Source organism: Streptomyces sp. NPDC047049 (assembly GCF_040643995.1).
GTDB classification, from domain to species: domain Bacteria; phylum Actinomycetota; class Actinomycetes; order Streptomycetales; family Streptomycetaceae; genus Streptomyces; species Streptomyces mooreae.
This window is the reverse complement of record NZ_JBEYVM010000007.1, coordinates 1-57,671: the sequence shown is the minus strand read 5'-3', so window position 1 is coordinate 57,671 and position 57,671 is coordinate 1. Positions and strand designations below refer to the sequence as shown.

Annotated in this window: 46 protein-coding genes (1 of these 46 running past the window's edge); 32 read left to right on the top strand and 14 right to left on the bottom strand. The window is 70.9% G+C overall.

The window, feature by feature from the left end:
- From ispG to ABZ851_RS18255, 4 genes are all read left to right on the top strand, one after another.
- On the top strand, positions 1 to 67 hold the final stretch of the coding sequence (gene ispG / locus ABZ851_RS18270) for a flavodoxin-dependent (E)-4-hydroxy-3-methylbut-2-enyl-diphosphate synthase (protein WP_336051772.1). The gene continues 1,091 nt to the left of window position 1, outside the view; 67 of the gene's 1,158 nt are visible here — the last part of the coding sequence; the start codon falls outside the window, past its left edge; the stop codon is at positions 65 to 67.
- A gap of 174 nt (positions 68 to 241) precedes the next feature.
- The gene (locus tag ABZ851_RS18265) at positions 242 to 1,087 is read left to right on the top strand and encodes a GNAT family N-acetyltransferase (protein ID WP_361128377.1); all 846 of its coding nucleotides are present in this window, start codon (positions 242 to 244) and stop codon (positions 1,085 to 1,087) included.
- 24 nt (positions 1,088 to 1,111) lie between these two features.
- Positions 1,112 to 1,666, top strand: a complete 555-nt coding sequence (locus tag ABZ851_RS18260; protein WP_361128374.1) for a GNAT family N-acetyltransferase — start codon at positions 1,112 to 1,114, stop codon at positions 1,664 to 1,666.
- Between the two features lie 220 nt (positions 1,667 to 1,886).
- Positions 1,887 to 3,596: a proline--tRNA ligase gene (locus ABZ851_RS18255; RefSeq protein WP_361128371.1), complete on the top strand. Its 1,710-nt coding sequence runs from the start codon at positions 1,887 to 1,889 to the stop codon at positions 3,594 to 3,596.
- Between the two features lie 107 nt (positions 3,597 to 3,703).
- Here the strand turns inward: ABZ851_RS18255 and ABZ851_RS18250 are convergent, their stop codons facing one another.
- From ABZ851_RS18250 to ABZ851_RS18240, 3 genes are read right to left on the bottom strand one after another with little or no spacing between them, the layout of a single operon-like run.
- The gene (locus ABZ851_RS18250) at positions 3,704 to 4,615 is read right to left on the bottom strand and encodes an aminoglycoside phosphotransferase family protein (protein WP_361128368.1); all 912 of its coding nucleotides are present in this window, start codon (positions 4,613 to 4,615) and stop codon (positions 3,704 to 3,706) included.
- A 48-nt stretch (positions 4,616 to 4,663) separates the two neighbouring features.
- On the bottom strand, positions 4,664 to 5,188 hold the full coding sequence (locus tag ABZ851_RS18245) for a ferritin-like domain-containing protein (protein ID WP_361128365.1): 525 nt from the start codon (positions 5,186 to 5,188) through the stop codon (positions 4,664 to 4,666).
- A gap of 49 nt (positions 5,189 to 5,237) precedes the next feature.
- Positions 5,238 to 5,798, bottom strand: coding sequence for a hypothetical protein (locus tag ABZ851_RS18240; protein WP_361128908.1), 561 nt, complete (start codon positions 5,796 to 5,798; stop codon positions 5,238 to 5,240).
- 151 nt (positions 5,799 to 5,949) lie between these two features.
- On the opposite strand from ABZ851_RS18240, the gene rimP reads away from it, so the two are divergent.
- The 9 genes from rimP (at position 5,950) to ABZ851_RS18195 (ending at position 18,887) form a co-directional block, all read left to right on the top strand.
- Positions 5,950 to 6,492, top strand: coding sequence for a ribosome maturation factor RimP (gene rimP, locus ABZ851_RS18235; protein WP_088800330.1), 543 nt, complete (start codon positions 5,950 to 5,952; stop codon positions 6,490 to 6,492).
- Positions 6,493 to 6,494: 2 nt separating this feature from the next.
- Complete coding sequence (gene nusA / locus ABZ851_RS18230) at positions 6,495 to 7,487, top strand: transcription termination factor NusA (RefSeq protein WP_361128361.1); 993 nt, start codon at positions 6,495 to 6,497, stop codon at positions 7,485 to 7,487.
- A gap of 136 nt (positions 7,488 to 7,623) precedes the next feature.
- Entirely contained in the window at positions 7,624 to 7,920 is a 297-nt protein-coding gene (locus tag ABZ851_RS18225; protein ID WP_361128358.1) for a YlxR family protein, read from the top strand.
- A gap of 163 nt (positions 7,921 to 8,083) precedes the next feature.
- Positions 8,084 to 11,191, top strand: a complete 3,108-nt coding sequence (gene infB / locus ABZ851_RS18220; RefSeq protein WP_361128355.1) for a translation initiation factor IF-2 — start codon at positions 8,084 to 8,086, stop codon at positions 11,189 to 11,191.
- A 175-nt stretch (positions 11,192 to 11,366) separates the two neighbouring features.
- Entirely contained in the window at positions 11,367 to 11,660 is a 294-nt protein-coding gene (locus ABZ851_RS18215) for a DUF503 domain-containing protein (protein ID WP_033269483.1), read from the top strand.
- Positions 11,661 to 11,723: 63 nt separating this feature from the next.
- Entirely contained in the window at positions 11,724 to 12,176 is a 453-nt protein-coding gene (rbfA, locus tag ABZ851_RS18210; protein WP_086720471.1) for a 30S ribosome-binding factor RbfA, read from the top strand.
- Positions 12,173 to 13,153 (top strand): tRNA pseudouridine(55) synthase TruB, encoded by a 981-nt coding sequence (gene truB / locus ABZ851_RS18205; RefSeq protein ID WP_361128351.1) that lies wholly within the window; start codon positions 12,173 to 12,175, stop codon positions 13,151 to 13,153. Before rbfA ends, truB begins: the two co-directional genes overlap by 4 nt.
- A gap of 295 nt (positions 13,154 to 13,448) precedes the next feature.
- The gene (locus ABZ851_RS18200; protein WP_361128348.1) at positions 13,449 to 17,657 is read left to right on the top strand and encodes a hypothetical protein; all 4,209 of its coding nucleotides are present in this window, start codon (positions 13,449 to 13,451) and stop codon (positions 17,655 to 17,657) included.
- A 282-nt stretch (positions 17,658 to 17,939) separates the two neighbouring features.
- Positions 17,940 to 18,887, top strand: a complete 948-nt coding sequence (locus ABZ851_RS18195; protein ID WP_088800337.1) for a bifunctional riboflavin kinase/FAD synthetase — start codon at positions 17,940 to 17,942, stop codon at positions 18,885 to 18,887.
- Between the two features lie 706 nt (positions 18,888 to 19,593).
- Here ABZ851_RS18195 and ABZ851_RS18190 read toward each other — a convergent pair.
- The 3 genes from ABZ851_RS18190 to eccE all read right to left on the bottom strand — a co-directional run bounded on the left by ABZ851_RS18190 (position 19,594) and on the right by eccE (position 24,916).
- Complete coding sequence (locus tag ABZ851_RS18190) at positions 19,594 to 22,503, bottom strand: SCO5717 family growth-regulating ATPase (protein ID WP_361128344.1); 2,910 nt, start codon at positions 22,501 to 22,503, stop codon at positions 19,594 to 19,596.
- A 341-nt stretch (positions 22,504 to 22,844) separates the two neighbouring features.
- Entirely contained in the window at positions 22,845 to 23,690 is an 846-nt protein-coding gene (locus ABZ851_RS18185; RefSeq protein WP_311625337.1) for a hypothetical protein, read from the bottom strand.
- A complete protein-coding gene (gene eccE, locus ABZ851_RS18180; protein ID WP_361128340.1) occupies positions 23,690 to 24,916 on the bottom strand; it encodes a type VII secretion protein EccE in 1,227 nt (408 codons plus the stop codon). The genes ABZ851_RS18185 and eccE overlap by 1 nt, the downstream gene beginning before the upstream one ends.
- Positions 24,917 to 25,261: 345 nt before the next feature.
- Here eccE and eccB point away from each other — a divergent pair, with 345 nt between their 5' ends.
- The 7 genes from eccB to ABZ851_RS18145 all read left to right on the top strand — a co-directional run bounded on the left by eccB (position 25,262) and on the right by ABZ851_RS18145 (position 32,781).
- Positions 25,262 to 26,881 carry a type VII secretion protein EccB gene (eccB, locus tag ABZ851_RS18175; RefSeq protein ID WP_361128337.1) on the top strand — a complete coding sequence of 540 codons (1,620 nt, stop codon included), beginning with the start codon at positions 25,262 to 25,264 and terminating at the stop codon, positions 26,879 to 26,881.
- Positions 26,882 to 27,269: 388 nt separating this feature from the next.
- Positions 27,270 to 27,593, top strand: coding sequence for a WXG100 family type VII secretion target (locus tag ABZ851_RS18170; RefSeq protein ID WP_336051750.1), 324 nt, complete (start codon positions 27,270 to 27,272; stop codon positions 27,591 to 27,593).
- Positions 27,594 to 27,715: 122 nt separating this feature from the next.
- Positions 27,716 to 28,009 (top strand): WXG100 family type VII secretion target, encoded by a 294-nt coding sequence (locus tag ABZ851_RS18165; protein ID WP_006602760.1) that lies wholly within the window; start codon positions 27,716 to 27,718, stop codon positions 28,007 to 28,009.
- Between the two features lie 311 nt (positions 28,010 to 28,320).
- Positions 28,321 to 29,466, top strand: a complete 1,146-nt coding sequence (gene mycP, locus ABZ851_RS18160; RefSeq protein ID WP_361128333.1) for a type VII secretion-associated serine protease mycosin — start codon at positions 28,321 to 28,323, stop codon at positions 29,464 to 29,466.
- A gap of 20 nt (positions 29,467 to 29,486) precedes the next feature.
- Positions 29,487 to 29,834, top strand: a complete 348-nt coding sequence (locus ABZ851_RS18155) for a hypothetical protein (RefSeq protein ID WP_361128330.1) — start codon at positions 29,487 to 29,489, stop codon at positions 29,832 to 29,834.
- A gap of 40 nt (positions 29,835 to 29,874) precedes the next feature.
- The gene (locus ABZ851_RS18150; RefSeq protein WP_361128327.1) at positions 29,875 to 31,383 is read left to right on the top strand and encodes a hypothetical protein; all 1,509 of its coding nucleotides are present in this window, start codon (positions 29,875 to 29,877) and stop codon (positions 31,381 to 31,383) included.
- Positions 31,384 to 31,473: 90 nt separating this feature from the next.
- Positions 31,474 to 32,781 carry a S8 family serine peptidase gene (locus ABZ851_RS18145; RefSeq protein ID WP_361128324.1) on the top strand — a complete coding sequence of 436 codons (1,308 nt, stop codon included), beginning with the start codon at positions 31,474 to 31,476 and terminating at the stop codon, positions 32,779 to 32,781.
- 174 nt (positions 32,782 to 32,955) lie between these two features.
- Here the strand turns inward: ABZ851_RS18145 and ABZ851_RS18140 are convergent, their stop codons facing one another.
- Positions 32,956 to 33,984, bottom strand: a complete 1,029-nt coding sequence (locus ABZ851_RS18140) for a PE-PGRS family protein (RefSeq protein ID WP_361128321.1) — start codon at positions 33,982 to 33,984, stop codon at positions 32,956 to 32,958.
- A gap of 215 nt (positions 33,985 to 34,199) precedes the next feature.
- Positions 34,200 to 34,529, bottom strand: coding sequence for a hypothetical protein (locus tag ABZ851_RS18135; RefSeq protein ID WP_361128318.1), 330 nt, complete (start codon positions 34,527 to 34,529; stop codon positions 34,200 to 34,202).
- 396 nt (positions 34,530 to 34,925) lie between these two features.
- Between ABZ851_RS18135 and ABZ851_RS18130 the strand changes: the two genes are divergently transcribed.
- Entirely contained in the window at positions 34,926 to 35,225 is a 300-nt protein-coding gene (locus tag ABZ851_RS18130) for a hypothetical protein (protein ID WP_336051740.1), read from the top strand.
- Positions 35,226 to 35,317: 92 nt separating this feature from the next.
- Here ABZ851_RS18130 and ABZ851_RS18125 read toward each other — a convergent pair whose 3' ends face one another.
- The 3 genes from ABZ851_RS18125 to ABZ851_RS18115 form a co-directional block, all read right to left on the bottom strand.
- Positions 35,318 to 36,649 (bottom strand): SUKH-4 family immunity protein, encoded by a 1,332-nt coding sequence (locus ABZ851_RS18125; protein ID WP_361128314.1) that lies wholly within the window; start codon positions 36,647 to 36,649, stop codon positions 35,318 to 35,320.
- Positions 36,646 to 38,904, bottom strand: a complete 2,259-nt coding sequence (locus ABZ851_RS18120; protein ID WP_361128311.1) for an ATP-binding protein — start codon at positions 38,902 to 38,904, stop codon at positions 36,646 to 36,648. Before ABZ851_RS18120 ends, ABZ851_RS18125 begins: the two co-directional genes overlap by 4 nt.
- Before the next feature lie 342 nt (positions 38,905 to 39,246).
- A complete protein-coding gene (locus tag ABZ851_RS18115; RefSeq protein ID WP_361128308.1) occupies positions 39,247 to 39,654 on the bottom strand; it encodes a hypothetical protein in 408 nt (135 codons plus the stop codon).
- A gap of 238 nt (positions 39,655 to 39,892) precedes the next feature.
- Between ABZ851_RS18115 and ABZ851_RS18110 the strand changes: the two genes are divergently transcribed.
- The gene (locus ABZ851_RS18110) at positions 39,893 to 40,201 is read left to right on the top strand and encodes a hypothetical protein (protein WP_361128305.1); all 309 of its coding nucleotides are present in this window, start codon (positions 39,893 to 39,895) and stop codon (positions 40,199 to 40,201) included.
- Positions 40,198 to 40,992, top strand: a complete 795-nt coding sequence (locus tag ABZ851_RS18105; RefSeq protein WP_361128302.1) for a WXG100 family type VII secretion target — start codon at positions 40,198 to 40,200, stop codon at positions 40,990 to 40,992. Before ABZ851_RS18110 ends, ABZ851_RS18105 begins: the two co-directional genes overlap by 4 nt.
- A 197-nt stretch (positions 40,993 to 41,189) precedes the next feature.
- On the opposite strand, the gene eccCa is transcribed toward ABZ851_RS18105, so the two are convergent.
- Positions 41,190 to 45,146 carry a type VII secretion protein EccCa gene (gene eccCa, locus ABZ851_RS18100; protein ID WP_361128299.1) on the bottom strand — a complete coding sequence of 1,319 codons (3,957 nt, stop codon included), beginning with the start codon at positions 45,144 to 45,146 and terminating at the stop codon, positions 41,190 to 41,192.
- 256 nt (positions 45,147 to 45,402) lie between these two features.
- Here eccCa and eccD point away from each other — a divergent pair, with 256 nt between their 5' ends.
- From eccD to ABZ851_RS18070, 6 genes are all read left to right on the top strand, one after another.
- Positions 45,403 to 46,866, top strand: coding sequence for a type VII secretion integral membrane protein EccD (gene eccD / locus ABZ851_RS18095; RefSeq protein WP_361128296.1), 1,464 nt, complete (start codon positions 45,403 to 45,405; stop codon positions 46,864 to 46,866).
- 156 nt (positions 46,867 to 47,022) lie between these two features.
- On the top strand, positions 47,023 to 47,310 hold the full coding sequence (gene rpsO / locus ABZ851_RS18090; protein ID WP_006602744.1) for a 30S ribosomal protein S15: 288 nt from the start codon (positions 47,023 to 47,025) through the stop codon (positions 47,308 to 47,310).
- Positions 47,311 to 47,604: 294 nt separating this feature from the next.
- Positions 47,605 to 49,824 carry a polyribonucleotide nucleotidyltransferase gene (locus ABZ851_RS18085; RefSeq protein WP_336051731.1) on the top strand — a complete coding sequence of 740 codons (2,220 nt, stop codon included), beginning with the start codon at positions 47,605 to 47,607 and terminating at the stop codon, positions 49,822 to 49,824.
- On the top strand, positions 49,821 to 51,200 hold the full coding sequence (locus tag ABZ851_RS18080) for a pitrilysin family protein (RefSeq protein WP_361128291.1): 1,380 nt from the start codon (positions 49,821 to 49,823) through the stop codon (positions 51,198 to 51,200). The genes ABZ851_RS18085 and ABZ851_RS18080 overlap by 4 nt, the downstream gene beginning before the upstream one ends.
- Before the next feature lie 36 nt (positions 51,201 to 51,236).
- Positions 51,237 to 51,989, top strand: a complete 753-nt coding sequence (gene dapB / locus ABZ851_RS18075) for a 4-hydroxy-tetrahydrodipicolinate reductase (protein WP_336051728.1) — start codon at positions 51,237 to 51,239, stop codon at positions 51,987 to 51,989.
- Positions 51,990 to 51,994: 5 nt separating this feature from the next.
- On the top strand, positions 51,995 to 52,450 hold the full coding sequence (locus ABZ851_RS18070) for a hypothetical protein (protein WP_336051727.1): 456 nt from the start codon (positions 51,995 to 51,997) through the stop codon (positions 52,448 to 52,450).
- Between the two features lie 113 nt (positions 52,451 to 52,563).
- On the opposite strand, the gene ABZ851_RS18065 is transcribed toward ABZ851_RS18070, so the two are convergent.
- The gene (locus ABZ851_RS18065) at positions 52,564 to 53,121 is read right to left on the bottom strand and encodes a hypothetical protein (protein WP_361128286.1); all 558 of its coding nucleotides are present in this window, start codon (positions 53,119 to 53,121) and stop codon (positions 52,564 to 52,566) included.
- Between the two features lie 99 nt (positions 53,122 to 53,220).
- Positions 53,221 to 53,460 (bottom strand): hypothetical protein, encoded by a 240-nt coding sequence (locus tag ABZ851_RS18060; protein WP_088800359.1) that lies wholly within the window; start codon positions 53,458 to 53,460, stop codon positions 53,221 to 53,223.
- Between the two features lie 232 nt (positions 53,461 to 53,692).
- On the opposite strand from ABZ851_RS18060, the gene thyX reads away from it, so the two are divergent.
- The 3 genes from thyX (at position 53,693) to ABZ851_RS18045 (ending at position 57,348) form a co-directional block, all read left to right on the top strand.
- Positions 53,693 to 54,451, top strand: a complete 759-nt coding sequence (gene thyX, locus ABZ851_RS18055; RefSeq protein WP_361128282.1) for an FAD-dependent thymidylate synthase — start codon at positions 53,693 to 53,695, stop codon at positions 54,449 to 54,451.
- A 197-nt stretch (positions 54,452 to 54,648) separates the two neighbouring features.
- Positions 54,649 to 55,548 carry a 4-hydroxy-tetrahydrodipicolinate synthase gene (gene dapA, locus ABZ851_RS18050; RefSeq protein WP_088800361.1) on the top strand — a complete coding sequence of 300 codons (900 nt, stop codon included), beginning with the start codon at positions 54,649 to 54,651 and terminating at the stop codon, positions 55,546 to 55,548.
- A 114-nt stretch (positions 55,549 to 55,662) separates the two neighbouring features.
- Positions 55,663 to 57,348 carry a ribonuclease J gene (locus ABZ851_RS18045; protein WP_088800362.1) on the top strand — a complete coding sequence of 562 codons (1,686 nt, stop codon included), beginning with the start codon at positions 55,663 to 55,665 and terminating at the stop codon, positions 57,346 to 57,348.
- The last annotated feature ends 323 nt before the right edge of the window (positions 57,349 to 57,671 follow it).

Here is a 57,671-nt window from a genome sequence, read left to right as displayed (position 1 = left end):
GATCGCCGAGCAGATGGAGAAGGACGGCATCGCCTCCGGCGAGCCGAGCGTGGCCGTCGCCGGCTGACCCGGCACCGCCCACAGCTCCCGAGCCCTGCCGCCCGCACCGGGCCGCGGGGCTCGCCGCTGCCCGGGACAATCCGTCCCCGGCGCCCGGGTGCTCCCGCGCAGGTGGAGGTAAAGTGCCAGGACCTGCTTCCGCCTGGCCTCCCAGGCCCGTAACGGTGAGGCTTTCCGACACGTGCTGACGACCACCACCATCAAGGTCCTCGAGCCCGGGGACCTCGACGATGCGCTCGCGGTCCTGGACCGCGACCCGGTCGCCAACGCCTTCGTCGCCGCCCGCGTCCAGGTCGCCGGCCTCGACCCCTGGCGGCTGGGCGGCGAGATGTGGGGCTGGTACGTCGGCGGCCGCCTGGAGTCGCTGTGTTACGCCGGCGCCAACCTCGTCCCGGTCTGCGCCACCCCCGAAGCCGTCCGTGGCTTCGCCGAACGCGCCCGCCGCCAGGGCCGCCGCTGCTCCTCCATCGTCGGCCCCGCCGAGTCCACCGCCGAGCTGTGGTCGCTCCTGGAGCCCTCCTGGGGACCGGCCCGCGAGATCCGCGCCCACCAGCCGCTGATGGTCACCACCGCACCGGCCGCCGAGATCGCCCCCGACCCCTACGTCCGGCGGATCCGCAAGAACGAGATGGACCTGATCATGCCCGCGTGCGTGGCCATGTTCACCGAAGAGGTCGGCATCTCCCCGATGGCCGGCGACGGCGGGCTCCTCTACCAGGCCCGGGTCGCCGAACTCGTCGGCGCCGGCCGCTCCTTCGCCCGTGTCGAGAACGGCAAGGTCATCTTCAAGGCCGAGATCGGCGCCGCCACCCAGCGGGCCTGCCAGATCCAGGGCGTGTGGGTCGACCCCGCCTACCGCGGCAAGGGCCTGTCGGAGACCGGCATGGCCGCCGTGCTGCGCTACGCCCTCAACGACGTCGCCCCCGTCGTCAGCCTCTACGTCAACGACTTCAACACCGCCGCCCGCGCCTCCTACCGGCGGGTGGGCTTCGAGGAAGTCGGCGCGTTCATGAGCGTACTTTTCTGACCCGCCGCCTTGTACGCTCCGAGCATGGATGACGTCGCGGTCGGCCCGCTTGATCTCGCTGCCCGCGTGGACGACGCGCTGTCCGTCCAGGCACTCGCCTTCGGCCTGAGCGCCGAGGAGATCGCCGTCCGCCGGCACATCGTGCTCCGTCACCTCACCTGCCCCGGTGCCCGCGCCCTCGGCGCCACCACCCCCGCGGGCCGGCTGGTCGGCTTCGTCTACGGCATGCCCAACGACCGCGCCCACTGGTGGTCCACCGTCGTCGAGCCCTACCTGCGCAGCGAGGGCCTGGACCACTGGCTCGACGACTCCTTCACCATCACCGAGCTGCACGTCCACCCCGACTACCAGCACCGCGGCATCGGCCGGACACTGATCACCCGCATCACCGACAGCGCCGCCCAGCCACGCTCCATCCTCTCCGCCATCGACACCGAAAGCCCCGCCCGCCGCCTCTACCGCTCCCTCGGCTACCACGACCTGGCCCGCCGCGTCCTCTTCCCGAGCGCCCCTACGCCGTACGCGGTCATGGGCGCGCCCTTGCCGCTGAAGCGGTCTCTTTCCCACGTTGTCGGCTGACCCACCGCGGTGGTTGCTCGCCGTTGCGCTTGGCGGCGCGTCCCACGGCGGGGCACCCGAAAACGGGGGCGCGCCGCCAAGCGCAACGGCGCGTAGCTCCCACGGCGGGAAAGCCGGAAACGTGGGAAGCCGGCCAAGCGCAGCGGATACGCATTTCCGCGGGAGAGACCCCTGCAGCTAACCTCCAGGGAGTCACCTTTCTTACGCAGGAGAAACTCCCATGGCCCACGCCGCACAGGTCCAGCGCATGTCCCGCTTGATGATCAAGACACTGCGTGACGACCCGGCCGACGCCGAGACCGCCAGCCACAAGCTGCTCGTCCGCGCCGGTTACGTCCGCCGCTCCTCCGCCGGCATCTGGACGTGGCTGCCGCTGGGCAAGAAGGTCCTGGAGAACGTCTCCCGCATCGTGCGCGAGGAGATGGACGCCATCGGCGGCCAGGAGGTCCTGCTGCCGGCCCTGCTGCCCAAGGAGCCCTACGAGGCCAGCGGCCGCTGGGAGGAGTACGGCGACCTGCTCTTCCGCCTCAAGGACCGCAAGGGCGCCGACTACCTCCTCGGCCCCACCCACGAGGAGATCTTCACCCTCACGGTCAAGGACCAGTGCACGTCCTACAAGGACCTGCCGGTGATCCTCTACCAGATCCAGACCAAGTACCGCGACGAGGCCCGCCCCCGCTCCGGTGTGCTGCGCGGCCGCGAGTTCCAGATGAAGGACTCGTACAGCTTTGACACCACCGACGAGGGCCTGGAGCAGTCCTACGCCCTGCACCGCGAGGCCTACACCAAGATCTTCCAGCGGCTCGGCCTGGACTACCGCATCGTCTCCGCCGTCTCCGGCGCGATGGGCGGCTCCGCCTCCGAGGAGTTCCTGGCCCCCGCCGCCGCCGGTGAGGACACCTTCGTCGACTGCCCGGCCTGCGACTACGCCGCCAACACCGAGGCCGTCACGGTCAAGGTCGAGGCCGCCGACGGCTCCGCGCACGGCCCCGTCGAGGAGCTGGACACCCCCGACACCCCGACCATCGAGACCCTTGCCGAGCACCTTGGCGTACCGGCCTCGGCGACCCTGAAGAACCTCCTGGTCAAGGTCGACGGCGAGATCGTCGCGGTCGGTGTCCCCGGCCACCGCGAGGTCGACCTCGGCAAGCTCGGCGAGCACCTGGCACCGGCCACCGTCGAGCTGGTCACCGCCGAGGACTTCACCGACCGCCCCGAGCTGGTCCGCGGCTACGTCGGCCCGCAGGGTCTGGCCGGCAAGGCCTTCCGTTACATCGCCGACCCGCGTATCGCCCCCGGCACCGCCTGGATCACCGGCGCCAACAAGGAGGGCAAGCACGCGGGGAACGTTGTCGCCGGCCGGGACTTCGAGGTCGACGACTACCTCGACGTGGTCGTCGTCGAGCCCGGTGACCCCTGCCCGGAGTGCGGCACCGGCCTGAAGATCGACCGCGCCATCGAGATCGGCCACATCTTCCAGCTCGGCCGCAAGTACGCGGACGCCTTCGAGCTCGATGTGCTCGGCCAGAACGGCAAGCCCGCCCGGGTGACCATGGGCTCGTACGGCATCGGCGTCTCCCGCGCGGTGGCCGCCCTCGCCGAGCAGACCCACGACGAGAAGGGCCTGTGCTGGCCGAGCGAGGTCGCCCCGGCCGATGTGCATGTCGTCGCGGCCGGCAAGGCCAAGCAGACCGAGCTCGCCCTGGAGGTCGGCGAACGGCTCGGCGCCGCGGGCCTGCGGGTCCTCGTCGACGACCGGGCGGGTGTCTCGCCCGGCGTGAAGTTCACCGACGCCGAACTCCTCGGCGTGCCGACCATCGTCGTCGCCGGCCGCCGCGCCGCCGAGGGTGTCGTCGAGGTCAAGGACCGCCGCACCGGCGAGCGCGAGGAGCTGACGGTCGAGGAGGCCGTCGCCCGCCTCGGCGCGTAACCCCCGCACGGCCGACGGGCCGGCCACCGGGCACACACCCCGGCGGCCGGCCCGTTCGTCCGTCCCACCAGGGGATCCCGCCAGGCATCCCGCCGGGGGAGAGCCCCCTACAGCCAGGCCGCGAACTCCAGCAGCAGCTCGCCGCGCTGCCGGTCGCCCACCGCCGCCTCCCGTACACCGGTGTCCACCGCCCGGTACAGCGTCCAGTCGCGCAGCCGGTCCCGGTCCACCTCCAGGGAGTCGGCCAGCTTGGCCACCCTGCGGCGGGCCGCGGCAGCCGCGCCCGCCCCGGCCGCCAGGTCCTCGAAACGGTCCAGCACCAGCGAGGCCAGGTCGTACGCCCGCTCGCCCACCACCGGCGACGGGCCGACCGCCAGCCAGGGCGCCCGCTCACCGGCCAGCACCTTGCCCTGCCGGAACGCGCCGTGCAGCAGGAAGAGCTCGTCGGACCCCGCCGGCAGGGCGCGGCGCAGCTCCAGCGCCTGGTCCACCAGCGGCCCGGCCGCCTCGGTCAGCGCCCCGGCCGTCCGCAGCGCCTCCACGGCCTCCTCGGTACGCCCGGCCAGCGTCTCGAACGGATGCTCCGGGGCCGCCGGCACCCACAGCCGCCGCACCGTACCGGCCGCCTCCAGCAGCGCCTTGGCCTCCGGCAGCGACCGCAGCGACACCCCGCCCCGCAGCCGCTCCAGCAACAGCGCACCACTGGTGGCATCGGACCGCAGCAGCCGCACCGCGCCCCAGCCGTCCCACGCCTCCAGCACCGCCCCCTCATGCGCGGACACCCGCCCGGGCACCGGGAACTTCAGCGCGGCGGGCGACCCGTCCTGCTGCCGTACGAGGGCGACCAGACTGCTGCGGCCACCGGGGGCCTGCACCCGTTCCAGCGTCAGATCCCAGGCATCCAGCCGCTGCTGAACCAAGGTCGGCAGGGCGTCGAGCCACTGCCGTACGGGGCTTTCGGGATCGCCGCTCAGCGAACTCACCAACCGCTGCGGCGGTTCGATGGGTGCCGTTGCCATGCTTGAGCCGTCCCCTTCCTGGGCCGTGACCGGACCGCGGCCGGTCCTTCAGAGCGCGCCCGCGGAAGCGCTCGCGGCGCCGGAGCCGGAGCCGGTGACGGCCGCGGCCCGCTCCACGAGCCCAGGGAAGGCTACGCCGCTGCCGCGCCAGCGCACCGCCCGCACCGCTGCCTCGCGCAGCGCGGCCGCCGCCTCGGCGCGCCGGGCCGCCGCGCCGGCCCGTACGAGATCCGCGTAGACGGCGGCCAGCCGGTCCTCCAGCTCCGCCGCCAGCCGGACGGCTGCGGCCGCGTCCGGGACCGGGAAGGGCAGTTCGTAGGCGGCGGCCGCGGCACGCGGGGTACCGCCCAGGTCACGCACCTCGCGGCGCAGTGCGTCCCGCCGCGCGCGATGCCCGTCGTACGCCGCCTGCGCCTCCTTTCGCCGGTCGTCCGCGATCCGCCCGCCGACCACGCCGTAGCCGTAGACCGCCGCATGTTCGGCGGCCAGCGCCGCCTGCACCGCGGTCAGCTCGTCGTGCCCGCCGTCCGCCTCCTCGTGCCCGCTTTTGCCGTGCACCGCCGTGGCCCTCATCCGCCCATCCCTTCGCCGGTCCCTGCTCCTGGCCCCGCTGCGCTGCCCGTCATCCGGCCGGCTCCGTCAGCAGAAACGCATGCGCCGCACCGGCCGCCGCGACCGAGGCGAGCAGCCGGGCCAACTCCGGGGGCGCGGTGGTCAGGGCCTTGGCACGGACATCGGCGAGTGTGCGCTCGGCCTCGGCCAGGGCGGTGCACGCGGCCCGTTCGTCCTGGGGGACCCGGGGGCCGGACGGCCGCCGGGAGCCCTGCGGCGCGGGGCCGGAAGCGGGCGCACCGGCATCGCGCGCCGGGCCGTCGTCGTCCGCCCCGCTGCCGGGGGAGGGGGCGGCCCGCTCACCGGTGAACGCCTCGGCGTGCCGGGCGACTTCCGAGCGCAGCGGGCGCAGCCGAGGCTCCAGCGCCGGATGCGCGGCCAGCGTGGCGTCGTAACGCGCCAGCAGGGCCGTGCTGTCGCGGGCGGAGTGCCGGCGCAGCCGGTCGGCGGCCAGGGAGTGTTCGGTCCGGCCGGGGCCGTCGTCCTCCGAGCAGCCGGTGAGCAGCGCCATGCCCCCGAGGGCGGCGCCGGCCAGCAGGGTCCTTCTGCGTGTGAGCGCCACTTTCGGCATGTTGCACTTCCCGGGGTCTTTCGTCGTGATCACCGCAGGCGAGAGTATCCGTGACCACCCACCGAATCGTCAGTACCCCGCCGGAACCGATAGGCTTTGACCCGACACGCGACCCACCCACAACAGCACACGCGGCCGAGGAGTCACCCGGATGAGCACCACCCAGAGCGAGAGGCTGCGCGGATTGCTTGAACCGCTCGTCGCCGCGCGAGACCTGGATCTGGAAGAGATCGAGGTGACACCGGCAGGCAAGCGGCGGGTGCTGAGGATCGTGGTCGATTCCGACGAGGGCGTCCAGCTGGACGAGTGCGCCGAGCTGAGCCGCGAGGCCTCCCAGGTCCTGGACGACTCCGATGTGATGGGCGGCGCCCCGTACACCCTTGAGGTGACCTCTCCCGGCGCCGACCGCCCGCTGACCGAGCTGCGGCACTACCGCCGCGCCGTCGGCCGCCTCATCAAGGCCCAACTCCACGAGGGCGGGGAGCTGGTGGCACGGATCACCGCCGTCGACGACGCCGGGCTGGACCTCGAGGTGCCGGGGGTCAAGGGCCGCAAGCCGACCACCCGCCGCGTCTCCTTCGACGAGATCGCCAAGGCGCGTGTCGAGCTGGAATTCAGCCGTAAGCCCGACCGGACAGACAAGCGCGACGCGCAGCACGACGAGAAGATCGACGAGAACAAGGAGGAGGCGTAGCCGTGGATATCGACATGAGTGCCCTGCGGGGTCTGGTGCGGGAGAAGGAGATCTCGTTCGACCTGCTGGTCGAGGCGATCGAGTCGGCCCTCCTCATTGCCTACCACCGCACCGAGGGCAGCCGCCGGCGGGCGCGGGTGGAGCTGAACCGCAACACCGGCCATGTGACGGTCTGGGCGAAGGAGGACCCGGAGGACCTGGAGGAGGGCGCCGAGCCCCGCGACTTCGACGACACCCCCTCCGGTTTCGGCCGGATCGCGGCGACCACCGCCAAGCAGGTCATCCTGCAGCGGCTGCGGGACGCCGAGGAGGAGATCACCTTCGGCGAGTTCGCCGGGCGCGAGGGCGACGTCATCACCGGCGTCGTCCAGCAGGGCAAGGACCCGAAGAACGTGCTGGTGGACGTCGGCCCGATGGAGGCCATGCTGCCGGTGCAGGAGCAGGTCCCCGGTGAGGACTACGCGCACGGCACCCGGCTGCGCTCGTACGTCGTCCGGGTGACCAAGGGCGTCCGCGGCCCGTCCGTGACGCTGTCGCGCACCCACCCCAATCTGGTGAAGAAGCTCTTCGCCATGGAGGTCCCGGAGATCGCGGACGGCTCGGTGGAGATCTCCGCCATCGCCCGCGAGGCCGGCCACCGCACCAAGATCGCCGTACGGTCCGTCCGCTCCGGCCTGAACGCCAAGGGCGCCTGCATCGGCCCGATGGGCGGCCGGGTGCGCGCCGTGATGGCCGAGCTGCACGGCGAGAAGATCGACATCGTGGACTGGTCGGACGACCCGGCCGAACTGGTGGCGAACGCGCTGTCACCGGCCCGGGTCAGCAAGGTCGAGGTCGTGGACCTGGCGGCCCGCTCCGCCCGGGTCACGGTCCCCGATTACCAGCTGTCACTGGCCATCGGCAAGGAAGGGCAGAACGCCCGGCTCGCCGCCCGTCTCACGGGCTGGCGGATCGACATCCGCCCGGACACCGAGCAGCCCGCACCACAGGCCTGAGACCGTTCCATCACGGACGGTGACGCCGCGGCACCCGGAAATCGGTGGTGCCGCGGCGCTCCGACCGGAATTCTGAGCAGCCGTTCCGCCTTTACCCCATAGGGGTCGGGCCGGCGCGGGGAGGTAGACTTAAGCAGTGTCTGGCCGGACGCATGCCCGCGCATGCCCTGAGCGCACCTGTCTGGGATGCCGGGAGCGAGCGGCCAAGGGCGATTTGCTGCGCATTGTGGAGACCGAGGGCGAGTGTGTCCCCGATCCTCGCGGTACGCTGCCCGGCCGGGGTGCTTACGTGCACCCGACACTGGTCTGCCTCGACCTGGCGGTTCGCCGCCGGGCGTTCAACCGGGCCTACCGGGCCCGGGGACCGTTCGACACGACGGCGCTGCGCCGGTTCATCGAGCGGACGCCCGTCGAGCAGCCGCCGTTGCAATAACGCACAGCAGCACGAAACGCACAGCGCACGGAAAACCGTGCGGTCAGGTACCTCGCGAGTCGGAAGTAGGTCGAGATTGCGATGAGCACTCGATGAGTACGCGATGAGTACGCCCATGAAGTAGCGACGGTCCGGTGGACAACCCGGACCTAGAAGGAGCGAAGTGGCTAAGGTCCGGGTATACGAACTCGCCAAGGAGTTCGGCGTTGAGAGCAAGGTCGTCATGGCCAAGCTCCAAGAACTTGGTGAATTCGTCCGTTCGGCGTCCTCGACGATCGAGGCGCCGGTTGTTCGCAAGCTGACCGACGCTTTCCAGGCAGGCAGTGGCAATGGCCGCGCCGCCGGCAAGCCCGCGGCGCCGCGCAAGTCGGCCCCCGCGAAGCCGTCCGCGCCGTCCCCGGCGCAGGCGGCACGTCCTGCTGCCCCGAAGCCGGGCGCCCCCAAGCCGGGCCCCGCGGCTCCGGCAGCCCCCGAGGCACCGAAGGCCCCCGAGGCCCCGGTGGCTCCCAAGAGCACTCCCGCCGCCGGCCCCACCCCGGGCCCGCGCCCCACCCCGGCGCGCCCCGCGGCACCCAAGCCCGCTCCGGCCGCCCCCGCGCAGCCCGAGTTCCAGGCTCCGCCGTCCGCGCCGGCTGCTCCCGCCGCCGGCCAGTCGGCTCCCCGTCCCGGTGCCCCCGGCCCGCGTCCGGCCCGTCCGGCGCCCGGCCAGGGCGGTCAGGGCGGTCAGGGCGGTCAGGGCCGCGGTAACGCTCCGCGTCCCGGTGGCGAGCGTCCGGCCCCGCGTCCCGGCGGCCGTCCCTCCGGCCCCCGTCCGGGCAACAACCCCTTCACGTCCGGTGGCTCCACGGGCATGGCCCGTCCGCAGGCCCCCCGTCCCGGTGGCGCCCCGCGTCCCGGCGGCCAGGGCGGTCCCGGCGGTCCGCGTCCGCAGGGCGGCGGCCAGGGTGGCCCCCGTCCCCAGGGCGGCCAGGGCGGCGCGCGTCCCACCCCCGGTGGCATGCCCCGTCCGCAGGGTGCCGCTCCCGGTGGCGCCCCGCGTCCCGGCGGTGGCGGCGGTAACCGCCCGAACCCGGGCATGATGCCGCAGCGTCCCGCTGCCGGCCCGCGTCCGGGCCCCGGCGGTGGCGGCGGTCGCGGTCCCGGCGGCGCCGGTCGTCCCGGCGGTGGCGGCGGTCGTCCGGGTGGCGGCGGCTTCGCCGGCCGTCCCGGCGGCGGTGGCGGTCGTCCGGGTGGCGGCGGCGGTTTCGCCGGTCGTCCCGGTGGCGGCGGTCCCGGTGGTGGCGGCGGCTTCGGCGGTCGTCCCGGCTTCGGCGGCCGTCCCGGCGGTCCCGGTGGCCGTGGTGGCACGCAGGGTGCGTTCGGCCGTCCCGGCGGTCCGGCGCGCCGTGGCCGCAAGTCGAAGCGGCAGAGGCGTCAGGAGTACGAGGCCATGCAGGCCCCGTCGGTGGGCGGCATCATGCTGCCCCGCGGCAACGGCGCGACGGTTCGCCTGTCGCGCGGTGCCTCGCTGACGGACTTCGCCGAGAAGATCAACGCCAACCCGGCCTCGCTGGTCCAGGTCATGCTGAACCTCGGCGAGATGGTCACCGCGACCCAGTCGGTCTCCGACGAGACGCTGCAGCTGCTCGCCGAAGAGATGAACTACGTCGTCGAGATCGTCAGCCCGGAGGAGGAGGACCGCGAGCTGCTCGAGTCCTTCGACATCGACTTCGGTGAGAACGAGGGCGGCGAGGACATGCTCGTCGCGCGTCCGCCGGTGGTGACCGTCATGGGTCACGTCGACCACGGTAAGACCCGGCTGCTCGACGCGATCCGCAAGACGAACGTCATCGCGGGCGAGGCCGGCGGCATCACCCAGCACATCGGTGCCTACCAGGTCGCGACCGAGGTCAACGACGAAGAGCGGCGCATCACCTTCATCGACACCCCCGGTCACGAGGCGTTCACCGCCATGCGTGCCCGTGGTGCCAAGTCGACCGACATCGCGATCCTCGTGGTGGCGGCCAACGACGGTGTCATGCCGCAGACGATCGAGGCCCTGAACCACGCCAAGGCGGCCGAGGTGCCGATCGTGGTCGCGGTCAACAAGATCGACGTCGAGGGCGCCGACCCGACCAAGGTGCGCGGCCAGCTCACCGAGTTCGGTCTGGTGGCCGAGGAGTACGGCGGCGACACGATGTTCGTCGACATCTCCGCCCGTGAGGGTCTGAACATCGAGCAGCTGCTCGAGGCCGTGGTCCTGACCGCGGATGCCTCGCTCGACCTGCGCGCCAACGCGGAGCAGGACGCGCAGGGCATCGCGATCGAGGCCCACCTCGACCGTGGCCGCGGCGCCGTGGCGACCGTCCTGGTCCAGCGCGGCACGCTCCGCGTCGGCGAGACGATGGTGGTCGGCGACGCGTACGGCCGGGTCCGTGCGATGTTCGACGACAAGGGCAACAACGTCGAGGAAGCGGGTCCGTCGACCCCCGTCCTGGTCCTGGGTCTGACCAACGTCCCGGGCGCCGGCGACAACTTCCTGGTCGTCGACGAGGACCGTACGGCCCGTCAGATCGCCGAGAAGCGCGCGGCGCGCGAGCGCAACGCCGCCTTCGCCAAGCGCACCCGCCGGGTGTCCCTCGAGGACCTGGACAAGGTGCTCAAGGCCGGCGAGGTCCAGCAGCTCAACCTCATCATCAAGGGTGACGCTTCCGGTTCCGTCGAAGCCCTGGAGTCCTCGCTGCTCCAGCTCGACGTCGGCGAAGAGGTCGACATCCGGGTGCTGCACCGCGGCGTCGGTGCGGTCACGGAGACCGACATCAACCTGGCGTCCGGCTCCGACGCGATCGTCATCGGCTTCAACGTGCGCGCCGAAGGCCGCGCGACGCAGATGGCCGAGCGCGAGGGTGTCGACGTCCGGTACTACTCGGTCATCTACCAGGCGATCGAGGAGATCGAGGCGGCCCTCAAGGGCATGCTCAAGCCGGAGTACGAGGAGGTCGAGCTCGGTACCGCGGAGATCCGCGAGATCTTCCGCTCGTCCAAGCTCGGCAACATCGCGGGTGTGCTCATCCGCTCCGGCGAGGTCAAGCGCAACACCAAGGCGCGCCTCATCCGCGACGGCAAGGTGGTCGCGGAGGACCTCAACATCCAGGGTCTGCGCCGGTTCAAGGACGACGTCACCGAGATCCGCGAAGGCTTCGAGGGCGGTATCAACCTCGGAAACTTCAACGACATCAAGATCGACGACGTCATCGCGACGTACGAGATGCGCGAGAAGCCGCGCGGCTGATCGTGCAGCGGCCCGCCCGTGGCGCGGTCCACCCCGGTGGTGGTCGCGCGACGGGCGGGCGGCCGGCCGGGGCCGGTCGGCGGAAGTATTTCCGTCGATCGGCCCCGGTCGTTCCGTGTACGGTTCGAAATGACACGGACACCTAAGGCCCCACGGGTGGCTTGACCCGTCTTGCATGTACGTAGGGACGCTGTCCTTCGACCTGCTTCTCGGCGACGTACGGTCGCTGAAGGAGAAGCGCTCCGTCGTCCGCCCGATCGTCGCCGAGCTGCACCGCAAATTCGCGGTGAGCGTCGCCGAGGTCGGGGACCAGGATCTGCACCGCAGGGCCACCATCGGCCTGGCGGTGGTCTCCGGGGACACGGGGCATCTGACCGATGTCATGGACCGTTGCGAGCGCCTGGTCGCCGCACGGCCCGAAGTGGAGCTGCTGTCGGTACGCCGGCGGCTGCACGGCGACGACGACTGACCCGGACCGGGCAGGCCGCCGCCGGTGGAAGCACAATTGTGGAAGAAAGAAGGAGACGGACCAGTGGCCGACAATGCGCGGGCGAAGAAGCTGGCGGACCTCATCCGGGAGGTGGTCGCCCAGAAGCTGCAGCGCGGTATCAAGGACCCGCGGCTCGGTTCGCACGTGACCATCACGGACACCCGGGTCACCGGCGACCTGCGGGAGGCTACGGTCTTCTACACGGTCTACGGCGATGACGAGGAGCGGGCCAGCGCCGCCGCCGGGCTGGAGAGCGCCAAGGGCATCCTGCGCTCCGCGGTCGGGGCAGCGGCGGGGACGAAGTTCACGCCGACCCTGGCCTTCGTGCCGGACGCCCTGCCGGAAAACGCCAAGACGATCGACGACCTGCTCGACAAGGCACGGGCCTCGGACGCCAAGGTGCGTGAGGTCTCCTCGGGCGCCCAGTACGCCGGCGAGGCCGACCCGTACCGCAAGCCGGGCGAGGACGACGACGAGGGCACCGCGGCAGAATGAAGCGTGAGAGCAACAAGCCCCGCGTGAAGGGCGAGCGCGGCGCGCCTTCCGGCGGGGGTGGCGAGCGGCCGGCGGGCCTGGTCATCGTCGACAAGCCGGCCGGCTTCACTTCGCATGACGTGGTGGCGAAGATGCGCGGGATGGCGCGCACCCGCCGGGTCGGGCACGCCGGCACGCTCGACCCGATGGCGACGGGCGTGCTCGTCCTGGGCATCGAGCGGGCCACCAAGCTGCTCGGCCACCTCGCGCTGACGGAGAAGGAGTACGTCGGCACGATCCGGCTCGGCCAGACGACGGTCACCGATGACGCCGAGGGCGAGATCACCGCGTCGAAGGCGGCGCACGGCCTCGCCCGCGAGGACATCGACGCGGGTGTCGGCCGGCTGTCCGGCGCGATCATGCAGGTCCCGTCGAAGGTCAGCGCCATCAAGATCAACGGCAAGCGGTCGTATTCGCGGGTCCGCGACGGCGAGGACGTGGAGATCCCGGCCCGGCCGGTCACCGTCTCCTCGTTCGTGGTGCATTCCGCGCACGAGACCGAGGCCGAGGACGGTACCCCGGTGACCGATCTGCTGGTCTCCGTCGAGTGCTCGTCCGGTACGTACATCCGCGCCCTCGCCCGCGACCTGGGCGAAGGGCTGGGCGTCGGCGGCCATCTGACGGCGCTGCGCCGCACCCGCGTCGGCCCGTACAAGCTGGACCGGGCGCGCACCCTCGACCAGCTCCAGGCCGCCGTGGACGACACCGAGGGGGAGGGCCTGCCGGTCATGCCGCTCGGGGACGCGGCCGCCGCGGCGTTCACCCGCTGGAACGTGCCCGAGGCGCAGGCCCGGCTGCTGCTCAACGGCGCACGGATCCCGATGCCGCGCTTCGAGGGCAGCGGCCCGGTCGCGGCGTTCGGGCCGGACGGCAGGTTCCTCGCGCTGGTGGAGAACCAGGGCGGGAAGGCGAAGAGCCTGGCGGTGTTCGCGGTCTAGTACCGCAGTTGCCGTATCAGGAGCCGACGAGCAGGAACCCGTGGGGCCGGGCCTGGAGACGCGTGGACGACGCGCTCCGGGCCCGGCCCTTTGCGTGCCGGTATGCGGCCGTGCGGTCCCGCTTTCCCTGTCCCCCGGCCCTCCGGTTCCGCGTGGGGTTCCGGCTATTCACTCATTCGGTGAGGCGCTTGAAGTGAATCAAGGCGCGGAGGGGGGCGCGTTGCCAGGGGGCCCTGTCGAGACGATCACCGCCTGCTTACCGTGCGGGGGACGGCACAGGGTGAGAGGACCGGCGATGGCATTGCTGGATGCCGATGCGGACACGGCACTGGTGCGGATCCGCGATCTGGCAGGTCGGACACGGGGTACGGGGTTTCTCGCGGACCACGACGGCACCGTGATCACCAGCCACGAAGCGGTGGACGGCGCCGCGCAACTGGTGTTGCAGCCCATGGCGGACGGCGCCGGAGGTGGCGCGGCCGGGGGCGGTGGATGGACGTGCGTGGTGGCGGCCGATGCCGTGACGCCCCTGCCGGAGGCCGGGCTCGCCCTCGTCCGGGCCGGCGGCTTCGGACCGCACCGGCTCACGCCGCTGCCCGTCGCCGCGGCCCGGCCGGCCGCGGGCACCACCGCCCGGCTCTGGGCGGGCGGCTGGCTGGACGGCACGGTCGTCGGACCGGGCTTGGGGGTGATGTACACGGCCACCGAGCGCGTCCACCTCCTCGACGACACGCTGGAGCTCGGCCTGTGCGCCGGGGGCCGGGAGGCGCTGCGGCTGCGTGGTCTGGCGGTCGGCGGGCCGGTGCTGGACGCCCGGACCGGCGCGGTGCTCGGCATCCTCGGCACCGCGCTGCACCCTCAGGCTCCCGGCCGCGGGCGCCCGGGGGAGGGTGCCTTCGGGCGCCGGGCGGGCGGCTTCGCGATTCCGCTGCGTGCGGTCGCCGAAGCCGCGCCACAGGGAGCGCTGGCCGCGCTGCTGGAGCGCAATGCGGCGACCGTCCCGGCCTACGGCAGCGAGCTGAACCCGGCCGGCGCGCGGCGTCTGGCCGAGCTGTCGAAGGGCTCCGCCGAGCGGCCGCGGCCGGGGCGGGAACCGGTCGAACGAGCGGAAGTGGCCGCCGAGTTCGCGCGCTTCGAGGAGGGCCACGGGACGGCGGCGGCAGGTGTGCTGGGGCTGGTGGGGCAGCCGGGATGCGGCCGGAGCACGGAACTGGCCGGCCTCGCGGCACGCCGGGCCCAGGGCCCCGGCCCCGCTGCGACCATCCTGCTGCGCGGCGCGGACCTGCGGCCCGACGACGACGGGGTGCGTACCGCCGTCGAACGCGCGCTGCGGTCCGCCGGCCGGATCGTCGCCCGGGAGGGCCGTACCGCCGGTGACCCGGCGGACACCACCTCCCAGGACGTCGTCCGGGCGGCGGCCGCGGCCGGCCGTCCGCTGCTGGTGCTCCTCGACGGGCCGGAGGAGATGCCTTCGGCCCTGGCACAGGGGGAGCGGCTGGCCGGGTGGACCGCGGCGACGGCCGACTGGCTGCGTACCACCGGTGTGAAGCTGGTGATCGGCTGCCGCCCCGAGTACTGGGAACGGGCCGGTGCGCTCTTCCCGCCCGGTGTGCTGCACCGGCCGCTGCGTCCGGCGCCCGCGCTGCCCGCCTGCGTGGCGCTCGGTGACTTCACCGAGGAGGAGGCGGAGCGCGCCCGCGGCCGCTACGGCCTGCCGCCGGGTGCACCGGCCGCGCCGGCCGCCCGCCATCCGCTCGCCCTGCGCCTGCTCGCGGAGGTCGGCGCGGCGCTCACCGAGGGCGAGGGGGACGCGACCGGGCGGTGCGCCGCCGGGCCGGCCGGCCTCGGCACACCCGACCGCCACCAGATCTTCGACGCCTACCTGGACCTGGTGTGCCTGCGCATCGCCGTACGGCTCGCGGCCGGCCACCGGCCCCCGCCGCGCGGCACCGCCGTCCGCCGGCTGGCCGCCCAGGTCGCCGGGCAGGTGCACGAGGCGGCCCGCCGCTGCCTCGGCCCCGGTCCGGGCGCGCTGGACCGTACGTCCTTCGAGGAGGTGTTCCCGCGCGAGCCCGGCTGGGCCCGTGCGGTGCTGACCGAGGGGCTGCTGGTCCCGGCCGGCACCGGATTCCGCTTCGCCCACGAGGAGTTCGCGGAGTGGCTGCAGGGCGCCCATACCGACCTGGACCTGCTGCCCGTCCCCGGATACCGCGTCGGGCCGGCCGTCGAGGCGCTGCTGCTGCTCGGCAGGCGCGAGGGGGCGGTGCAACTGACCTTCCGGCTGGCGGAGTTGGTGCCGATGGCGACCGCCGCCGGGGCCGCCCCCGGGGCCGCCCCCGCGGCCGGTTCTCCGGCGGCGCGCGCCGTGGACGGCCGCTGGTGGGCCGCTCATCTGCTGTCCGGTGTGCTGCTCCGGGTCCCCGACGCGAGGCCGTACACGGGCGTCTTGCGGCTGCTCGCCGACCGGATCACGGAACGGTCCCTCCGGGCGGGCGGCTTCGCGCGGACGGGGCTGGAGGCCTTCGGGCCGTGGTTCTGGGAGCGGTTGGCGCTGGCCGATGAGGACCGGATGGACCTGCTGCGCCGCCTGCTGCCGGCCGACGGGCCGCCGTGCGGGGCGGGGCGGAGGGCCGCCGGCGCGGAGCGGTACGCGGAGGCGGGTACGGGGGCAGGGGCGGAGGTGGGGGAGGGGGCCGCGGGAGCTGTGCCGTCCGGGGCGCCGTCGCGGGCCGGGTGGCCGTCGCGGCCGTCGGGGCCGGGTCCGTCACCGCGGGCCGGGTGGCCGGTGCCGTCGTCCGGTTCGTCGTCGCTGCCCGAGCGGTTGCCGTCGTCCGGTCCGTCGCCTTCGCGTTGTTCGTCCGCATCGCCTGATCCGTCCTCGCCGTCCGGTCCAGCCTCATCGTCCGGTCCGTCCTCGTGGTCCGACCGGTTGCCGTCGTCCGGCCCGCCCGGGGCGTCCGGTCCCGCGCCGGGTGCTCTGTCGTCCTCCGCCGTAGCCGTCGACGGTCCGGGTGCCGGCCGCCGTTTCGCGCCGCCGCCGCGGGTACGCGTCCACCCCGCCGACGACCCGGCGTCCGGCCGGGACGGCGACGGCCGGCCGGACGCCACCGGTGGCCCGCGCTCCAGCCCCGCCCCGGGCGGCACCGGCGGCAGCGCGTCCGCAGCGGCTCCCGCAGTCCGGACCCGGCCCGCCGCGGCACGCTCGCCCCGGTTTCTCGATGCCGCGGCCGCACTGCTGTGCGCGGATCCGCAGCGGATGCAGCCTTTGCTGTGCGCCTGGTTCGACGACACCCGCCCGCTGCAACGCCGCGGGGCGGAGGACGGCGGTCCGGCCCACCCCGTAGAGGCCGTGTCCGGCGAGATCACCGTGGCCACCGCGGCGCAGGCGCTGCTGCACACCCATCGCCACCGGGCGCTCGACGCCCTCACGGAGGCACTGGTGCAGGCCGCGCACCCCAGGGGCGACGAACTGATGGACGCACTGGCCGAGGACGAGCCGGCCGCGGTGTGCCGGGCCGTGGACCGGTGGGCGCACGACGCCCGCCCCGAGCGGCGGGCCGCCGCCGTGTCGTACGGTCTGCGGGCCGCCCGGCACGTGACCGCCGGAGCCGACCGCGCCCTGCTGCGTTACGCGGCCCTCTGCCTTCTCGCCCGGAGCGCGGACAGCGCCCACCACGGCTCCGCGCTGGCGCTGCTGATGGGCGACCCGGCCACCCGTTCCCGCTTCCTGGACCGGGCGCTGGCCCGCTTTGTGGCGGGGGATCCGCAGCTGCCGCCCACGGTGTTCACGTCCGCCCTCGCCGACCATCCCGAGCCGGTGCTGACCGCGTTCCGGGCCCGGCTGATCGGCGGCGCCGGGCCACCGGTGGCGGCCGCCCTGCTGGGCATGCTCGCCCGCACCGATGCGCCGGACCTCGTCGCCCGGGTCGCCGACCTCGTCCGTGACTGTGCCCGGCACTGCCCGGAGCGCGCCGCACGGCCGGTCGCGGAGTTCATCGACCGCCGCCTCGAACGGGGCCCGGCCGCCCGCGCCGCGCTCCGTCCGCTCGCCGTGGAGCTGCTGACCGGCTCCCCCGTAGCGGTCCGGTGCGCGCTCGCGGCCGTGGTGGCCGAGACGGGGCGTGGCGACTCGGTTGCGTTGCGCCGTGAACTGCTCGATGCGCTGCTGGCGCAGGAGGCCTCGTATGTGGCGCCGCACCGCGTCCACGAGGAGAGCGGGGGCGGCCCGGACACCCGGGTGCTGGAGGCGCTTCTGGAAGCCGCAGCCGAGGGCGCGGAGCGGCGGCCGGCGGAGCGCACCAGGGAGCTGGTGCACCGCACCGGGATGCTGCTGGTGCGTACGCCTGCGGGCGCGGCGTGCTTCGACCGGCGGCTGGTGGAACTGGGGCGGCGGCTGCCGGGTTTCGCACGGCGGGTGCAGGACTGGGTGACGGACGAGCCGGGGGAGTGGGCGGCAGTGGTAGGCCCCGGCGCCCGCGCCACGCTCGCCGGGTCGCACAGCTGACGGGCAGGGGCTGTCGAGGCGCACCAAGGGGCGTTGGGGGCGAAAGGGGCCGCGGGGCGCGAAGGGGGCTGCGGGGCCGGGGCCGGACCGGGCGGGCCGGCCCGGGCAGAGCTGTCCGCGAACCGCGAGACCGTCCGTGGTATCAGGGCCGGACAGGGGCTGGGACGGGTGCCCTGAGCCACCCTTCGCGCGGAGCATCACCCGCGGCATGGCAGTCTTAGACCTGCGCCATGCCGAATTGGCGCAATGGACGGACAAGGGTTCGGGCGAGGAGCGGGCACTGTGCAGCGCTGGCGTGGCTTGGAGGACATCCCCGAGGGCTGGGGACGCAGCGTCGTCACCATCGGCTCCTACGACGGAGTGCACCGCGGCCACCAACTGATCATCGGCAAGGCCGTCGCGCGCGCCCGTGAGCTGGGGATCCCCGCGGTGGTCGTCACCTTCGACCCGCACCCGAGCGAGGTCGTGCGGCCCGGTACCCACCCGCCGCTGCTGGCGCCGCACGACCGGCGTGCGGAGCTGATGGCCGGCCTGGGGGTGGACGCGGTGCTCATTCTCCCGTTCACCAAGGAGTTCTCGAAGCTGGCGCCGGCCGATTTCGTGGTCAAGGTGCTGGTCGACAAGCTGCACGCCCAGGTCGTCGTCGAGGGCCCCAACTTCCGCTTCGGGCACAAGGCGACCGGCAATGTCGCGACCCTCGCGGAGCTCGGGACCACCTACGACTACACCGTGGAGGTCATCGACCTCTACGAGCGCGGGGCGGCGGGCGGCGGCGAGCCGTTCTCCTCCACGCTCACCCGCCGCCTGGTCGCCGAGGGCGATGTGGCCGGCGCGATGGAGGTCCTGGGAAGGCCGCACCGGGTCGAGGGCGTCGTCGTACGCGGTGCCCAGCGCGGCCGTGAACTGGGCTTCCCGACGGCCAATGTGGAGACCCTGCCGCACACCGCGATCCCGGCCGACGGCGTCTACGCCGGGCTGCTGCAGGTCGAGGGCGAGGCGATGCCGGCGGCCATCTCGGTCGGCACCAACCCGCAGTTCGACGGCACGGCACGGACCGTCGAGGCGTATGCCATCGACCGTGTCGGCCTGGATCTGTACGGGCTGCACGTCGGGGTGGACTTCGTCGCCTACATCCGCGGCCAGGAGAAGTTCGACACGCTCGACGCGCTGCTGGAGCGGATGGCGGTCGATGTGAAGCTGGCTCGGGGCCTGATCGCGGACGCGGGCTGAGACTTCGCGCTTCTGGCGTTCGTTCCCTTCGGGGCGGGGGCTTTCTTTCCTTCGGGGACGGCCGCCTTTCCTCCCCGGGGGGCCTGCCGCTCGGTCCTTGCCCGGCCTTTTCCTGCCTGGTCTTTTCCCCGGGCCCGGTCCTCCCGCCCGCCCGGTCCTTCCGCCGGCCTGGTCGTCCCGCCGGCTCGGTCCTTCCGCTGGCTCGGTCTTTTCCCCCGCCCGGCCCTTCCCGCGGGCCCTCCCCCCCCCAGCTGGTTTTTCCCCCCGGTTCCCCCCGGTTCCCCCCGGTTCCCCCCGGTTCCCCCGGTTCCCCCTCAGGTTTTTTCCCCGCCGCCCACCCCCCTTCGGGGGGTGGGCGGGTGTAGAGGTGCGGTATCGCCAACTTGGGTGGGCGAGGTGGAGGTTCGGTATCGCCAACTCGAGGGTGGGCGGTGTGGAGGTGCCGTCTCGCCGACTCGGGGCCGGGCGGGTGTGGAGATGCGGTATCGCCAACACGGGCGTTGGACGGTGCGCAGGTGCCGTATCGCCACTCCGGGGTTTCGACGGTACGGAGATGCGGCGTCGCCAACTCGGCTGATTTCAGGCGCAGTTCGGCCAAGAAGGGTTCACTCGTCCGAGGGAAGACGTGCTACGGGGCGGGGCCCGGCATCTCGCTGATGCCGGGCCCCGCCCCGTAGTGCGCCATGGCCGTGCCGTTACGCCCGCCTCACTGCGGAGGCGGCTGCTGCTGCCATCCCGGCGCCAGGCCGGGGTGTTCCGGCTGCGGTGCGTCCGGAGCCGGCTGTTGCTGCTGCCAGTGGGCCGGCGGCTGGGCGGGCTGCTGGGTCCAGCCGCCCTGCTGCTGGCTGTAACCGGCCGGCGGCGGTGGCGGTGTGCCCTGCTGCGGCTGCTGTTGCGGCTGGCCCTGCTGGGCGTACTGCTGCTGGGCGTACGGGTCGCCGCCCATCTGCTGCTGCGGGTACATCCCCGCCGCCTGCTGCGCCCGCGTGAAGTCCTCAGCCACCAGGGCGGAGAGGTTGAAGTACGCCTCACGGGTCTTGGGCCGCATCATGTCCAGGTCGACCTCGGCACCTGCGGCGAGATGTTCGTCGAAGGGGACGACCACCACACCGCGGCAGCGGGTCTCGAAGTGCGACACGATGTCATCGATCTTGATCATCTTGCCGGTCTCGCGGACACCCGAGATGACCGTGATGCCCCGCTGCACCAGGTCGGCATAGCCGTGCGCGGACAGCCAGTCCAGGGTGGTGCTCGCGCTGCTCGCACCGTCCACGGACGGGGTGGAGATGATGATCAACTGGTCGGCGAGGTCGAGCACTCCGCGCATCGCGCTGTAGAGCAGACCCGTACCCGAGTCGGTGAGGATGATCGGGTACTGCTTCCCGAGGATGTCGATCGCCCGCCGGTAGTCCTCGTCGTTGAACGTCGTGGAGACCGCGGGGTCCACGTCGTTGGCGAGGATCTCCAGGCCCGAAGGTGCCTGCGAGGTGAACCGGCGGATGTCCATGTAGCTGTGCAGGTGCGGGATCGCACCCACCAGGTCACGGATGGTCGCACCGGTCTCCCGCCGCACCCGTCGGCCGAGCGTGCCGGCGTCCGGGTTGGCGTCGATCGCCAGGATCTTGTCCTGCCGCTCGGACGCGAGGGTGGAGCCGAGCGCGGTCGTCGTAGTGGTCTTGCCGACACCGCCCTTGAGGCTGATCACCGCGATCCGGTAGCAGGACATCACCGGAGTACGGATCAGCTCCAGCTTGCGCTGGCGCTCCGCCTCCTCCTTCTTCGCGCCCAGCTTGAACTTGGACGGCTGGGCATTGGCGCCCGGCTTGCGCTTCTTGGGCTGGTTGCGCAGCAGCCGGTCGGAGGTCAGCTCCACCGCGGCGCTGTAGCCGAGCGGCGCACCGGGAGCGGCCCGCTGCTGCGGCTGCTGCTGCCCCGGCTGTGAGTACGACGCGTAGTTCGCCGCCGCGTTGGGGTCGCCGGCCTGCTGGCCGGGGAGCGGCTGGTAGGCCTGCTGGCCCTGTTGAGCCTGCTGGCCCTGCTGGGCCTGGTGTGCCTGCTGCTGGGCTTGCTGGGCCTGTTGCTGCGCCTGCTGGGCCTGTTGTGCTTGCTGGGCGGCCTGCGCCTGCTGCGCCTGTGCCGCCTGGGCCTGCGCTGCCTGGGCCTGAGCTGCCTGCTGCGCGGCGGCCTGCTGCTGGCCGTAGTGGGCCTGCGCCTGCTGGGGGTACTGGCCCTGCTGCGGGTAGCCCTGCGCACCGGTCTGCGGATAGCCGTAACCGGACTGCTGGGCCGCCGCGTGCTGCTGTGGCTGCGGCTGGCCCTGCTGGGGGTAGCCGTAACCCGACTGCGGATAGCCGTACGCGGGCTGCTGCTGGCCGGGGACGCCCTGCTGCTGCGGGTAGCCACCGTGCTGAGCGGGCTGCCCCTGCGGATAGCCGGCCTGCGGCTGCGGCGCCTGCTGTTGCTGCTGGGCCGGTGCCTGCTGCTGGCCCTGCTGAGGCTGTGGGGCCTGCTGGCCCTGCTGGGCGGCCTGAGCCTGTGCCTGAGCCATCCGCGGGTCCGCCGGCTGGAACTCCGCCGGCAGCGGCGGCAGGGTGCCCTGCCCGGGCACCCCCTGCTGCTGGCCCTCTGCCGCAGCGCCCCACGGAGCACCCTGCTGAGGCACCCCCTGCTGCGGAACGCCTTGCTGAGGTACGCCCTGTTGGGGCACGCCCTGCGGAGGCGTCTGCTGCGGCATGCCCTGCTGGGGCACGCCTTGCTGCGGCATGCCCTGCTGGGGCGCGGTCTGTTGCGGCTGGGGCTGAGCCTGCGGCTGCGGCTGGGCCGGTGCGGGCTGCCCGCTCTGCGGCGTGGCCTCAGGGGCGGGCTGGGCGGGAGCGACCGCCTGCGGGGCCGGAGCTCCCCCCTCGGCGGCGTACGGCGGCTGGGCGGCCTCGGGCTGCGGCACCGCGGTGGGTGCGGGCTCCGGGGCCACCGCGGGCGCGGCGTCGGCCTCGGGCTGTGCCTCGGCCTCGGACTGCGCCTCAGCTTCGGGCCCGGCCTCGGGCTCGGACGCGTTCGCCGCCTCGGGCTCGTCGTTCTCGTCGTCGCCCCAGAGGGAAATCGACGGGTCGACACCCGTGCCCGAGCGGCGATTGCCGGCGTCCGCACCGTCGTCCGTGGCCGGAGCGGCCTCCGCGGTCGGCTGGGGGCCGGGAGTTGCGGTGGCCGGCGCGTCGCTGACGGCGGCCGGTACGTCATTGCCGGTGTCCTGCGGGCGCAGGGTCGGGAAGCTCGGCGGGGCGGCGTCCACGGGCGGCGGGGTCGCCGGCACCCCCTGCTGAGGAATCCCGGGCGCACTCTGCTGCGGCGGAATTCCGGGCGCCCCCTGGGCGGGCCCGGGCAGCGGCTGGCCGGTGGGCGGGCCGAGCGGGGGCTGGGCGGCGGCGGGCGGAGCGGTGGGCGAAGACGCAGGAGGAGTCGCGGGGGAGGCGGCACTCGCGCCCCCACCACTGGTGTCGTTGCTCGCGTACCAGGCCGGTGCGGCGAAATCGATCTTGAACTCACCGGTCAGGTCGAACTCGGACTGGTCGTCGTCAGGATCGTTTCCGTCCGGACGGAAAGCCTCCTGCTCGTTCACTGTGCCTCCTGGTGTACTGCAACGCACCTGAACGGCAGGACCGGATACAGGCGGATCGATCGGATGTAGCGGAAGTCGGAACACACCACCCGGGGTTGCGCCAACACTAACTGTCTCCGTCCCCGTTTCGACTGCCGTCGTGCTGTGCTCCTGCGGCTCTCCCGTACAGCCTAATCAAGACTCGGCACATCGCGGCAGTCGGTGCCCTGTCGCTTGGGGCCCCTCGGCACGCCGACGGGCGCACCCGTGGGCGCGCCCGTCACGGCCGTACCCGCGGCCGGTGGTGTACGTGCGGACGCGGCGCCCCGAAGGGCAACCGGCCCGCAGCGTCGGTCAGTCCCTCAGTCCATGCGGCGCGGGCCGCCGAGCAGGTTGGTCTCCGCTTCCGTCGGCTGGGTCATGACGAACTGGTGGCCGTCGCGCGAACACCACAGCATGGCGTTGTCGCTGAGCGTCGGCAGCACCGCGCCGACCTGCTCGGGCAGCCGCATGATTCGCGTCACAACCTCGGTCTCCTCGGGCGAAAGCCGCTGCAGGCCGACCAGGTCGGCGCGGCTGAGCATCTGCGGCGACCGCGGCCCGAGGAAGGGCAGTACGGTCAGCACCGACTGCCAGGGGCTCGGGGCGAGCTGATTGCGCGGCGGCCGCGCACCCATGTCCCGTACGACCAGCACCGGGCTGGAAACCGACGGCCCCTGGGGCGCGATCTGACGCACATCGTGGACGGAGACGCACTGCTGCCCGCCGCCCGCGGCCTGCGCCATCTGCCCCCAGGCCGGCGGCCGGGCCGTCTCGACCGCGACCCGCGCGCCGGTGGCGACCGTACGCAGCGCCAGCACCTGCGCCATCCACATGCTGCCGACCAGCGCGATCTCCATGGGCGCCGGCCGCAGCAGGCTCAGCACGGCGGGCTGGTTCTGCGGGTCGATGCCGATGATCACGCCGTCGTCACCGACCGGCAGGGTCAGCGAGGCGAGCGATTCCGCGGTCAGGATGTGCGGGCTGCGCCGCGGGCCGCGCAGGCCGAAACCGGGCCGGGGCTTGGGGCCGTTCGGACCCGACTGCCCCTCGTCCGGACGCGGCTGGTGCGAGAGGCGGCCGCCACCGGTGACGCCGCCCGCGACGGGGGGATTGCGCCAGCCGTTGCCGCTGGTGTTGACGCGGGGCTGATAGGTGGGAGAGGCCATCAGCGGGTACCTCCGAGGGGAAGCGTGGCCAGCAGGCCGGGCAGCTGCTCCCGGTCGAGCCGTACGAGCCCGACCTTCACGGAACCGGAACGGCGCTCCAATTCGCTCTGCGCGGCGGAGAGTTCGTTCTCACTGCGGGTGGAAAGACGGACGTAACCCGAGATGGCCGGGGCGCGGCCGCCGCCGTGCGTGGCGGTCAGCGTGAAGGTGCTGGCCATCGCCCGGGTGCTGGTCAGCAGCTGGGTGATGGCTGCCAACGGGGCCCCGCCCTGCCCCAGTTGGGGCCAGCGGCCGATCCAGTAGGTGGTGTGCCAGCGGTCGTCGCAGCGCATCGCCCGGGTCGTCTCCTGGGTGCGGCGGGCCGCCCGGCCGTCGCGCCCCATCGCCCCGTTGGCGGCCCGCGGGCTGACGCACACCGCGGTACCGATCGCGGCCACGACCTCGCGCTCGGCGAGCACCTTGGCGCGGACGCCGTGGGCGGTCAGCCGGCTGACGAGCTGGTCGGCGGCGCGCAGCAGCGAACGCTTGGCGCCCTCCATCCCGCCGCCGCGGGCCTCGATCGCCTCCGAGCACAGCTCGGGGTCCAGCTTGAGCGCGATCCACGTCAGCTGCAGCGCCGGCGTCTGCGCCTGGGCCTGCAGCGGCGCGTACGAACGGGCCGCGACGGCCTGTTCGGGCAGGTGCGGCGCCGGCGCGGGCTGGCTGTACTGAACGAACTGCACCGATTCGAGGTGGATGTCCTCGACGTCGAGCGCGGTGTGCAGCACCTCGAGCGGCAGCATGTGGCTGCCGCGCTGCGGCCGCAGCGGCTCGTCACGGGCGTCCACCTGGACGAGGGCCGTCAGGAACGTCCCGTCACCGACGAACCCGATGGCGCGCTGGTCCGACTCGGTGGTGAACTCGTAGGTCCGCAGGGCCGGTTCGCACTCCACCACCGGCGCGAACGCGGGGTCCACGCCCTGCGTCGCCGCGAGCGCGGAGTTGCTGTCCTTGCCGCGCCGCTTCATGGCGCGCACGGTCGTGATCCATTCCGGCAGCGGAATCCTCCGCCGCCGGCCGAGCGCGAAAATGACCAGAAGAGCCGCGATCACAATGGCCGCGGTCAGTGCGGCCGGATGGATCGTCCAGCCCACCAGCACCAGCGCCGCGGCGAGTTCGATGATGGCCAGCTGCTGGACGCGCACCCCGCCGATGGTTCCGGCCTGTTGGCGCAGCCGCGGTGCCACCGGACCGGCCGGACGGGCCGCGGAATCCCCGCCGCCATTTCCTCTGTTGCCCGAAGCTGTGCCGTTTTGGTCAGCATTTCCCGCGTATTGCGGGGCAGCGGAAGGCGGTTGCTGCTGTTGCCGCCCATTGCGGCGTCGAGCCCTGGTGGCGCTGGACATCCCCCGGCCTGCTCCTCTACTGGTGGTGTGGCCTCTGGACGTGTCGGTCGCCCGCTGAGACTGGTGCGTTGGAAGGTGGCACCCGTACCGTACGGGTCGATCGACACACGGCATAGTAGAGGGCGCTACGGCGTGAGTGCCGGGGGCGGTCGAGGTAGATCCGACAGGCGGGGAGAGAAAGCAACAATGGCATCACGTCGGGACGAGCTGAATGCGTATTCGTTTGCTCGAAAGCGCACGAATGCGGCATTTCTGAAGCCGCTGCCGAACGGATCGATCGAGAGTGCCCCCAAGCCGCTCAAGGCGGTGGTGCCGAGTATCGTCATGGGTGTCGTGATGCTCGTGGGATTCGGTGCGTGCGGCATTCTCAAGCCGGTTGCGCCACAGGGCTGGGACGAGGTCGGCAAGAATGTCGTCGTCGGGGACGAATCGACCACGCGTTACATCGTTCTGGAAAGCCACCACCAGAAACTGCTGCATCCCATCCTGAATCTCGCCTCCGCCCGGCTTCTTATCGACCCGAACTTCAAAGTCGTCAAGGTCAAGGAATCCGAGCTGGACGGAAAGCTTCCGCACGGGCCCGCCCTCGGCATTCCGTACGCCCCCGACCGGCTGCCCGGCACCAAGGACGCCGACAAGCCGAAGACCTGGGCGGTGTGCAACCGCCCCGGCGCCAGTGTGAACGCCAAGCCGCAGCAGGCCGTCTTCGTGCTGGCCGGCAAGGACAAGAAGCTCGTCGAGGGCAAGGGCAAGCTCGACGTCCATCAGGCCCTGTACGTCGAGGACCCCCGCGGCAAGAGGTGGCTGGTCGACAACAACGGCATGGCGTTCGGGTTCAACTCGACCCGTATGGGCGGGTGGCCCGGCAGCAGGGCGGACGGTGACGCCCTGCTGCGCCGTATCGTCTTCGGCCCCAACACCCAGCCGCAGAAGGTGTCGCAGCAGTACATGGACACCCTCCTCACCCTCCCGGACCAGCTGTCCATCAGCATGCCGCAGGTCGAGCAGGCGGGCACGATGACCACCGATTCGAAGGTCCCGGAGAAGGGCAAGCGGGTCGGCTCGATCCTCGAGGACAGCGACGGTCACAAGTACGTCGTGGAGAAGGACGGCGTCGAGCAGGTGACGAATTTCGTCGCCAGGCTCCTGGAGCAGGGCTCGAACGCGCGGAAGCTGCACTCCGACGGTTCGCCGATCGTCCCCGTCCCCGTCGCCGCCAGCAGCATCTCCCCCAAGAAGGATGACGCGGGGAACCTGACGACGTACCTGGGGAAGACGTTCGGCGACTTCGATTCGCCGTGGCCGAAGGAGGCGGTCTCCGCTGCCAACAACTTCGCTTCCCAGAACGGCGGACTGGTCACGCCCGCGCGCAGCGGCGTGTCCTGCAGCGTCTACAACGGCACCAACAACAAGTACCCGGGCGGCGAGGAGAAGCAGCTCGGCTACCCGAACGGCGTGCCGGACATGCAGACCTGGGTCGGCAAGGACTACCCGGCCAAGCTCGCCAGCGGCGCCAGCTCGTACGTCACCCCCGGCAGCGGCCTGCTGTACACGGAGGTGCCCACTCCCAAAGCGAAGAACGGCAGCCTTTTCCTGGCCACCGACACGGGGCTGCGCTACTCCGTTCCGCGGAACAACGACGGCGGGGGCAAGGCGGGCAACGAGAAGCAGGAAGTCGACCAGTCGATGCTTCACCTCGGCTACGGGGGCACACATCCGCCGCTGATTCTGAAGGCCTGGTCCTCCCTGCTCTCCGAGGGGCCGGCGCTGGACATCCGCAGCGCCAAGAAGCCGCAGTCGTCCTGAGCGGCACCAGGGCCTGAGGGCTGACGTTCCGAGGGGTGCGAGGTCCGCGCCGGTTCCGTCACGGGAATCGGCGCGGACTTCGGCGTCCGCATTCCGTGCACCGCAGAATTCACCTCGATCGCTGCGGCCTTCCGGATGCGAGCTTCGCTACTTCCGTACGCCCCGGCCTGACCGATAGCATCGCTTTCGTCCGGTTCATTTGAACGGCGTTTCCATGGCGGCCAGTTGACGATGTTGTGATCCCGTCACAAGAACCCTCCCCCTGTTGGGAACAGCCATATGGAGTGGTTAAAGTAGCCAAAGGCGTCAGCAGGAGATGCCTGCCGCGCGAGCGCCTGTTGGCGGCATGTCGCGGTACGACGTACAAGTCTCATGGGGGACGTTGACTATGGCTGGTCAGCAGTACACAACCACCGAGGAGGAGATGGTCGCGTTCAGCGGCAAGATCTCCTCGGTCAACCAGTCGATCCAGGGCGAGATCTCGCGCCTGAACACGGTCGTCGACACCATCACGTCCGGTTGGAAGGGTGCTGCGGCCTCCTCGTACAACCAGCTCCAGTCCCAGGTGAACCAGGACGCCACCCGTCTCAACCAGCTGCTGGGTGAGATCAAGGAAGCGATCGACGCGACCACGAAGAACTACTCCGCCTCCGAAGAGGAGCAGGCCCAGTCGATCTCGCACATCTCCGCCTCGGCTTCCCCGTTCGGATGATGGGGCCGCGTCGCTGACCGCGGCGCAACGGCCCACCGCCACAGCCCGGGCTCACCGGTTCGTCCGCCGGCCCGCTGTGGCACGTGCATCGACCAGGCTTCATCAACTCCTGAGGAGACACCATGTCAGGCCAGATCCTCGTTAATTTCGCGACGATCTCGCAGGCCAGTTCCGACGTGCGCGGTACGGCCAACAACATCCGCCAGCAGCTCGACGACCTCGAGGCGGGCGTCAAGAAGATCGCCGCCAGCTGGGAAGGCGCGGCGCAGGAGGGCTACCAGGCCCGCCAGCGCGAGTGGGACCAGCGTGCGGCCTCCCTGCACTCGACGCTTGAGGCCATCGCCAAGGCGCTGGACCAGGCCGCTCAGAACTACCAGGCCACCGAGCACAAGAACTCCGGTATCTGGGCGGGCTGACCTCACGGCAGCAACGGTACGGATAGCGACCGGCTGAGCAGCCCGACGGCTCGCACAGTGGTCAATGAGGGCGAGCGCGCTGCAACGGTGCGCTCGCCCTTCTGCCGTCCGATACCGCCCCGCAATATCCCCGCCACCTCCTCCACCCCGCCCCTTTCTCCGCCGTTTCCTCACTCCTCGCCCCGACCGTTCCGTCACACATGGAGAGCAGACAACCCGTGGGATCTCGCGCCATTGGTCATCGAGCCGGGCACCGTCGCCGAGCGGCGAGCGCACTGGTTTTGGCGGTGTGCCTTGCCGGCCTGTCGAGCGTGACCGCCGCGCCGGCAATCGCGGACGAGAACGTGCCGCTCAACAGCGGTGAGTGCAAGTTCGGCACGGACAACATCGCAGAGACCCCGTGGTCCCTGCAGCGCCTCCTGACGAATCAGCTGTGGGCCAATGGAATGAAGGGGCAGGGGATCCGGGTCGGTGTTATCGACACCGGTATCGACGCCGGTAACCAGCAGCTGAAAAGCGCAATCGGCAGCGGCGGCAAGTCCTTTGTCAACGGCAAGCCGACCGAGGACAAGGTCGGCCACGGCACCAAGGTCGCAGGCATCATCGCCGCCCGCCTCATCAAGGGTTCCGGCTTCTTCGGGATCGCGCCCAGGGCCACCGTCATCCCGTTCCAGCAGACTTCGGACGAGAAGGCCGGAACCGCCGACAGCCTCGCCAAGGCGGTGGACAAGGCCGTGGCGGAGGACGTCGACATCATCAACATCTCCCAGGGAACCGGCGCGGACCCACGCCTGCTGCCCACCCTCGAGCAGTCGATCGCCCGCGCCAACACCAAGGGCATTCTGGTGGTCGCCTCGGCCGGCAACGGTGGCGCCGACGGCGGCGAAAAGAACATGTACCCCGCCGCGTACTCCAGCAAGTACCCCAATGTCCTGGCCGTGGCCGCCTCGGACCGCAACAACGAGCGCGCGCCCTTCTCGCAGTCCGGCCCCTTCGTCCAGATCGCCGCCCCCGGCGTCGACATGGTCTCCACGGTCCCCGACGGCGGCAACTGCGTCGACCAGGGCACCAGCTTCTCCGCTCCCTACGTCACGGGAGCCGCGGCCCTTCTCAAGGCCAAGCACAAGGACTGGTCGCCGCAGCAGCTCATCTGGCACCTCGAGCAGACCGCCGAGCGTGTGGGCAAGGGCCGCGACAACTTCATCGGCTGGGGCGTCGTCGACCCGGTGGCAGCTCTCAACGACGACACCGAGCCCACTGCCGAACCCAAGCCGGACAAGCCCGCGAACGTGGCTGACGGCTCCGATATCCATCCGGTCGCGGTCACCCTCGGCGAAAGCCCCGAGGACCGGCGTGCGCGGGTGGCCGTCTACATTGTCGGCGGCGGACTTCTGGCCGTCGGTACGGTGGTGGGCTGCGCCATCGCACTTCGTGACTGGCGTCGGAAAACTTCATAGCAAACACGGGGAGGCCAAGGATGGCTAACGATTCCTACCGCGTCGATCTTGACAGGCTCGATGAAGTCGTCAAGAAGCTCAACAACGTGCTCAAGGACATGCAAAGCGCCTCGGGCAAGGCGAAGAGCGGGACGCATCTTCCGGCGGGCTCGCTGGGGAAGGGTTTCGCGGAAGAAGGTGAACTGCGGCAGACGCATGACACCATGAAGGAGTTCATCGAGAAATACGTGCTCAAAAAGCTTGAGGACTTGATCGATGATCTTCAGAAGAAGACGACGAAGACTCATGGCGCCTATCAGGACCAGGAGCAGAGCACGAGCAATGCGTTGAAGAGCGGCCAGCCTTCGGCGCACAGAAACTACTCCTGAACGATGGCATCGAGCTCGCAGCGGAAGAGGGGGCAGGGGCGTGGGTAGTTACGCGGACAACAAGTACGCACCGCAGGACAAGTGCTATGCCATCGAGAACACAACGAAGTTCTACAAGATTGACTTCATGTCGCTGAAGGCCATGGTGGCCGATGCGAAGCCGGAGACGGTCGCCGGCGTTTCCCACGCCTGGAAACAGGTGCACGACACGATGGTGGTCGACAGCGGTGGTGGCATCCGTGCCTACTTCGACAAGGCCATCGAGGAGGTCTTGCAGCACTGGGACGGCGATGCGGCGAAGGCGTTTCGGGAGCGAGCCAAGAAGATCAGCGAGAGCATCGGGAACGGTGCTCTGTACGCGAAGAACGTGAGCGACGGCATGGGCCGTGCGCACGAGGCTCTGAGCGAGTACAAGCAGCATCTCGACGGCATGGAGATGCCTGACTGGGGCGACCGCGCCTGGGACTGGGCGACCGACCACGTCGACCGCCAGGACAAGAACGCCGACTCCCAGCTTGCCGACGGCAAGAGCGCGACTCAGGTGGTCAAGGACAACGAAGACGACCTGTCGGCACAGAAGGAAACGCAGCTGAAGGCTGCAGCGACCATGGAATATCTGGGCGCTGCCTACAGGACCAATGCGGCAGCGATCGGGAAGCCGACGCCTCCCAACGTCGACGACCCGAACAACGTCCCGCCGCCGGACAACCCGGGAATCCCGCCGGTTCATTACCCGCTTCCGGGGAGCGTCACCAAGCCCAAGGGGATGCGTAGGGGGTCGATGAAGCCCATGGAGAAGGGGCCGGGGTTCTCGGGCGACGGTGTGAAGACGCCAGGGATCAGCGGCGGTATCGGCAACACGATGCCGGGGCCGGGCTCTCTCACGCCGCATGTGGGCACGGGTCTTGAAAGCCTGACTCCTCCGCAAGGTGGCCTGGGCCCCGGCGGAACGGGGGGCGGAAGCATCCCAGGTGGTGGTGGCATCGGCCCCGGCACCGGAGGCATGAGTGGTGGCACCGGCCCTGGCGGCGGCACCGGCCTCGGTCCCGGAGGACTCCCCGGTGTGCCGGGCGGCATGAAGGGTGGCACTGGCGGCCGTACTGGTGGGACCACGGGGAGCGCCGGTGGTCGTACCGGCGGGACCACCGGCCCCGGGACCGCCGGGCGTGGGACCGGACGTGCCGGCATGCCAGGTATGGGTGGCGTCGGTGCGGCAGGCGGCAAGGGCGGTGCCAAGGGCGCCGGGGGAGCCGGGCGCGGCCTTGGCCTCGCTCGCCAGAAGGGTGGCGTCATTGGTGGCAGCACCGAAGGCAAGGGGGCCGGTGGCTCCCAGGGCGGCTCGGGTCTGCACCGCAGCCGTGGTGGCGGCCAGTCGGGTGCCGGGGCATCCGGGAGCCGGCGTTCGGCAGGGATGCCCGGGATGCATGGTGCCCATGGGGCCAAGGGCAAGAACGACAAGGGGCAGAACGGTGAGCGGCCGGACTACCTGGTCGAGGACGAGGAGACCTGGGCAACCGAGCGAGATGTGGCTCCGAAGGTGATCGAGTAGCTAGCCTTCGGGTGTGACAGCGGCGGAAATGAGTGGGGCCCGCAGTCTTCGGGCTGCGGGCCGCAACCTGTTGAGGAGAGGTGTTGCAGCATGAGCTTCACGCGGACGCTGCGCGCAGTTGGCGGCGTGGCGGCGGCAGGAGCACTGCTCTTCACCGCCGCGCCGACCGCTTCGGCGGACTACATCAGGGACGGACAGTGGGCGCTTGATGCGTTCAATCCGCAGAAGGTGTGGAAAGAGTCGACCGGTAAGAACGTCACTGTGGCGGTCATCGACTCCGGTGTGAACGGGGATCACGTCGACCTCAAGGGAAATGTGCTCCCGGGGAAGAGCTTTGCCGACGGGGGTGGTACCGCAGACCACGAATCCGGCGATGACCACGGCACGGCAATGGCGGCCTTGATCGCGGGGCATGGGCACGGGCCTCACCACGCTGACGGAATCATGGGTCTGGCGCCAGATGCGAAGATCCTTCCGATCAAGCGGAATGAATCGATCGGTGGAGACGCCAACAATATCGATGGGCCCATTCGGTACGCGGTTGATCACGGCGCAAAGGTCATCAACATGTCCTTTGCGGGGCCCTTCGCGCTGACCGAGACGGAAAAAAGCGCGATCAGCTATGCCGTGAAGAAGGACGTGTTGCTGGTTGCCGGTTCCGGCAACGACGGCAGCGGAAAGCCGAATTATCCAGCTGCAGCGCCCGGCGTGTTGGCGGTCGGCGCAGTCGCCGAAGACGGCAACGTCCTAGGCGAGTCAAACTACGGCCCCCATATCCGCCTGATCGCCCCGGGCGAGAAGATCTACTCCGCCGGTACCTCCATGAAGTACCGGCAAGCCACAGGCACCTCCGACTCAACGGCCTACGTCTCCGCCGCCGCGGCCCTCGTCCGCTCGAAGTTCCCCGACCTCACCGCAGGCCAGGTCGCCAATCGCCTCACGAAGACGGCGATCACCCCGGACGGCAAGACGGGCGTCACGTCTCCCGATCCCAAGTACGGCTACGGAGTGATTCGCCCGTACCGAGCCCTCTCGGAGAATATTCCGGCAGGCCCGAAGAACGGGCCCCTCACCATGCCGAAGGACACGGAGCCGTCCGCCGGCGCCGGCGCGCCTGGGGGCAGCCCCTCGGCGAGCAGCGGTGCCGAGGAGAGCAGTGGCGTGAGCCCCCTTGCGGTTGTCGGTATCGCGGTGGGTGTGCTCGTTGTGCTGGGGATTGTCATCGGCGTGATCGTCGCCGGCAAGAAGCGCCGCAATGGTCCGCCTCCGGGTGGTGGTGGCTTCGGCGGTCCGCACGGTGGTGCGGGGGTTCCCCCGCAGTATCCCGGTGCCTACCAGCAGCCGGGTGGCCCTGGCGGGTACCAGTCGGCACCGCCCAACTACCCGCCTCGTCAGTAGAGACGCAGGCCTGCAGGCTCGGTGAGCTCATCCGCCGGTATCACTCGGAGCGCGCCGCCGGACCGCAGCCAGATCGCAACCAGATCGCAGCCAGGGGTGGAACCGCAGTTGATGACTGCGGTTCCACCCCTGTTGTGGTCGGGGAGCGGAACGAACGAGCCACTACCGAATCGCTCAGCCGAAGACCGAACGCACCTCGTCCGTGACGTCCTGGTGGCGGGTGGCCGCGCCGCCCGTGCGGCGGTCGACATGGCGCTGTGCGTGGTCCAGGCCCCGGTTGGTGAGGTCTTCCTTGGCGTGGTCGACATAGGTGGCGGGGTCGGCGAGGCTGGTGACGCCGTCCTTGTACTCCTGGGCGCCTTCCTTGATGCCGTCGACGTATTCACCGGCTTTGTCCTTGCCGATGTCGGCGGTTTCGCCCCAGTCGATTCCGTCGCGGGCGCCGAAATGGCTTTCGATGCCCTGCTGGGTGACGTTCTGGGCCATCTCCGTGGCGGCCTCTTGGGCCTTTGCCTTGCCCTCTTCGACGATCTTGTCCCTGGCGATTTCCTTCGCCTGATCGATGACCTTGTCCTTGACGGTCTCCTTGACCGTCTTCTTGACGTAGTCCGCCGCGATTTTGCGGGCTTCCTTCGAGACGGCCTTCTTCGCCATCTTTTTGACGGCATCCATGGTGGCGTGCTCCATGGCCTTGGTGGCCGCCTCCATGACCTCGCGTTTGATCTTGTCGAGGATCTGGCGGACGATCAGGCGGGTGGCCTGGGTGGCGCCCGCGGCACCGAGCTCGGACAGGCCCAGGGTGAAGGGTGCGGCGGCCTGTGCCGCGATGAGCTCGGTGGCCAGCATGACGAGCTGGACGATGACGGCGATTTTTCCGGCGAGAACGGCGAGGGCGGCGGCATCGAAGGCGACGGCGATCACCTCGGCCGCCGCGGCGGCGTCACGAAGGTAGTGGTCGCCGCTGTCCCCGCCGCCGGAAAAGGAACCCCATGCGTGGGAAAAGCCCTCGATCGCCTCTCCGGAGTTGGCGGAGACGACCTCACCGGCTGCCGAAGAGCCCTTGGTGGACGCTTGATTGACCGCCTCGGCGAAGTTGCGCCAGGTCTGGGCGCACTCGTGGAGCTTGTCCTCGTCGGCATCCGGCCAGTTGTAGCCGAGCAAATCCAGGACCCAGGCAACCTCGCTGGGCAGCGTCAATGACACAGTGATCGTCCCCCGTGCAGTGGTAGCCGATTGCGGAGCGCAATGGCGTCGGTGAAGGAAAAGCGTGAGAGGGGTGGCGGCGGTGGCCCGTGGGGAGGCGCCGCCGCTGCTCGGCCGCGCCCTCTAGGCGCTGCGGGAATGCGTCCGGGAAAGACCTCGGCTGGTTTTCCCGGTGCCGCGGCGCCCGGGTTCATGGGCGGGATGCCCACCGGGCGTCAGATGGCGGGGCGGCCGACCGTGCTGATGGTGCGGATTCCCTGCTCGTCGGATGCGGTGTACGAGCCGGCCATGTTCTGGAGCTTGTCGCCGATGCTTTCGAGGCGTTCGCCCAGGGAGTCCATCGATTCGAACATGCCGTCCCTGAGGGGCGTGTAGATCGTTTCGAAGATGTCGCCGAAGTCGCAGTTTTCCCAGGGGCTGCCGAGGCCTTCAAGATCATCCTGAAGCTTCTTCGACGCCTTGGAGAAATCGCTGCCGATGTGGACGAATGCGTCGCCCTGTCTGCGCAGCACATCCGGATCGACGTCAAATGCCTTGCCTGCCACTCTTGCCCCCGGTCATGCGTCGTCCGTAGATACTGTCGCATCTTTAACGAACCACACATTAGGCGATCTGAACGCAAGCATGTCAAGGCGAGATGTGTGGAGGGAACGTGGGCATCCTGCGGCTCAATCGCTCGCGAATGCAGGGGAATTGACCCACCTGCGGCATGGGTGAATCGCGCGTGCGGGGCGCGGGGGTGTCCCTCGGTCCGTGGGCTGAAAGGGCAGGTTAAGTATTGGTGTGTGGTTGGTCAATTATTCGGGACCCGGGGGAGGGGCAGGGTGTTGCGGCGTCAACCACGGACCTTGCCGAATGGGCCGTACGGGTGGGTCCGGCAGGTTGACGGTCGGGGGTGTGCGGCGGCCGGGCGATCACTACGTCCCGTAGCATTCCCGCTCATGGACGCAGCCGGTGCAGAAGAGCCCCTTCCCGACAGCCGCGTGGGGCTGACGCCTCGTCAGGCCAGGCGCATACGCGTCATCCTGGCCTCGGTGTTGATGGCCGCGATGGCGGGGGTGCTCGTGGTGCGGCTGGCGTCGCGCACGTCGGTGCTGGTGGTCGGGGTGTACGGGGCCGCGCTGGTGCTCTGCGGCGTGGTGATCGAACTCAGCCGGAACGGACGGACCCGCCTCGGCACCTGGTTGCTGGGCATCGGCCTGGCGGCCGCACTGGCCGCCGACTGGCTGCTGCTGCCCTGAGGGGTTGAGGGAGGGGCCGCGCACCGGGCGTATTTCCCCACACGGCCCCCCACACGGCCCCCGGGCCCCGCACTCGGCCCCACGCGCTGCCCTCAGAACAACCCGTGCCACATCTGCTCGATGACCAGCGACCACCAGTTGCCGTCGTCATCCAGTGCCCAGGAGTCGATCGCCGCGATCTGTTCCTGGAAGGCGGCGACCGCCGCACCCGCCGCGTACGGATCCATGCCCTGCATTTGCCCGCGTGTGGTGGCCAGCAGGGCGAGCGAGCGCAGGAACGCGGATGCGGTGCGGTTGACGAACCGGCCGCCGCCCGACGACGGCTGGACCGCCCAGACGGTGCCGACGAGGCTCTGGTTCTGCTCCGGAGCGGTGCACTGAACGGCGAGTGTGTAGAGGCCGTCGGTGCCGAACCGGACGTAGCCGGCGAGGGTCGTCAGGGTCTCTTCGCGCGCTTGGGTGCCGGCTTGCCGCAGGTGGGCCGCCACGTCCGTGAACAGTCCGCCGGCCGGCGGGGCGTCGGAGCGGTCGGCGGTGAAGAAGCACGGGACCCGGGTGGGCAGTCCGGCCCAGATCAGGGTGTTCTTCGTGGCGTCGGGGAGCTGGGTGGTGGCGAGGTCGTCGGCGTCCGGGCGGTGGACGCCCTGCGGGCCGAAGACCTCCACGAGGTGCTTGCCGAGGGCCACGTCCCGCATCGGTGGCGCGGCCTCGACGCGCTGTGGCACCGGCAGCCGGTGCGGCCGCGGCGGTGCGGGCCGGCCCGCCAGCTGGTGCATCATCGCGACGTGCCGCACCAGCCCGGCGACGCCCTCGGCGCGCTCCTCGGGACGCATGCCGTAGCCCTCGGTGCAGGAGAAGGCGGCGTTCGGGAAGGTGCGGAGGATGAAGTCACCGGGGTAGCCGCCGGGCAGTAGCGCCGACCGCAGATCGGTGTGGACGGCGCGGACGTCCGCGGGGTGGATGCCCAGCCGCCGCAGCTCGTCGTGGAGCTGGTACTCGGCGGGCGGCTGACCGGGGGCCGAGACCCGGGCGAGACTGGTCTCCTCCCCGGTCGACGGGTCGTGGTAGGTCGCGACGGCGGTGTTGCCGGGGCCGGTGGCCGGACGCTCCGCGGGCGCAGAGGGGGCTGCTTCGGTACCCGCGTCGTGCTTCTGCCGGTACATCCGTACGACCTCGTCGACCGGCACCGACGGCCACACCGTCAGTTCGCCGGACGCCCGGTCGACCACACCGCAGGCGGCACCGACCTCGGCGGGCGGGCGTCGCTGTCCGGTGTGCGGGTCGGCCTCCGGGGGCGGCGGCACCGCCCACACCACCCAGCCGAGGTCGAACTCCTGCAGGGCCACCTCCCGCGGCGGGCCCTGCTGACCCTCGGGGTTGAGCCAGCGGCCCGCGGTGGCGTGGGCCTGCGCCTGGGTGATCACGAGTGGTCTCCTTCGAGGCCGCCGCGGCCGTCGCGGCCGTCGGACGAAGCGGAGTCGGCGGTGCCGGTGCGCTGGGCCGGCACGGAGGGCACGGGCGCGGGGGCGGGCGCCGCGGCCAGGATCTGCCGGGCGGTCACACCGCGCGCGGTGGCGACGACCAGCACACCGTCCGGCGAGAGATCGGCGCCGGTGAACGGGGTGTCCGAGAGCAGCGCGGCCACCACTTCCTCGTCGGCGCGGGACCGTACCCGCAGATGGTCGGCGCCGCGGGTGAGCCCGAAGGGCGCCGCCTCCTGCGCCTGTGCGGAAGGCAGTTGCACCAGCGTCGGATCGGCGTCGAGATACCCCGGTCGCAGCAGATCGTGGACGAGCAGCGCCCGGCCGCCCGCCCCGGAGTCGTCGCCGTCCGGGCCGGGCACCGTACGGGCCCCGGGGGTCCCCTCGGGGACGAGGAAAGCGGCCACGGGGCGGGGAGCGGCGGCGGGGGATGGCGGTACCGGTCCGGCGCCGCTGCCGTCCGGGCCCCCGGCCGCGCCCGCCGTCGCACCGTCCCCGCCCTGTGCGGGCAGGGAACCCGTGGTCACGGCGCGGACGCCGGCCAACGGCACACTCCACAGCGTCCGCCACGGCAGGGTGAAGCCGAGCGTGTGCAGCGCGTCCGCGTATGCCACCAGCCCGTCCTCGACGAACGCGGACTCCAGGAACGCCGCCCGCAGATCGGCCGATGCCTCGGAGCGGGTGAGCAGCGGGGCGGTGCGCAGGTACGTACGGGCCGGCGCGCCCAGCTGCTCCAGCGGTACGGCTTCGATGGCGGCGCGCATCGTCACGGGGTCGGCGTGGGCGAACAGGCCGGGGTCGGTGAGGAGTTGGGGGAGGAGACCGGCATCGAGGGTGTGCGCCGCGAGATGGTCGCGGATGTACGGATCGGCCTGCGCCCAGTCCTGCTGGGGCACCGCTTCCAGCAGCGCCATGGCGATCTTGGTCTGGGCGTCGCGGACGTCCGGCAGACCGGAGCGGATCTCCTCGGCGATCCCGGGGTGCATCAGGCGCAGCAGCGTACGGCCCTCGCCGGCTCCGGAGCCGGCCCCACCGCCGTCCGCGGTGCCGCCCCTCTCCCCGGCCGCGGCCCCGCCGCCGTTACGGCTCCGGTCCCCGCCACCGTTCCGGCCCCGGTCCCCGTCGCCACCCCCCTCCCCGTCGCCGGTGCCCCGGGACGGCTCGACCTGCTCGATGAACGGCGCGGCCAGCAGCATGCCGTCGGCGAGGTCCCGGCTCATGTCCCGTCCGGCGACGGCGCTCGCCAGCGCACCCCACAGCTGGACGGGCAGCCCCTGGCCCTCGGCGAACGCGAGCGGCGCCAGCATCAGCCGCAGGATCTGCGGATCGGCGCCCAGCCGGCGCGCATGCAGATCGAGCACGTCGCCGACGCTGCCGGGCAGCAGGGAGGCGTCCGCCGGGTCGAAGCCCTCGGGCCGCACGATCAGCGACTGCACGGCGAGCCGGACGGTCAGCCGGTTGCCGTCCGCGCGCGTCGCGAGGGCTTCGGCGAGCGCCCGGCGCGCGGACGGGTCGGTGGTGTACGGGAGTTCCGGCGCCCCCGCGTCGGGCGTCAGCGCGGCCTCGGCGTGCCGCACCAGGCCCTCGGGGTCGGCCCACTCGGGCGCGTCGAGATCGAGGATCTGCGCCTGGCCGGAGGGCAGCGCTCCGGCCAGTTCCGCGGCCAGTTCGCGCGGGACCTCGGCGAGCAGGTGCACCGTTCCGGTGGCGGCGAGCGGCCGCAGGACGTCCCGGACGACCCGCGCCGGCTCGTTCGCCGCGCGTACCGGACCGGCCCGGTCGACATCGGGCACCACCAGGGTCACCGGCTCTTCACGAGCGGCGAGTTCGGTGAAGATGTCATCGTCGCGGTCGGCGCTCAGCCCGAAATGATCGGAGATGAGCCACAACAGCTGTGCCGCGGTGCGCCCCGCGGGGCCCGGTACGGCGGGCTCCGGTAGGTCGGGGGGCACCGTCGCCGGGTCCAGATCGTCCAGCGGCAACTGCTTGCGATGGCGGGGGTCGCACATCATCAGGAAGCCGGTGAGCAGGCGCGAACGTCCGCTGCCCGGGTTGCCGGTGAGCACGATGACGCGCGGCGCACCCGGCCAGCGCATGCGCCAGGCCGCGAGCGCGCGGAGCACGGCGGTGCGACCGCCGACGTACGGATGTGGTGCATATCCGGCGGCCGCGGCTTTTCCTTCGCCTGAGGCGCTCATGGCTTCCTCGTCCCCGATCAATTACGACTCCACCTTTGTGGATTCCTGCGTGTTCCGGCTCGATCCTATGATCCGTTCCGTACGCGGAGCGTGGCGTGGGGGCGACTGTTCCGTAACTGGAACCGGCAGGCCGGGGCCGGTGTGCGGTGGTCGTAACGGAAGACGGGCGAGGAAGGGCGAAGTGAGTTGTCCCCGGGGCCCGTTGTGGAGAAATCGAGATCAACATGTGCGGAAAGAAAGCAGATCCGTTCCGAATGATGCGGCGGTCGATCTGCTTTCTTCCGTGGCGGCTTTCCGTGCTGTGGGAACGGATTTCGGTGACCGCCGGCGCGGCGCCTCGGGTCAGTCCCGGTGCCCGCCGCTCCGGCCGCCGCGCCGCGGGGCGGTCACGAGGGTGCCGGAAGGGCCGTCACGCTCCGCGCGCTCCTCGTCCTCCTTGGCCTCCTGCTCCTTCTGCCACGCGGCGAACTTCTCGCGGGACTCCTCGCGCTCGGCCATGGTCTGGTTCTCCGCGGCCCGCCGGATCTCGTTCATCCGGTCACCCAGGGCGTCCATGTACCCCGGCGTCGCGATGGCGTCCTTCATGCCGATGCGCCCGGAGAGCACCTCCTGGGCCATCTCCTGGAGCTTGCCGCCGACATGGGGGTTGTCCGCCAGGACCTTCAGCGCCTTGCGCAGCCGGTGCGCCTGCTCGGGATCATGGGCGACGTCCATCAGGTCTTCGTCCTGGATCTGCCGCTCATTGCTCATGTCTGCCCCCTTGAATGTGATGGCACAGGCCGCGAGTGCGGCACCGGCGTGCCGAAGTCTAATGACGGGTGTGAACGGGGCGTCAAGGCGGGGGTTGTCGGTATTGCCGGATATTGCGGCATGCCGAATTCCGTGCTGCGCCGCCCGTCCGTTGCACAGAGGGCTTCGGGCCTATTGCGGGTGTGCTAGACCTGAAGCCATGCCGGCAGGTAGCCGTCATGCAATTCGGGGAGAAATGATGTCCGATGAAGTCCGGCTCAGTACCGAGGAGTTGCACAGACTCGGTGCGACGTTCGAGATACGTGCGGAAGAACTGAGCCGGCAGCTTGCCGCATTCAGGAGGCGGGCGGATGCCGAGGCCCTGCGGGACGGATTCGGCAGCGACGAGGCGGCCCGGTCCCACCGCGAGCTGTACGAGCAGGCCGAGCAGGCGCTCGCCCAGCTGCAGCAGCGCCTCGCGGAGGTCGGCCGAGGCATCAAGGAGACCGCCGGGAATGCGCAGGCGGCCGAGGAAGAGCTGGCCGAGATGATGCGGAGTGTCCAGTGAGCGAGCGAGGGAATCCCGAGGCCCTGCGGGAAGCGGCGGCCGGCTGGCGGGAGATGGGCAAGCACCTCGACGGCCTCGTCCGCGATCTGGACCGGCACGTCGGCACCGCGGCCGCGGCCAACTGGCACGGCCCGGCCGGTGAGGCGTTCGCGGGGGAGTGGCACCGCCTCAAGCGGTCCGTCGACGATTCCCTGCCGGTCTTCGAACTGGCCGCCGCCGACCTGGAGACCGCCGCCGCGCAGCCCGCCGACGACCAGGGCGGCAAGGACCACGGCACACCACCGGTGCACCACGCGGCCGACGGCGCGCAGTCGTCGTCCGGTCCCGAGATCGCCTACGGCTTCATGGCGCTCGGCCAGCTCGCGAACGGTCTCGGCGGCGCGTTCGGCAGGCGCGGTGGGGGCGGCGGCCAGGGACAGCGGCCACCCGTACGGCACGCATGGGCGACCTCCACGGCGGCGCAGGGGCCCGACCCGTTCGGCCCGGCGCAAGGCGACGAGGCCACGAGGCGGGGCGGCGAGGGCGTCGCCAAGGGGGTACGGGGCCGGCCGTCCGGGGCGGAGCCGGAGCTGGGGCCGGCTTCGGTGCCGGGCCATGAACGGGACCTCAAGACCGGGCCGCGGACGAAGGGAACGGCGGCCCCCGCCGCCGGGCCCGCCCCCCGGGCCGCGGCGCCCGCCACCGCCGACGCCCCGAAGCCCCAGGCCCCCGCGCCGTCCGGCGGCGACGCTCCCGGCAGTGCACCCGGGAGTCCCGGGCCCGACATCACCCGCCACGGGGCCTTCGGCTGACGCATCCGGTGCCGGCACGTCCGGCACGTCCGGCACGCCCTGCGCGTAGGTACCGCGCGTACGTACCGCGCGGGCGCACCGGCCGCACGGACCAAACGGCGGTTCGCACGGACGGAACGACAGTCCGCACAGACGAAACGGCGGTGGGGCGCCCCTCCAGGAGAGGCGCCCCACCGCCGTTGTGGCGTACGGACCGGTCAGCGGCTGTTCGCCGGCAGCCAGCCGGTCTGGACCAGCTGCGCACCGCGCTTGCGCGTGATGAACGTCGCCCGTCCCGGCGTCAGGCTCTGGCCCTTGACGTTGCCCATCAGCGGGCCCTCGGCCGGGTCGGCGGACAGGATCAGACCCTGCGCACCGAGCTCCTTGGTCCGCTGCATCACCGGCTCGAACGAGGAGCGTCCGGCGCCCGAGGAACTGCGCGAGATGATCAGGCGCAGACCCAGGTCACGGGCGAACGGCAGGTACTCCAGCAGCGGCTGCAGCGGGTTGCCGCTGCTGGTCGCCACCAGGTCGTAGTCGTCCACGATCACGAACGCGTCCGGCAGGTCGTACCAGCTGCGGTTGCGCAGCTGCTCCGGCGTGACGTCCGGGCCCGGCATCCGGCGGCCCAGCGAACCGGCCAGACCGGCGATGACCTCCTGCAACTGCGGCCCCGCTGCACAGTACTTGTACATGTGGCTCTCGGGGATCTCGCCGAGCAGCGCACGACGGTAGTCGGAGACCACCATCAGCGCCTTGTCGGACGGGTACCGCTCGGCGATCTGCTTGGCCAGCAGACGCAGCAGCGAGGACTTGCCGGACTCGCTCTCGCCGTAGATGACCAGCAGCGGGTCGGTCTCGAAGTCGATGAACGCCGGCGACAGCGTGGTCTCGTCGACACCGATCGCGATGCCGTGATCCGGGTAGTCGTTGCCCTTGGGCAGCTCGTTGACGTGCAGCATCGTCGGCAGCATCCGCACCGCGGGGGCGGGCTCGCCCTGCCAGTGCTCGCTGACCGTCGACACCAGGTTCGCGATGCCCTCGCTCAGCGTCTCCGGGTCGCTCATCCCGTCCAGCCGCGGCAGCGCCGCCAGGAAGTCGAGCTTCTCGGGGGACATACCGCGACCGGGCTTGCCCATCGGCACGTTCTCCGCGCGCTTGCGGTCGAACTCCGACTCCATCGGGTCACCCAGGCGCAGCTCGACGCGGTTGAGGAGCTGGTCGCGCAGCGCGGGCCGCACCTCGGTGTAGCGCGCACCGGCGATGATCAGGTGGACACCGAAACCGAGACCCCGGGCGGCGATGTCCAGGATCACCGGGTCCATCTGCTCGTAGTCGGTCTTGAACGTCGCCCAGCCGTCGATGACCAGGAAGACGTCGCCCCACTTCTGGTCGGGGTAGGCGCCCGAGGCCCGCCGCTGGCGGTAGGTCCCGATCGAGTCGATGTTGTTGGCCCGGAAGAACTCCTCACGCTCGTTGAGGATGCCGACGACCTCGGAGACCGTACGGCGCACCTTCTCCGCGTCCAGACGCGAGGCGACGCCGCCGACGTGCGGCAGGCCCTCCATGGTCAGCATGCCGCCGCCACCGAAGTCGAGGCAGTAGAACTGCACCTCGGAGGGGGTGTGGGTGAGCGCGAACGAGGCGATGGCGGACCGGATCAGCGTGGACTTACCGGACTGCGGACCACCCACGACCAGGCCGTGACCGGCGCCCGCGGAGAAGTCCAGGTACATCACGTCACGCCGCTGCTCGAACGGCTTGTCCACCAGCGCGACCGGCACCACCAGCTTGCCGAGCGCGGTGTACTCCGGTGCGTGCACACCCCGTTCGGGCGTGACCGCGAGCGTCGGCAGCAGCTGGTTGACCGTCGGCGCCTCGTCCAGCGGCGGCAGCCACACCTGGTGCGCCGGCGGGCCCTGGCCCTGCATGCGCTGGACGATGACGTCGAGCACGGTGTCGGCCAGCGCGTCGTCCTGCTCCGGCTCGGCCGGCGCGACCGGCGTGGGGTCCTCGATGATCTGCTCGACGACCGGGGCCGCCGTGAACGGCACCGGCAGCCGGTTCGTCCGGCTGCCGCCGGCACCGCCGCCGGCCCCGGGACCGCGGTACGGGCCCGAGACGTACGCGGCCTTGAACTGGACCATCGTCTCGGTGTCGTACTTGAGGATGCCGGAACCGGGGACGTTCGGCAGGTGGTAGGCGTCCGGCACCCCGATCGCGGTCCGCGACTCCGCCGCGGAGAAGGTCCGCAGACCCAGCCGGTAGGACAGGAAGGTGTCCAGGCCGCGCAGCTTGCCCTCTTCCAGGCGCTGCGAGGCGAGCAGCATGTGCACACCCATCGACCGGCCGATACGGCCGATCTGGATGAACATGTCGATGAAGTCGGGCTTGGCGGTCAGCAGCTCGGAGAACTCGTCGAGCACCATCACCAGCGAGGGCAGCGGGTCCAGCGGGGCGCCCGCGGCACGCGCCTTCTCGTAGTCGGTGATGTTGGCGTAGTTGCCCGCCGAGCGCAGCAGCTCCTGACGGCGCTGGAGTTCACCGGTGATCGAGTCGCGCATGCGGTCGATCAGCGTGACGTCCTCACCGAGGTTGGTGATGACCGCCGCGACGTGCGGCATGTCCGACATACCGGTGAAGGTGGCGCCACCCTTGAAGTCCGCCAGGATGAAGTTGAGGGTTTCCGAGGAGTGGGTGACCGCGAGCGCCAGCACCAGGGTGCGCAGCACCTCGGACTTACCGGAACCGGTCGCACCGACACACAGGCCGTGCGGGCCCATGCCCTCCTGCGAGGCCTCCTTGATGTCGAGCATGACGGGCTGGCCGTCCTTGTCGACACCGATCGGCACCCGCAGCCGCTCGTGGAGCGTGCGCGGCCGCCAGGTACGCGACACATCGACGGAACCGGCGTCACCGAGGTTCAGCAGGTCGGTGAAGTCCAGGTTCGACAGCAGCGGCTCCTCGCCGTCCGCGCCGGAGCCCGCCCGCAGCGGGGCCAGCTGGCGCGCCAGCGCCTCCGACTCGGCGATCGACAGGGTGTCGCAGACGCCGTGGTAGACCGCGCCGCCCGCCGACTCCAGCACCAGCTTGCCCGGCCACACCTGGACGGCCAGACCACCGCGGATCTCGTCCAGATCGCCCGGGACGACCTCCAGGATGGTGACGCCCTGCAGGCCCTCGGCCCCGGCGATCACCGAGTCCATCGGCACCTCGCCGCCGTCCAGCACGACCAGCACATGCGGGGCGTCGGTCACCGGGGTGCCCTGCGGGTTGAACCGGCCGCGGCCCTCCAGGTCGTCCGCCAGCAGCTCCTCGATCTCACCGAGGTCACCGACGACCAGCCGGCGGGTGCCCGCGCCGTCCGTCGTCTTGTGCTGCACCTGCGGCAGCCACTTGGTCCACTCCCACTCCGCCTGCGCACCGGGCGCGGCGACGACGGCCACCACCAGGTCCTCGGGCGAGTGCAGGGTGCACAGCTGGGCGACGACGGCGCGCGAGGCGCCGTAGACCGTGTCCGGGTCGCCGGAGACGGTCAGGTGGTAGAAGGCGCGCAGCGAGACCGCGAGGGGCAGATCGTCCAGCTGCCCGTGCTTGTCGAGGAATTCCTTCATCGCATGCGCGGTGAGCGGTTCCAGCTCGTCGACCGGAGCGGTCTCCGGAGCCCGCAGGGGAGTGGCCAGCTGCTGCGGCCCCAGCCCCAGTCGCACCTGCCCGAAGTCCGGATCGCCCGCCCGGCGCTCCCATACCCGTTTGCCCTCGGCCACGATCGACCACAACTGGCTCGGGTCGGGGTGGGTGAACAGCTGCGCGTCCCGCTGCTTGCGCGCGGTGCGCCGCACCTCTTTCCGCTTCTGCGTAAGGTACTTGAGGTAATCCTGGCGCTCCTGGAGCATTTGCCCGGAAGGCCCTTGGCGGGCTTTGACGATCTGCACGATCGCCATTGCCAGGGTGGACGCCACCATAAAGCCGCCCATGATTTTCATGAACGGCTGGTTGCCCATGAACAAGAATCCCGCCGAAGACGCCATACCCATCATGGGCATAAGGGTCATCAGCATGTTTTCTGATTCGCCCTCACGCGGAAGCTCCGGGGGTGCCTCGAGTGTCACCTCCTCGGAGGGAACTTCGGGTGGCAGCGCGCGGGGCGGGCGCTTGACGATGACAACGCTCACCGAGGCATCAGTCCTTCATGCATCTCGCAGTCTCGGACCGCCCCCGTTGGATTCGACGGTCCCCCCGGACCAAGTGCTTGGCCCGAACCAGGCGTTGATCCTACTGTTAACCGTCAAGTCTCGGGGTGGGTGGGGCGAGCGCTGAATTGGACGGTACGCTGACGCCTCGCGAGCGTGCCCACAGCCCCGAAGTGACGGCTCTCTATAGAAGGCGCGCGACGCGACAAAACGCCCAACGGATAGGGGGAACCGCCAGGTGAGCACGAGCACTGGCACCGGCTTTTGCCGGGTCACAGTCGCCGCGCCCGATGCACGGATTGACGTGGCTCTGCCGGAGGACGTCGCACTCGTCGACATTTATCCGGAGATCCTGAGGCTCTCCGGTCAGTCGCAGGCGGAGGGCGCCCCGACCGGATATCACCTAGTACGCCGCGACGGCACGGTTCTTGACGCCGGACAGTCGCTGGCGCAGCAGCAGATCCTCGACGGCGACCTTCTTCTTCTGAAGCCGTTCGCCGAATCGCTGCCGCTCCCCGTCTTCGACGATGTCTCCGACGCCGTCGCCTCCGCGGTCAAGCGCAACCGCAACCGCTGGAGCGACGACCTCATGCGCGTCGTCGGCCTCACCGCCGGTGTGCTGCTGCTCGTCATGATGGCGTTCGCCCTGTGGGTGTCCAACCCCGAGCACCGCGACATGCACCGCCTGCCCGGCATCATCGCCGGTGTCGTCGGCATCGTGCTGGTCGCGCTGTCCGGCGTCCGTGCCCGTGTCTACGACGACCACGGCTCCTCCATCGCGCTGGGCCTTGCCTCGCTCCCGCACCTCCTGCTCGCCGGCTCCGGCATCTTCCCCGTCGACGCCGGAGCCGACCCCGGCCGGCTGCACCTCCTCGTCGGCTGTGTGACCGTACTGATCGCCTCCGTGCTGCTGGTGGTCATGCTGCCGCGCGGTGACGCCCCCTTCGTCGCCGCCGCGTTCCTGTCCGCCACGGGGACCCTCGCGGTCTTCGCCGCGATCCTCACCGACGCCGCGCCCAGTGAGGTCGCCGCCGTCACCGCCGTCGTCTCCATCGCCCTGGTCGCCTGGCTGCCCGGCCTCTCCGCACGCTTCGCCCGGCTGCCCATCGGCTACAAGTCGCCCGACCAGATCGCCAAGGGCTCCTACGACAACGGCGGCGAGACCGAGTCCGTCGACTTCGTCAAGATCGGCAACCAGGCCAAGCGCGGGCACGAGCTGCTGCTCGGCCTCGTCGCCGGCTGCTCCGCCCTGACCGTCGGCTCGGCCGGTGTGGTCCTCGGCTTCTCGGACAACGTGTGGGCCCAGCTGCTGGCGCTGGCCGCCGGCATCACGATCATGCTCCGCGCGCGGCTCTTCGACTACACCGCGCAGGTCGCCTGCCTGACCATTGCCGGCATCCTCACGATCGTCCTGCTCATCCTGGGCATCGCGCTGAACCCGCCGACGGAGATGTTCATCGATCTGGCCCGCTACCAGGACTCCGGCCCGCTGAACATCCACACCGTCTGGTTCTCCGGCAGCATCGCGGCGGGCGCCGCCCTCCTGGTCGCCGTCGGCCTGATCGTCCCCCAGAAGGGTGTCACCCCCTTCTGGGGCCGGATCTTCGACATCTTCGACGGCCTGGTCCTGCTCTCCCTGGTGCCGCTGTGCCTGGCGGTCCTGGACGTGTACGGCAAGGTGCGCGGCCTCACCACCGGCTGAGACCCCCGCTCACCGGCCTGCCGAGCGGCCCCCCGACCACCCGGTCGGGGGGCCGTTTTGAGCTGGTACGCTGTGTGACGGTCCGGATGAGTCATCCAAGATTCCCTGTGAGGTAAACCAGGGGCGCTCGCCGGCCGGAACCCTGAGGAGTACCGCGTGTCGCTCGACGCCGCTACGAAGAAGCAGATCATGGCCGAGTTCGCCACCAAGGAGGGTGACACCGGCTCCCCCGAGGTCCAGGTCGCGATGCTCTCCCGCCGCATCTCGGACCTGACCGAGCACCTCAAGACCCACAAGCACGACCACCACTCCCGCCGTGGTCTGCTGCTGCTCGTCGGCCAGCGCCGCCGCCTGCTGCAGTACCTGGCGAAGAAGGACATCACGCGCTTCCGTGCGCTGGTCGAGCGCCTGGGCATCCGCCGCGGCGCGGCGGGCGCCAAGTAAGGACGCCGTAGAGGGAGCGGTTCCCGTCAGGGGCCGCTCCCTTTGCCGTACGCACCGGACACTCGCGCCACCTCATGGTGGACGGAAGCTTTGTAGTCTGGTGCCATATCGCAAAACTGAACGCGGTAGGAGCGCCTCCTGGCCGCCGGTCCTCGGTAGTGGCCCCCGGACGATCCATGGACGCCATGTGTCATCACTCCGGGTGCTTCGATCGAAGACCGGCCCGCACCGGCGCTCCGCCGAAGACGGTCTGCAGCCATACGGGCAGCAGACGCAGACGAGGAGATATTCCTGGTGGAGAACGAGACCCACTACGCCGAAGCCGTGATCGACAACGGCCCCTTCGGCACCCGCACCATCCGCTTCGAGACGGGCCGCCTGGCCAAGCAGGCCGCCGGCTCCGCCGTGGCGTACCTGGACGACGACACCATGGTGCTGTCGGCCACCTCCGCGTCCAAGACGCCGAAGGACCAGCTGGACTTCTTCCCGCTGACCGTCGACGTCGAGGAGCGGATGTACGCAGCCGGGAAGATCCCCGGTTCCTTCTTCCGCCGTGAGGGCCGTCCCTCCGAGGACGCCATCCTCACCTGCCGGCTGATCGACCGGCCGCTGCGCCCCTCCTTCAAGAAGGGCCTGCGCAACGAGATCCAGATCGTCGAGACGGTCATGGCGCTCAACCCCGACCACCTCTACGACGTGGTCGCCATCAACGCCGCCTCCTGCTCCACCCAGCTCGCCGGCCTGCCCTTCTCCGGTCCCGTCGGCGGCACCCGGGTCGCCCTGATCAACGGCCGGTGGGTGGCGTTCCCGACCCACACCGAGCTCGAGGACGCCGTCTTCGACATGGTCGTGGCCGGCCGCGTCCTCCCGGACGGCGACGTCGCGATCATGATGGTCGAGGCCGAGGCCACCGAGAAGACCATCCAGCTGGTCAAGGACGGCGCCGAGGCCCCGACCGAAGAGGTCGTCGCCGCCGGTCTGGAAGCCGCCAAGCCCTTCATCAAGGTCCTGTGCAAGGCCCAGTCGGACCTCGCCGCCAAGGCCGCCAAGCCCGTCGGTGAGTTCCCGGTCTTCCTCGACTACCAGGACGACGTCCTCGAGGCGCTCACGGCCGCGGTCAAGGACGAGCTCTCCCAGGCGCTGACCATCGCCGGCAAGCAGGACCGCGAGGCCGAGCTGGACCGCGTCAAGGGCGTCGCCGCCGAGAAGCTGCTCCCGCAGTTCGAGGGCCGCGAGAAGGAGATCTCCGCCGCGTACCGTTCGCTGACCAAGAGCCTGGTCCGCGAGCGCGTCATCAAGGAGAAGAAGCGCATCGACGGCCGCGGCGTCACGGATATCCGTACGCTCGCCGCCGAGGTCGAGGCCATCCCGCGGGTGCACGGCTCCGCGCTGTTCGAGCGTGGCGAGACCCAGATCCTGGGCGTCACCACCCTCAACATGCTCCGCATGGAGCAGCAGCTGGACACCCTCTCCCCGGTGACCCGCAAGCGCTACATGCACAACTACAACTTCCCGCCGTACTCCGTCGGCGAGACCGGCCGCGTGGGCGCCCCCAAGCGCCGCGAGATCGGCCACGGCGCGCTCGCCGAGCGCGCCATCGTGCCGGTCCTGCCGACCCGCGAGGAGTTCCCCTACGCGATCCGCCAGGTCTCCGAGGCGCTGGGCTCCAACGGCTCGACGTCCATGGGCTCGGTCTGCGCCTCGACCATGTCGCTGCTGAACGCCGGTGTGCCCCTCAAGGCCCCGGTCGCCGGTATCGCCATGGGCCTGATCTCCCAGGAGATCGACGGTCAGACCCACTACGTCGCCCTCACCGACATCCTCGGTGCGGAGGACGCTTTCGGCGACATGGACTTCAAGGTCGCCGGCACCAAGCAGTTCGTGACCGCGCTGCAGCTCGACACCAAGCTCGACGGCATCCCCGCCTCGGTCCTGGCCGCCGCGCTGAAGCAGGCCCGTGACGCGCGTCTGCACATCCTCGACGTCATGAACGAGGCCATCGACGTCCCGGACGAGATGTCCCCGAACGCCCCGCGGATCATCACCGTCAAGATCCCGGTGGACAAGATCGGTGAGGTCATCGGCCCCAAGGGCAAGATGATCAACCAGATCCAGGAGGACACCGGCGCCGACATCACGATCGAGGACGACGGCACGATCTACATCGGTGCCGCCGACGGCCCGGCCGCCGAGGCCGCCCGCGCCACGATCAACGGCATCGCCAACCCGACCATGCCGGAGGTCGGCGAGCGCTACCTGGGCACGGTCGTCAAGACCACCACCTTCGGTGCGTTCGTCTCCCTGCTCCCGGGCAAGGACGGCCTGCTGCACATCTCGCAGATCCGCAAGCTCGCCGGTGGCAAGCGCGTGGAGAACGTCGAGGACGTGCTCGCGGTGGGCGCCAAGGTCCAGGTCGAGATCGCCGAGATCGACCAGCGCGGCAAGCTCTCCCTGATCCCCGTGATCGAGGAAGAGGACGCGGCCGCGGACACGAAGGACGACGCCGCCAAGTGACGTCCCGTACGCACGCGACGACGGCCCGCACCTCTTCGGAGGGGCGGGCCGTCGCCCGTACCCAAACGCTTCTCAAGGGCACCGCGGGCGCCGGCACGGTCCGCCGGACCACCCTCCCCGGCGGGCTGCGGGTCGTCACCGAGACGCTGCCCACGGTCCGCTCCGTCACCTTCGGCATCTGGGCGCACGTCGGCTCCCGCGACGAGACCCCGTCGCTCAACGGCGCCACGCACTACCTCGAGCACCTGCTCTTCAAGGGCACCGAGCGGCGCAGCGCGCTGGACATCTCCGCCGCGATCGACGAGGTCGGCGGCGAGATGAACGCCTTCACCGCGAAGGAGTACACCTGCTACTACGCGCGGGTGCTGGACAGCGATCTGCCGCTCGCCATCGATGTGGTGTGCGACATGCTGACCGGCTCGCTGGTCGAGGCCGAGGACGTGGACGCCGAGCGCGGTGTCATCCTCGAAGAGATCGCGATGACCGAGGACGACCCCGGCGACTGCGTGCACGACCTGTTCGCGCACACCATGCTCGGTGACACCCCGCTCGGCCGCCCGGTCCTGGGCACCGTCGACACCGTCAACGCCCTCACCCCCGAGCGCATCCGCCGCTTCTACAAGAAGCACTACGACCCCACGCACCTCGTCGTCACGGCCGCCGGCAACCTCGACCACGCCAAGGTCGTCCGCCTGGTCCGCCGCGCCTTCGAGCAGGCCGGGGCCCTGGACCGTACGGACGCCGCCCCGATCGCGCCGCGCTCCGGTGCCCGCGCCATCAAGGCCGCCGGCCGCGTCGAACTGCTCAACCGCAAGACCGAGCAGGCCCATGTGATCCTCGGGATGCCGGGGCTGGCGCGCACCGACGACCGGCGCTGGGCGATGGGCGTACTGAACACCGCCCTGGGCGGCGGGATGAGCTCGCGCCTCTTCCAGGAGGTCCGCGAGAAGCGCGGCCTGGCCTACAGCGTGTACTCCTACACCTCCGGCTTCGCCGACTGCGGGCTGTTCGGCGTCTACGCCGGCTGCCGTCCCAACCAGGTGCAGGACGTCCTCAAGATCTGCCGCGACGAACTCGACCAGGTGGCGTCCCACGGCCTCACCGACGACGAGATCCGCCGCGCGGTCGGACAGCTGCGCGGGTCCACCGTCCTCGGCCTGGAGGACAGCGGAGCGCTGATGCACCGCCTCGGCAAGAGCGAGCTGTGCTGGGGCGAACAGATGTCGGTCGACGAGATGCTGACGCGGATCGCGGCCGTCACCCCGGACGACGTGCGCGAGGTGGCCCGCGAGGTGCTGGGCACCCGGCCCTCGCTGTCCGTCATCGGCCCCCTGAAGGACCGGCAGGCGGCCCGGCTGGACGACATCGTCGCCTAGGCCTCCGCGACACCACCAAGAGAAGGACGGGAAACGATGAGCAAGCTGCGCGTGGCCGTACTGGGAGCCCAGGGACGCATCGGCTCCGAGGCCGTACGGGCCGTCGAGGCCGCCGACGACATGGAGCTGGTGGCCGGGCTCGGCCGGGGCGACAAGCTGGAGACGCTGGTCGAGGCCGGCGCCCAGGTCGTGGTCGAGCTGACCAACCCCGGTGCCGTGATGGGCAACCTCGACTTCTGTGTGCGGCACGGCATCCATGCGGTGGTCGGGACGACCGGCTGGACCGATGAGCGCCTGGCGCAGCTGCGCACCTCGCTCGCCGCCTCGCCCGGGGCGGGCGTGCTCATCGCCCCGAACTTCTCCATCGGCGCGGTGCTGACCATGCGGTTCGCGCAGCAGGCGGCCCGCTTCTTCGAGTCGGCCGAGATCGTCGAGCTGCACCACCCGAAGAAGGCGGACGCCCCGTCCGGCACCGCCGCCCGCACCGCCCAGCTGATCGCCCAGGCCCGGGAGGAGGCCGGCTGCGCCCCGCAGCCGGACGCCACCACCACCGCGCTGGACGGCGCGCGTGGCGCGGACGTGGACGGCATCCCCGTGCACTCCGTTCGGCTGCGCGGTCTGCTGGCGCACCAGGAGGTGCTGCTCGGCGGGGAGGGCGAAACCCTCACCATCCGCCACGACTCCCTCCACCACAGCAGCTTCATGCCGGGCATCCTGCTCGGTGTGCGTCGCGTGGTCACCACTCCGGGCCTGACCGTGGGCCTGGAAAACTTCCTCGACCTGGGCTGACGGGTATGGGCGGAAAGATCACGTACTTCTTCCTCGCCACCGTGCTGGTCCTCGTCTTCGGGGTGGTGGGGCTGGAGGGCGTACTCCTCCTGATGACCGGCGAGCCGGCCGCCATGGGCATGGGCGCGGTGGCCTTCGTGCTGCCGTGCATCGGCGCCTGGTTCCTCTGGCACAACACCCGCTTCGCGCGTGACGCCCACCGGCTGGCGCACGCTCTGGCGGCCGAGGGCGGCCTGCCGGCCGACGAGCCGGCCCGGACCCCCGGCGGCCGGATCGACCGGGACGCCGCCGATGAGATCTTCGTCCGGCGGCAGGCCGAGACGGAGGACGCCCCCGGCGACTGGCGTACGTGGTTCCGGCTCGCGGTCGCCTACCACGACGCCCGGGACACCCCGCGCGCCCGGAAGGCGATGCAGCGCGCCATCGCCCTGCACGACGACAAGCCCGTACCGGCCGCTTAGGGCGGGTACGGGCGCTCAGGGACGGACGGATCCGGTCCTCACGGGGGCCGGATCCGGCGGTTCTACGGGGGCAGCGGGGCGCGGCGTGGTGAGCGGTCCCACGGCACCGGGCCTCAGGCGCGGTACTCCGCCGCCCAGGCCTCCAGCACATCCGCGGCCCGTTCGAACGCCTCCGGGCGGGACAGGAAGTCGCCGTTGTGGTCCGTGAGCAGGGACCGCAGCGGTTCGCCCTGCGTCCGCTCGATGATCAGCGCCTGTCCCTGTACCGTCCGCGGCAGCCCCAGCCAGCGCACCGGCTGCTGGCGCGTTTGCACGGAGGCGACGGCGCTCCAAGGTTCGGTCGTCGTCCGCAGCAGATTCACCTGCCGCAGGCCGTGCGCGCTCACCCACACCCCGACCCGCAACAGGCGCAGGGCCAGGGCGATCATCGCTGCCCCCACCACCGCACAGACCGCGGCGCCGGGCAGCGAGCCGGCCATCGCGGTGATCAATGCGGAGATCAGCACGAACGAGGCGAGCAGCAAAAACACCGCCGCCGTCCCTACCCGCCACGGTCCGGGGCGGTAGGGACGGCGCCAGTGGTCGGGCTCGTCATGCGCAAGTGCGGCCGAATCCGCGGCTCGGGTGTCGGGATCGAGGTCGCGGTCGGCCGTCAGGAAGGGCAGGGGCACGGCTGATCCTCACTCATGGGCACGCACGGAAGCTGTGACCGGTGAGGCTATCGGGACCGGCGGAGCGGAACCACTTCGCGGCACGCCCCGCCCGCCCGTTCAGCGATGTGATGCCTCGGACTGATGCACCCGGCTCGAACCGGAGCTGTCCTGCTGCAGTGCGGGAACGCCGAACAGCAGGGCGCCGGCCAGGCCGCCCACGACTGTCAGCGTGATGAGAGACTGGCCGAGGAGCTGCGCGCGCGAGGCGCGCTGCCGCGGCGGGGGAGTGACATTGCTGCGGAACCGGTCTGCCTCGGCAACGAAGGCGAACGGGACGGGCTCTCGCCGGCGGAACATGAGCGGGCTCTCCTAGGAACCTCGAAGTGGGCACTGTCACAGGGTTAGACGTTCGTGGCGTGCGGTTGGTGCCCGTTTTCAGGGACTTCTGTGAAAAATATCAACGGCCGCTCCGCGCGCCGCCACGGCGCGCCCGTTTTGCGGCTAACGCGGCATCACGCGGTGTTTCCCGGACTGTCAGTGGCGGGCCGTAGGGTGGTCGCGCACGAGGATCGATTGGAAGGAACCGCCGGTGTCCCAGACCCCCGCCGAGAGCACTGAGAGCCCCGACAGTGCAGCCGTCAGCTTCCGGAGCGAGGTGACGGTCGAGCTGGTCAAGCACAGCGCCGCGGACAGCGACGTGCTGTGGGCGGCCCGGGTCTCCACGGCCGGTGAGCAGTCCCTGGAGGAGCTGCAGAAGGACCCGGAGCGCTCCAAGGGCCTGATCAACTACCTCATGCGGGACCGGCACGGCAGCCCCTTCGAGCACAACTCCATGACGTTCTTCATCAGCGCGCCGATCTTCGTCTTCCGCGAGTTCATGCGGCACCGCGTCGGCTGGTCGTACAACGAGGAGTCCGGCCGCTACCGCCGGCTGGAGCCGGTCTTCTACGTCCCCGGTGAGTCCCGCAAGCTCGTCCAGCAGGGCCGCCCCGGGAAGTACGAATTCGTCGAGGGCACCCAGGCGCAGCACGAGCTCACCGGTCGCGTCATGGAGGACTCCTACCGCCGGGCCTACGAGGCGTACCAGGAGATGCTCGCCGCCGGCGTCGCCCGCGAGGTCGCCCGCGCGGTGCTCCCGGTCGGCCTGTTCTCCTCCATGTACGCCACCTGCAACGCCCGCTCCCTGATGCACTTCCTCGGCCTGCGCACCCAGCACGAGCAGGCGAAGGTGCCGTCCTTCCCGCAGCGCGAGATCGAAATGGTCGGCGAGCAGATGGAGGCCCACTGGGCCAAGCTCATGCCGCTCACGTACGGCGCATTCAATGCGAACGGCCGGATCGCTCCGTAAGGCCCAGGTTGCGGGCCGGATACCGGAGCGCGCAGGACAGACGTGCGAAGTGTCCGGATTGCGGCATTTTGAGAAGTTCATCTACGCTGAACAGACGGACCCGGCACTGCTTGAACCCCCGAGCAGGCAGTGCCGGAGTCCACATCCCTGCTCCCCAGAGGCGCATCCCGCGGTGAGCTACGAGTAGCGTGGGACCCATGGCTCCGACTTCCACACCGCAGACCCCCTTCGGGCGGGTGCTGACCGCCATGGTCACGCCGTTCACGCCGGATGGCGCCCTCGATCTCGACGGCGCACAGCGGCTGGCTGCCCACCTGGTGGACGCCGGCAACGACGGCCTCGTCGTCAACGGCACCACCGGAGAATCCCCGACCACCAGCGATGCGGAGAAAGCCCAGCTGGTCCGCGCGGTGGTCGATGCGGTCGGCGATCGCGCCTTTGTGGTCGCCGGAGCCGGAACCAACGACACCCGCCACAGCCTGGAGCTGGCCCGCGCCGCCCAGGACGCCGGCGCCCACGGCCTGCTCGCGGTGACGCCGTACTACAGCAAGCCCCCGCAGGAGGGCCTGCTCCGGCATTTCACGGCCATCGCCGACGCCACCGACCTGCCGGTCATGCTCTACGACATCCCCGGCCGCAGTGGTGTCCCGATCAACACCGAGACCATCGTCCGGCTCGCCGAGCACCCCCGGATCGTCGCCAACAAGGACGCCAAGGGAGACCTCGGCCGCGCCAGCTGGGCCATCGCCCGCTCCAGCCTCGCCTGGTACAGCGGCGACGACATGCTCAACCTCCCGCTGCTCTCGGTCGGCGCCGTCGGCTTCGTCTCCGTGGTCGGCCATGTCGTCACCCCCGAGCTGCGCGCCCTCCTGGACGCCCACCTCAACGGCGATGTCACCAAGGCCACCGAGATCCACCAGAAGCTGCTGCCCGTCTTCACCGGCATGTTCCGCACCCAGGGCGTGATCACGACCAAGGCCGCCCTCGGCCTCCAGGGGCTGCCCGCCGGTCCGCTGCGGCTGCCGCTCGTGGAGCTCTCCCCCGAGGAGACCGAACAGCTCACGCGCGATCTCGCCGCCGGCGGGGTACAGCTCTGATCACAGACTTCACAACTGAATACGGACCAACAACCGCCTCATAGCAAGTGCACGAATGTCATGCGCGCCACGTGCCCTCGACGGCAGCGTGGCGTGTGTGGTGAGGAGAGTCTTTTGAGTCATCCGCATCCTGAGCTCGGCGCCCCGCCGAAGCTTCCCAAGGGCGGCCTGCGCGTCACCCCCCTCGGCGGCCTGGGTGAAATCGGCCGCAACATGACGGTCTTCGAGTACGGCGGCCGGCTGCTGATCGTCGACTGCGGAGTGCTTTTCCCCGAGGAGGAGCAGCCCGGAATCGACCTGATCCTGCCGGACTTCACGTCCATCAGGGATCGGCTCGACGACATCGACGGCATCGTGCTGACCCACGGCCACGAGGACCACATCGGCGGTGTCCCCTACCTCCTGCGGGAGAAGCCGGACATCCCCCTCATCGGCTCGAAGCTGACCCTCGCGCTCATCGAGGCCAAGCTCCAGGAGCACCGCATCCGTCCCTACACCCTCGAGGTGCAGGAGGGGCACACGGAGCGGATCGGCTCCTTCGACTGCGAGTTCGTCGCCGTCAACCACTCCATCCCGGACGCGCTGGCCGTCGCCATCCGCACCCCCGCGGGCATGGTCGTCCACACCGGCGACTTCAAGATGGACCAGCTCCCGCTGGACCGCCGCCTGACCGACCTCCCCGCGTTCGCGCGGCTCGGCGAGGAAGGCATCGACCTCCTCCTCTCCGACTCCACGAACGCCGAGGTCCCGGGCTTCGTACCGCCCGAGCGGGACATCTCCAACGTCCTGCGCACGGTCTTCGCGAACGCTCAGAAGCGCATCATCGTCGCCAGCTTCGCCAGCCATGTGCACCGCATCCAGCAGATCCTCGACGCCGCGCACGAGTACGGTCGCCGGGTCGCCTTCGTGGGCCGTTCGATGGTCCGCAACATGGGCATCGCCCGCGAGCTGGGCTACCTGAAGGTCCCCGCCGGCCTGGTCGTCGACGTCAAGACGCTCGACGATCTCCCCGACGACGAGGTCGTGCTGGTCTGCACGGGCTCCCAGGGCGAGCCGATGGCCGCTCTCTCCCGGATGGCCAACCGCGATCACCAGATCCGGATCGTCCAGGGCGACACCGTGATCCTGGCGTCCTCCCTCATCCCGGGCAACGAGAACGCGGTCTACCGGGTGATCAACGGCCTCACCCGATGGGGCGCGGACGTCGTCCACAAGGGCAATGCCAAGGTCCACGTCTCGGGCCACGCCTCGGCCGGCGAGCTGCTGTACTTCTACAACATCTGCAAGCCGAAGAACCTGATGCCGGTCCACGGCGAATGGCGCCATCTGCGCGCCAACGCCGAACTGGGGGCACTGACCGGTGTCCCCAAGGAACGGATCGTCATCGCCGAGGACGGTGTCGTGGTCGACCTGGTCGGCGGTGTCGCCAAGATCGTCGGCAAGGTCCAGGCGGGCTATGTCTACGTCGACGGCCTCTCGGTCGGCGATGTCACCGAAACCCATCTCAAGGACCGCCGCATCCTGGGCGACGAAGGCATCATCTCGGTCTTCGTGGTCGTGGACAGCAGCACCGGCAAGATCGTCGGAGGCCCGGACCTGCATGCCCGCGGCTCCGGCATCGAGGACTCCGCCCTGTCGGGCGTGGTTCCCAAGATCGATGAGGCCCTGGCCAAGGCGGCCCAGGACGGTGTCGCGGACGCGCACCAGCTCCAGCAGCTGATCCGCCGCTCGGTCGGCAAGTGGGTGTCGGACAACTACCGCCGCCGCCCGATGATCCTCCCCGTAGTCGTCGAGGTCTGACGCCCTCGGGTCGTACGCAGGTACGCAAGTAGGAGCGGGGCGCCCGGATTTGCATCCGGGCGCCCCGCTCCAGTACGTTTACGTCTCCTCCTGATCGGGAAACGCCGCACGCCTCTGCGTACGGAGCGCCCCCACGAAATCAGGCGGAATTCCGGCCCAGAGCAATCTGATAAAGTCGGATCAGCCGAAAGGCAAAACCCCTCCGACGGGTAATCGGGCCGAATGAGAACCGGCAACGGAACGAAATCGGGTCTGCTAGAGTCGGAAAGGCCGGAAAGCGAAAGCCGGACGGCCGACCCGCTCCAACACGGGGCCGGAGACGG

Coding starts and splice junctions, on each gene's coding strand:
- ABZ851_RS18260 (WP_361128374.1), top strand. CDS start 1,112: ATGGATGACGTCGCGGTCGGCCCGCTTGATCTCGCTGCCCGCGTGGAC.
- ABZ851_RS18255 (WP_361128371.1), top strand. CDS start 1,887: ATGGCCCACGCCGCACAGGTCCAGCGCATGTCCCGCTTGATGATCAAG.
- ABZ851_RS18250 (WP_361128368.1), bottom strand. CDS start 4,615: ATGGCAACGGCACCCATCGAACCGCCGCAGCGGTTGGTGAGTTCGCTG.
- ABZ851_RS18245 (WP_361128365.1), bottom strand. CDS start 5,188: ATGAGGGCCACGGCGGTGCACGGCAAAAGCGGGCACGAGGAGGCGGAC.
- ABZ851_RS18240 (WP_361128908.1), bottom strand. CDS start 5,798: ATGCCGAAAGTGGCGCTCACACGCAGAAGGACCCTGCTGGCCGGCGCC.
- rimP (WP_088800330.1), top strand. CDS start 5,950: ATGAGCACCACCCAGAGCGAGAGGCTGCGCGGATTGCTTGAACCGCTC.
- ABZ851_RS18215 (WP_033269483.1), top strand. CDS start 11,367: ATGTACGTAGGGACGCTGTCCTTCGACCTGCTTCTCGGCGACGTACGG.
- truB (WP_361128351.1), top strand. CDS start 12,173: ATGAAGCGTGAGAGCAACAAGCCCCGCGTGAAGGGCGAGCGCGGCGCG.
- ABZ851_RS18200 (WP_361128348.1), top strand. CDS start 13,449: ATGGCATTGCTGGATGCCGATGCGGACACGGCACTGGTGCGGATCCGC.
- ABZ851_RS18185 (WP_311625337.1), bottom strand. CDS start 23,690: ATGGCCTCTCCCACCTATCAGCCCCGCGTCAACACCAGCGGCAACGGC.
- eccB (WP_361128337.1), top strand. CDS start 25,262: ATGGCATCACGTCGGGACGAGCTGAATGCGTATTCGTTTGCTCGAAAG.
- ABZ851_RS18170 (WP_336051750.1), top strand. CDS start 27,270: ATGGCTGGTCAGCAGTACACAACCACCGAGGAGGAGATGGTCGCGTTC.
- ABZ851_RS18165 (WP_006602760.1), top strand. CDS start 27,716: ATGTCAGGCCAGATCCTCGTTAATTTCGCGACGATCTCGCAGGCCAGT.
- ABZ851_RS18155 (WP_361128330.1), top strand. CDS start 29,487: ATGGCTAACGATTCCTACCGCGTCGATCTTGACAGGCTCGATGAAGTC.
- ABZ851_RS18145 (WP_361128324.1), top strand. CDS start 31,474: ATGAGCTTCACGCGGACGCTGCGCGCAGTTGGCGGCGTGGCGGCGGCA.
- ABZ851_RS18130 (WP_336051740.1), top strand. CDS start 34,926: ATGGACGCAGCCGGTGCAGAAGAGCCCCTTCCCGACAGCCGCGTGGGG.
- ABZ851_RS18120 (WP_361128311.1), bottom strand. CDS start 38,904: ATGAGCGCCTCAGGCGAAGGAAAAGCCGCGGCCGCCGGATATGCACCA.
- ABZ851_RS18115 (WP_361128308.1), bottom strand. CDS start 39,654: ATGAGCAATGAGCGGCAGATCCAGGACGAAGACCTGATGGACGTCGCC.
- ABZ851_RS18110 (WP_361128305.1), top strand. CDS start 39,893: ATGTCCGATGAAGTCCGGCTCAGTACCGAGGAGTTGCACAGACTCGGT.
- dapB (WP_336051728.1), top strand. CDS start 51,237: ATGAGCAAGCTGCGCGTGGCCGTACTGGGAGCCCAGGGACGCATCGGC.
- ABZ851_RS18070 (WP_336051727.1), top strand. CDS start 51,995: ATGGGCGGAAAGATCACGTACTTCTTCCTCGCCACCGTGCTGGTCCTC.
- ABZ851_RS18060 (WP_088800359.1), bottom strand. CDS start 53,460: ATGTTCCGCCGGCGAGAGCCCGTCCCGTTCGCCTTCGTTGCCGAGGCA.
- dapA (WP_088800361.1), top strand. CDS start 54,649: ATGGCTCCGACTTCCACACCGCAGACCCCCTTCGGGCGGGTGCTGACC.